The 53,514-nt window shown below is 60.7% G+C and carries 63 protein-coding genes and 1 tRNA gene (1 of these 64 only partly in view); 33 read left to right on the top strand and 31 right to left on the bottom strand.

What is annotated here, in order from left to right; genetic code table 11:
• The 3 genes in view from MTX36_RS23635 to MTX36_RS23625 are tightly spaced (each overlapping or abutting the next) and all read left to right on the top strand, a layout consistent with a single transcriptional unit that may run on beyond the window.
• Positions 1-25: the end of a GntR family transcriptional regulator gene (locus MTX36_RS23635; RefSeq protein ID WP_243622077.1), read on the top strand. The gene continues 407 nt to the left of window position 1, outside the view; only the last 25 of its 432 coding nucleotides appear in the window; the start codon falls outside the window, past its left edge; it ends in the stop codon at positions 23-25.
• Entirely contained in the window at positions 22-891 is an 870-nt protein-coding gene (locus tag MTX36_RS23630; protein WP_243622076.1) for an ABC transporter ATP-binding protein, read from the top strand. Before MTX36_RS23635 ends, MTX36_RS23630 begins: the two co-directional genes overlap by 4 nt.
• The gene (locus tag MTX36_RS23625) at positions 888-1,877 is read left to right on the top strand and encodes an ABC transporter permease (protein ID WP_243622075.1); all 990 of its coding nucleotides are present in this window, start codon (positions 888-890) and stop codon (positions 1,875-1,877) included. The genes MTX36_RS23630 and MTX36_RS23625 overlap by 4 nt, the downstream gene beginning before the upstream one ends.
• A gap of 3 nt (positions 1,878-1,880) precedes the next feature.
• On the opposite strand, the gene MTX36_RS23620 is transcribed toward MTX36_RS23625, so the two are convergent.
• Positions 1,881-2,525, bottom strand: coding sequence for a DUF4232 domain-containing protein (locus tag MTX36_RS23620; RefSeq protein WP_243622074.1), 645 nt, complete (start codon positions 2,523-2,525; stop codon positions 1,881-1,883).
• 136 nt (positions 2,526-2,661) lie between these two features.
• On the opposite strand from MTX36_RS23620, the gene MTX36_RS23615 reads away from it, so the two are divergent.
• A complete protein-coding gene (locus MTX36_RS23615; protein WP_243622073.1) occupies positions 2,662-3,735 on the top strand; it encodes a VIT1/CCC1 transporter family protein in 1,074 nt (357 codons plus the stop codon).
• Here MTX36_RS23615 and MTX36_RS23610 read toward each other — a convergent pair whose 3' ends face one another.
• From MTX36_RS23610 to MTX36_RS23600, 3 genes are all read right to left on the bottom strand, one after another.
• Entirely contained in the window at positions 3,736-5,463 is a 1,728-nt protein-coding gene (locus tag MTX36_RS23610; RefSeq protein WP_243622102.1) for an APC family permease, read from the bottom strand.
• A 246-nt stretch (positions 5,464-5,709) separates the two neighbouring features.
• The gene (locus tag MTX36_RS23605) at positions 5,710-7,365 is read right to left on the bottom strand and encodes an FAD-binding dehydrogenase (RefSeq protein WP_243622072.1); all 1,656 of its coding nucleotides are present in this window, start codon (positions 7,363-7,365) and stop codon (positions 5,710-5,712) included.
• Positions 7,362-8,021 (bottom strand): TetR/AcrR family transcriptional regulator, encoded by a 660-nt coding sequence (locus tag MTX36_RS23600; protein WP_243622071.1) that lies wholly within the window; start codon positions 8,019-8,021, stop codon positions 7,362-7,364. Before MTX36_RS23600 ends, MTX36_RS23605 begins: the two co-directional genes overlap by 4 nt.
• Before the next feature lie 244 nt (positions 8,022-8,265).
• Here MTX36_RS23600 and MTX36_RS23595 point away from each other — a divergent pair, with 244 nt between their 5' ends.
• The 3 genes from MTX36_RS23595 to MTX36_RS23585 all read left to right on the top strand — a co-directional run bounded on the left by MTX36_RS23595 (position 8,266) and on the right by MTX36_RS23585 (position 10,945).
• Positions 8,266-9,369 carry an LLM class flavin-dependent oxidoreductase gene (locus MTX36_RS23595; protein WP_243622070.1) on the top strand — a complete coding sequence of 368 codons (1,104 nt, stop codon included), beginning with the start codon at positions 8,266-8,268 and terminating at the stop codon, positions 9,367-9,369.
• 187 nt (positions 9,370-9,556) lie between these two features.
• Complete coding sequence (locus MTX36_RS23590) at positions 9,557-10,075, top strand: hypothetical protein (protein ID WP_243622069.1); 519 nt, start codon at positions 9,557-9,559, stop codon at positions 10,073-10,075.
• 153 nt (positions 10,076-10,228) lie between these two features.
• Entirely contained in the window at positions 10,229-10,945 is a 717-nt protein-coding gene (locus tag MTX36_RS23585; RefSeq protein ID WP_243622068.1) for a hypothetical protein, read from the top strand.
• 38 nt (positions 10,946-10,983) lie between these two features.
• Here the strand turns inward: MTX36_RS23585 and MTX36_RS23580 are convergent, their stop codons facing one another.
• Positions 10,984-11,628: a hypothetical protein gene (locus MTX36_RS23580; RefSeq protein ID WP_243622067.1), complete on the bottom strand. Its 645-nt coding sequence runs from the start codon at positions 11,626-11,628 to the stop codon at positions 10,984-10,986.
• Between MTX36_RS23580 and MTX36_RS23575 the strand changes: the two genes are divergently transcribed.
• The 3 genes from MTX36_RS23575 (at position 11,609) to MTX36_RS23565 (ending at position 13,842) form a co-directional block, all read left to right on the top strand.
• Positions 11,609-11,806 (top strand): hypothetical protein, encoded by a 198-nt coding sequence (locus MTX36_RS23575; protein WP_243622066.1) that lies wholly within the window; start codon positions 11,609-11,611, stop codon positions 11,804-11,806. The two genes, MTX36_RS23580 and MTX36_RS23575, sit on opposite strands and share 20 nt — an antisense overlap.
• 138 nt (positions 11,807-11,944) lie before the next feature.
• Positions 11,945-13,132 (top strand): ATP-binding protein, encoded by a 1,188-nt coding sequence (locus MTX36_RS23570; protein WP_243622065.1) that lies wholly within the window; start codon positions 11,945-11,947, stop codon positions 13,130-13,132.
• A complete protein-coding gene (locus MTX36_RS23565) occupies positions 13,129-13,842 on the top strand; it encodes a M50 family metallopeptidase (protein WP_243622064.1) in 714 nt (237 codons plus the stop codon). The genes MTX36_RS23570 and MTX36_RS23565 overlap by 4 nt, the downstream gene beginning before the upstream one ends.
• Here the strand turns inward: MTX36_RS23565 and MTX36_RS23560 are convergent.
• Complete coding sequence (locus MTX36_RS23560) at positions 13,790-14,215, bottom strand: hypothetical protein (RefSeq protein ID WP_243622063.1); 426 nt, start codon at positions 14,213-14,215, stop codon at positions 13,790-13,792. The two genes, MTX36_RS23565 and MTX36_RS23560, sit on opposite strands and share 53 nt — an antisense overlap.
• Before the next feature lie 164 nt (positions 14,216-14,379).
• On the opposite strand from MTX36_RS23560, the gene MTX36_RS23555 reads away from it, so the two are divergent.
• The 4 genes from MTX36_RS23555 (at position 14,380) to MTX36_RS23540 (ending at position 17,889) form a co-directional block, all read left to right on the top strand.
• The gene (locus MTX36_RS23555) at positions 14,380-14,670 is read left to right on the top strand and encodes a hypothetical protein (protein ID WP_243622062.1); all 291 of its coding nucleotides are present in this window, start codon (positions 14,380-14,382) and stop codon (positions 14,668-14,670) included.
• Positions 14,667-16,034, top strand: a complete 1,368-nt coding sequence (locus MTX36_RS23550; protein WP_243622061.1) for a hypothetical protein — start codon at positions 14,667-14,669, stop codon at positions 16,032-16,034. Before MTX36_RS23555 ends, MTX36_RS23550 begins: the two co-directional genes overlap by 4 nt.
• Positions 16,035-16,156: 122 nt before the next feature.
• Positions 16,157-17,113: a hypothetical protein gene (locus MTX36_RS23545; protein ID WP_243622060.1), complete on the top strand. Its 957-nt coding sequence runs from the start codon at positions 16,157-16,159 to the stop codon at positions 17,111-17,113.
• A gap of 23 nt (positions 17,114-17,136) precedes the next feature.
• Complete coding sequence (locus tag MTX36_RS23540) at positions 17,137-17,889, top strand: hypothetical protein (protein WP_243622059.1); 753 nt, start codon at positions 17,137-17,139, stop codon at positions 17,887-17,889.
• Positions 17,890-18,057: 168 nt separating this feature from the next.
• Here the strand turns inward: MTX36_RS23540 and MTX36_RS23535 are convergent, their stop codons facing one another.
• Together MTX36_RS23535 and MTX36_RS23530 are read right to left on the bottom strand one after the other, a co-directional pair.
• Positions 18,058-19,065: an NAD(P)H-dependent glycerol-3-phosphate dehydrogenase gene (locus MTX36_RS23535; protein WP_169635706.1), complete on the bottom strand. Its 1,008-nt coding sequence runs from the start codon at positions 19,063-19,065 to the stop codon at positions 18,058-18,060.
• Between the two features lie 97 nt (positions 19,066-19,162).
• Positions 19,163-19,891 carry a FadR/GntR family transcriptional regulator gene (locus MTX36_RS23530; RefSeq protein ID WP_243622058.1) on the bottom strand — a complete coding sequence of 243 codons (729 nt, stop codon included), beginning with the start codon at positions 19,889-19,891 and terminating at the stop codon, positions 19,163-19,165.
• 131 nt (positions 19,892-20,022) lie between these two features.
• Here MTX36_RS23530 and MTX36_RS23525 point away from each other — a divergent pair, with 131 nt between their 5' ends.
• From MTX36_RS23525 to MTX36_RS23515, 3 genes are all read left to right on the top strand, one after another.
• A complete protein-coding gene (locus MTX36_RS23525; protein WP_243622057.1) occupies positions 20,023-21,411 on the top strand; it encodes a GntP family permease in 1,389 nt (462 codons plus the stop codon).
• Between the two features lie 9 nt (positions 21,412-21,420).
• A complete protein-coding gene (locus tag MTX36_RS23520) occupies positions 21,421-21,945 on the top strand; it encodes a gluconokinase (RefSeq protein ID WP_243622056.1) in 525 nt (174 codons plus the stop codon).
• A 103-nt stretch (positions 21,946-22,048) separates the two neighbouring features.
• Positions 22,049-23,020, top strand: a complete 972-nt coding sequence (locus MTX36_RS23515) for an alpha/beta hydrolase (RefSeq protein ID WP_243622055.1) — start codon at positions 22,049-22,051, stop codon at positions 23,018-23,020.
• Between the two features lies 1 nt (position 23,021).
• Here the strand turns inward: MTX36_RS23515 and MTX36_RS23510 are convergent, their stop codons facing one another.
• From MTX36_RS23510 to MTX36_RS23500, 3 genes are read right to left on the bottom strand one after another with little or no spacing between them, the layout of a single operon-like run.
• Positions 23,022-23,588: an NTP transferase domain-containing protein gene (locus tag MTX36_RS23510; protein ID WP_243622054.1), complete on the bottom strand. Its 567-nt coding sequence runs from the start codon at positions 23,586-23,588 to the stop codon at positions 23,022-23,024.
• 4 nt (positions 23,589-23,592) lie between these two features.
• Positions 23,593-24,435 (bottom strand): alpha/beta hydrolase, encoded by an 843-nt coding sequence (locus tag MTX36_RS23505; RefSeq protein WP_243622053.1) that lies wholly within the window; start codon positions 24,433-24,435, stop codon positions 23,593-23,595.
• 49 nt (positions 24,436-24,484) lie between these two features.
• Positions 24,485-25,141 (bottom strand): SUMF1/EgtB/PvdO family nonheme iron enzyme, encoded by a 657-nt coding sequence (locus MTX36_RS23500; protein WP_243622052.1) that lies wholly within the window; start codon positions 25,139-25,141, stop codon positions 24,485-24,487.
• A gap of 95 nt (positions 25,142-25,236) precedes the next feature.
• On the opposite strand from MTX36_RS23500, the gene MTX36_RS23495 reads away from it, so the two are divergent.
• On the top strand, positions 25,237-25,875 hold the full coding sequence (locus MTX36_RS23495; RefSeq protein ID WP_243622051.1) for a DUF2461 domain-containing protein: 639 nt from the start codon (positions 25,237-25,239) through the stop codon (positions 25,873-25,875).
• A 55-nt stretch (positions 25,876-25,930) separates the two neighbouring features.
• Positions 25,931-26,677, top strand: a complete 747-nt coding sequence (locus tag MTX36_RS23490) for a Clp protease N-terminal domain-containing protein (protein WP_243622050.1) — start codon at positions 25,931-25,933, stop codon at positions 26,675-26,677.
• 84 nt (positions 26,678-26,761) lie between these two features.
• Here MTX36_RS23490 and MTX36_RS23485 read toward each other — a convergent pair whose 3' ends face one another.
• Positions 26,762-26,965 (bottom strand): cold-shock protein, encoded by a 204-nt coding sequence (locus MTX36_RS23485; protein ID WP_003939930.1) that lies wholly within the window; start codon positions 26,963-26,965, stop codon positions 26,762-26,764.
• A gap of 229 nt (positions 26,966-27,194) precedes the next feature.
• Here MTX36_RS23485 and MTX36_RS23480 point away from each other — a divergent pair, with 229 nt between their 5' ends.
• Positions 27,195-27,914, top strand: coding sequence for a dienelactone hydrolase family protein (locus MTX36_RS23480; protein WP_243622049.1), 720 nt, complete (start codon positions 27,195-27,197; stop codon positions 27,912-27,914).
• Here the strand turns inward: MTX36_RS23480 and MTX36_RS23475 are convergent, their stop codons facing one another.
• Complete coding sequence (locus MTX36_RS23475; protein ID WP_243622048.1) at positions 27,915-28,640, bottom strand: SDR family NAD(P)-dependent oxidoreductase; 726 nt, start codon at positions 28,638-28,640, stop codon at positions 27,915-27,917. It abuts the gene before it with no gap.
• Between the two features lie 69 nt (positions 28,641-28,709).
• Here MTX36_RS23475 and MTX36_RS23470 point away from each other — a divergent pair, with 69 nt between their 5' ends.
• From MTX36_RS23470 to MTX36_RS23455, 4 genes are all read left to right on the top strand, one after another.
• Positions 28,710-29,252, top strand: a complete 543-nt coding sequence (locus tag MTX36_RS23470) for a MarR family winged helix-turn-helix transcriptional regulator (protein ID WP_243622047.1) — start codon at positions 28,710-28,712, stop codon at positions 29,250-29,252.
• A gap of 77 nt (positions 29,253-29,329) precedes the next feature.
• Positions 29,330-29,902: a peroxidase-related enzyme gene (locus MTX36_RS23465; protein ID WP_243622046.1), complete on the top strand. Its 573-nt coding sequence runs from the start codon at positions 29,330-29,332 to the stop codon at positions 29,900-29,902.
• 132 nt (positions 29,903-30,034) lie between these two features.
• A complete protein-coding gene (locus tag MTX36_RS23460; RefSeq protein ID WP_243622045.1) occupies positions 30,035-31,690 on the top strand; it encodes a hypothetical protein in 1,656 nt (551 codons plus the stop codon).
• A 13-nt stretch (positions 31,691-31,703) separates the two neighbouring features.
• On the top strand, positions 31,704-32,282 hold the full coding sequence (locus MTX36_RS23455; RefSeq protein ID WP_243622044.1) for a sortase domain-bontaining protein: 579 nt from the start codon (positions 31,704-31,706) through the stop codon (positions 32,280-32,282).
• Positions 32,283-32,358: 76 nt separating this feature from the next.
• Here the strand turns inward: MTX36_RS23455 and MTX36_RS23450 are convergent.
• The 3 genes from MTX36_RS23450 to MTX36_RS23440 form a co-directional block, all read right to left on the bottom strand.
• Positions 32,359-32,432 (bottom strand) — tRNA-Met (locus MTX36_RS23450).
• 54 nt (positions 32,433-32,486) lie between these two features.
• Positions 32,487-33,197, bottom strand: a complete 711-nt coding sequence (locus MTX36_RS23445; protein ID WP_243622043.1) for a FadR/GntR family transcriptional regulator — start codon at positions 33,195-33,197, stop codon at positions 32,487-32,489.
• 22 nt (positions 33,198-33,219) lie between these two features.
• Positions 33,220-34,887 (bottom strand): L-lactate permease, encoded by a 1,668-nt coding sequence (locus MTX36_RS23440; protein WP_243622042.1) that lies wholly within the window; start codon positions 34,885-34,887, stop codon positions 33,220-33,222.
• Positions 34,888-35,088: 201 nt separating this feature from the next.
• Between MTX36_RS23440 and MTX36_RS23435 the strand changes: the two genes are divergently transcribed.
• Genes MTX36_RS23435 through MTX36_RS23425 form a run of 3 tightly spaced genes read left to right on the top strand, consistent with a single transcriptional unit; the run spans position 35,089 to position 38,017 of the window.
• Complete coding sequence (locus MTX36_RS23435) at positions 35,089-35,838, top strand: (Fe-S)-binding protein (RefSeq protein WP_169635700.1); 750 nt, start codon at positions 35,089-35,091, stop codon at positions 35,836-35,838.
• Entirely contained in the window at positions 35,835-37,373 is a 1,539-nt protein-coding gene (locus MTX36_RS23430; protein WP_243622041.1) for a LutB/LldF family L-lactate oxidation iron-sulfur protein, read from the top strand. Before MTX36_RS23435 ends, MTX36_RS23430 begins: the two co-directional genes overlap by 4 nt.
• Complete coding sequence (locus MTX36_RS23425) at positions 37,370-38,017, top strand: LUD domain-containing protein (RefSeq protein ID WP_243622040.1); 648 nt, start codon at positions 37,370-37,372, stop codon at positions 38,015-38,017. The genes MTX36_RS23430 and MTX36_RS23425 overlap by 4 nt, the downstream gene beginning before the upstream one ends.
• Position 38,018: 1 nt before the next feature.
• Here MTX36_RS23425 and MTX36_RS23420 read toward each other — a convergent pair whose 3' ends face one another.
• From MTX36_RS23420 to MTX36_RS23410, 3 genes are all read right to left on the bottom strand, one after another.
• Positions 38,019-38,252, bottom strand: a complete 234-nt coding sequence (locus tag MTX36_RS23420; protein ID WP_243622039.1) for a hypothetical protein — start codon at positions 38,250-38,252, stop codon at positions 38,019-38,021.
• Positions 38,249-39,391: a Rieske 2Fe-2S domain-containing protein gene (locus MTX36_RS23415; protein ID WP_243622038.1), complete on the bottom strand. Its 1,143-nt coding sequence runs from the start codon at positions 39,389-39,391 to the stop codon at positions 38,249-38,251. The genes MTX36_RS23420 and MTX36_RS23415 overlap by 4 nt, the downstream gene beginning before the upstream one ends.
• Positions 39,392-39,477: 86 nt before the next feature.
• Positions 39,478-40,257, bottom strand: a complete 780-nt coding sequence (locus MTX36_RS23410) for an IclR family transcriptional regulator (protein WP_243622037.1) — start codon at positions 40,255-40,257, stop codon at positions 39,478-39,480.
• Between the two features lie 400 nt (positions 40,258-40,657).
• Here MTX36_RS23410 and MTX36_RS23405 point away from each other — a divergent pair, with 400 nt between their 5' ends.
• Complete coding sequence (locus MTX36_RS23405) at positions 40,658-42,181, top strand: FAD-binding protein (protein WP_243622036.1); 1,524 nt, start codon at positions 40,658-40,660, stop codon at positions 42,179-42,181.
• Between the two features lie 59 nt (positions 42,182-42,240).
• Complete coding sequence (locus MTX36_RS23400) at positions 42,241-43,056, top strand: mycofactocin-coupled SDR family oxidoreductase (protein WP_243622035.1); 816 nt, start codon at positions 42,241-42,243, stop codon at positions 43,054-43,056.
• Between the two features lie 3 nt (positions 43,057-43,059).
• Here the strand turns inward: MTX36_RS23400 and MTX36_RS23395 are convergent, their stop codons facing one another.
• Positions 43,060-43,698, bottom strand: coding sequence for an LON peptidase substrate-binding domain-containing protein (locus MTX36_RS23395; RefSeq protein WP_243622034.1), 639 nt, complete (start codon positions 43,696-43,698; stop codon positions 43,060-43,062).
• Positions 43,698-44,174: a DUF309 domain-containing protein gene (locus MTX36_RS23390; RefSeq protein ID WP_243622033.1), complete on the bottom strand. Its 477-nt coding sequence runs from the start codon at positions 44,172-44,174 to the stop codon at positions 43,698-43,700. The genes MTX36_RS23395 and MTX36_RS23390 overlap by 1 nt, the downstream gene beginning before the upstream one ends.
• A 126-nt stretch (positions 44,175-44,300) precedes the next feature.
• Between MTX36_RS23390 and MTX36_RS23385 the strand changes: the two genes are divergently transcribed.
• The 3 genes from MTX36_RS23385 (at position 44,301) to MTX36_RS23375 (ending at position 46,619) form a co-directional block, all read left to right on the top strand.
• Positions 44,301-44,645: a YciI family protein gene (locus MTX36_RS23385; protein ID WP_094270263.1), complete on the top strand. Its 345-nt coding sequence runs from the start codon at positions 44,301-44,303 to the stop codon at positions 44,643-44,645.
• A 6-nt stretch (positions 44,646-44,651) separates the two neighbouring features.
• Complete coding sequence (locus MTX36_RS23380) at positions 44,652-45,896, top strand: RNA polymerase sigma factor (RefSeq protein ID WP_243622032.1); 1,245 nt, start codon at positions 44,652-44,654, stop codon at positions 45,894-45,896.
• A 249-nt stretch (positions 45,897-46,145) separates the two neighbouring features.
• Positions 46,146-46,619: a hypothetical protein gene (locus tag MTX36_RS23375; RefSeq protein ID WP_243622031.1), complete on the top strand. Its 474-nt coding sequence runs from the start codon at positions 46,146-46,148 to the stop codon at positions 46,617-46,619.
• A gap of 223 nt (positions 46,620-46,842) precedes the next feature.
• Here the strand turns inward: MTX36_RS23375 and MTX36_RS23370 are convergent, their stop codons facing one another.
• The 8 genes from MTX36_RS23370 to MTX36_RS23335 form a co-directional block, all read right to left on the bottom strand.
• A complete protein-coding gene (locus MTX36_RS23370) occupies positions 46,843-47,274 on the bottom strand; it encodes a hypothetical protein (protein WP_243622030.1) in 432 nt (143 codons plus the stop codon).
• A gap of 161 nt (positions 47,275-47,435) precedes the next feature.
• Entirely contained in the window at positions 47,436-48,440 is a 1,005-nt protein-coding gene (locus tag MTX36_RS23365) for a beta-propeller fold lactonase family protein (protein WP_243622029.1), read from the bottom strand.
• A 137-nt stretch (positions 48,441-48,577) separates the two neighbouring features.
• Positions 48,578-49,576 carry a DoxX family protein gene (locus tag MTX36_RS23360; protein ID WP_243622028.1) on the bottom strand — a complete coding sequence of 333 codons (999 nt, stop codon included), beginning with the start codon at positions 49,574-49,576 and terminating at the stop codon, positions 48,578-48,580.
• Positions 49,577-49,825: 249 nt separating this feature from the next.
• On the bottom strand, positions 49,826-49,981 hold the full coding sequence (locus tag MTX36_RS23355; protein WP_243622027.1) for a DUF6131 family protein: 156 nt from the start codon (positions 49,979-49,981) through the stop codon (positions 49,826-49,828).
• A 174-nt stretch (positions 49,982-50,155) separates the two neighbouring features.
• Entirely contained in the window at positions 50,156-50,353 is a 198-nt protein-coding gene (locus MTX36_RS23350; protein ID WP_243622026.1) for a CsbD family protein, read from the bottom strand.
• A 119-nt stretch (positions 50,354-50,472) separates the two neighbouring features.
• Positions 50,473-50,736, bottom strand: coding sequence for a GlsB/YeaQ/YmgE family stress response membrane protein (locus tag MTX36_RS23345; protein WP_243622025.1), 264 nt, complete (start codon positions 50,734-50,736; stop codon positions 50,473-50,475).
• A 389-nt stretch (positions 50,737-51,125) separates the two neighbouring features.
• Positions 51,126-51,671: a Dps family protein gene (locus tag MTX36_RS23340; RefSeq protein ID WP_243622024.1), complete on the bottom strand. Its 546-nt coding sequence runs from the start codon at positions 51,669-51,671 to the stop codon at positions 51,126-51,128.
• Between the two features lie 88 nt (positions 51,672-51,759).
• Positions 51,760-51,906 (bottom strand): hypothetical protein, encoded by a 147-nt coding sequence (locus MTX36_RS23335; RefSeq protein WP_243622023.1) that lies wholly within the window; start codon positions 51,904-51,906, stop codon positions 51,760-51,762.
• Between the two features lie 292 nt (positions 51,907-52,198).
• Between MTX36_RS23335 and MTX36_RS23330 the strand changes: the two genes are divergently transcribed.
• Complete coding sequence (locus MTX36_RS23330) at positions 52,199-52,507, top strand: MerR family transcriptional regulator (RefSeq protein ID WP_243622022.1); 309 nt, start codon at positions 52,199-52,201, stop codon at positions 52,505-52,507.
• On the opposite strand, the gene MTX36_RS23325 is transcribed toward MTX36_RS23330, so the two are convergent.
• Positions 52,498-52,908 (bottom strand): hypothetical protein, encoded by a 411-nt coding sequence (locus MTX36_RS23325; protein ID WP_243622021.1) that lies wholly within the window; start codon positions 52,906-52,908, stop codon positions 52,498-52,500. The genes MTX36_RS23330 and MTX36_RS23325 overlap by 10 nt on opposite strands.
• Before the next feature lie 319 nt (positions 52,909-53,227).
• Positions 53,228-53,431, bottom strand: a complete 204-nt coding sequence (locus MTX36_RS23320) for a cold-shock protein (protein ID WP_243621409.1) — start codon at positions 53,429-53,431, stop codon at positions 53,228-53,230.
• Positions 53,432-53,514 lie beyond the last annotated feature (83 nt).

Raw genomic sequence — 53,514 nt, 5'->3', positions numbered from 1 at the left:
CGGAGAAGAGGGGGAGGCACCATGACCGAGCAAGAATCTGCGCTCACCATGGCAGACGTGGACAAGCGCTTCGGGCGCGAGAAGGTTCTCGACGCCTGCACCTTCGAGGTGGCGACGGGAAGTATCACGGCACTGGTGGGAGTGAACGGCGCCGGCAAGTCAACCCTGATGAATGTGGCAGTGGGTTTGATGGCGCCGGATCACGGCTCGATTTCCGTGCTCGGCGCGGAACCGAGTCGCGGCGGCATCAGTCCGGGCTTGGCGTATCTGGCGCAGCACAAGCCGCTGTACCCCAAATTCACTGTCGCTGAGCTGCTTCGGTTCGGTGCACACACCAATGATCATTGGGACGCGAAGTATGCGCTCGGTTTGGTAGAGCGGGCCGACGTTCCTCTCGACGCGAAGGCCAAGAATCTCTCTCCCGGCCAACGGACAAGAGTGGCATTGGCTTTAGCGCTCGGACGCCGGCCGAAACTGCTGCTCCTCGACGAGCCGTTGGCAGATCTGGACCCTGTCGCGAGGCGGTCGGTCGCGTCCTCGTTGCTTGAGGACGTCGCGGAATTCGGTACCACCGTATTGCTGTCCTCTCACATCATTTCCGAGCTGGCCGACGTCTCGGATCGACTCCTTCTCCTCGGCGACGGAAATGCTCGACTCTCCGGTCCGTTGGATGAATTGGTTTCTGCCCATTACGTATTGGTGGGTGACGGGGATCCGTCGGATGTGGTGGGCGCCGGCACAGTGGTGCATACCGACAAGGGGCTCCGACGAAATGCGCACCTCGTCGAGGGTCGTAGGCCGAGTGGATCTGCTGGCTGGACAATCGACGACGCAACTCTGGACGACCTAGTGCTCGGGCATCTGAGCGCAGAAGCGAAGGTGTCAGCATGATCTGGGTAACCTGGCGTCACCATCGGACATCGCTCACGATATCGTTGGGAATCATTGCCGCGCTGGCCGTTACGGCATTGATCGGCGGCGTCGTCAGCGAGATTATGACCACCGTGATTGCAACGCTGCTTCCCGTGCTCCTGGGAGCGCTGGTTGGTGTAACGGTCTTCTCCCGGGACATTGAACAGGGCACTCATGTTCTGGGATTGACGCAGTCTGTCAGTCGCGCACGCTGGTTCTGGATGCGAGTGCTCGTCGTCTTCGTTCCGCTGTCCGTTGCCGCAGCACTACTCGGTTTTGTTCTCGAGTGGACCCGAGCCGCGGACGGTGGTGGTAGCTATGTATTTGTATCCGGTAGTGGTCAGTTGCCCGACATCTCGAACTTGACGTATCCGTTCTTTCAATCCAGTGGATTAGCATTGGGTGCTTACACATTCATGGCTCTCGTGCTCGGAGCAGCCCTTGCCTTGATGGTGCGCAGTTCGATCGGCGCAATGGCACTGACCATGGTCGGTGTAGTTGTCGTTCTGGCGGTGTTTCAGTTTGTCGCCAGGCCGCACTACGCACCGCTGAGTATCGAGGCTTCACCGCTGGACAGATCCAGTTCCTATGCTTTGTACACGAGTGATGACGTTGTCCCCGGTATCGATTGGGAGATCGAGAGTGGAAACGCCGACATCCGTGGCAACTTCGTGGACGTTCGCTATGACGAATGCTCCTGGACGAATCTCGGTTCCGATGCCTACGAATGGAAACCTGACGAGACAGACGCCCAGTACGACGAGCGGATCGAGGTGCTGCAGGAGCAAGAGGGCCGAGACATGGAGGTCTGCCTGCGTGAGCAGGGCGTCGACCACTTCGAGACTCGCTACCATTCAGCCGATCAGTTCCATCGATTCCAGCTGATGGAAGCTGCTCTGGTACTGGTTCTTTCAGGTCTTATCCTACTCCGCGCGCTCTCAGCGCTACGACGCGTCAAGCCGTAACTCTCAGCTGGTGACCGGTGCGACGCTCAGTTGATTGATGTTTGCGCTGGTCATCGAGCAGGCTTTGGTGGGGTAGGGGACAAAGACGGAATCGTAGCTGTTGGGCGGGTAGACCTGCAGCCCCGCAACTTCGGTGACACCGCACTGATCTGCCGGGTAGTTCTCGACGTTGGTGGCACGAACCATCGCGGTGCCGGCAGATCCGGGGGCAAGTGAAACAACGGAACCGGAGCCGGATCGGGTCGCGGGCGCGCCCACCGGATTCCCGGAGGCGACCGTGACATATGAGACGCCGGGGAAACCGTCGAGGTTGCAGGTTCGTGAGCTTGTATTGGTGAAGACCAAGGGGAGTTCGGTGGAGCCTGCCGCGCCGCCCGCTTGTCCGAGTGTCACGGTCAGTTCTCCGACGGTGCAGTTCTGTGGATTCGGGACCATCGTTGTGGTGGCCTGCGAGTGCTGGGCATGAGTGGTCGGTGCGGGTGCGGGTGCGGGTGCCGGCGCCGCGGAGGTAGGCAGCGCCGCGGTGGTGGTGGGAACGGAGGAGCTTGCCGCGGTATCAGAACTGTCGGATCCGCAACCACTGACGAGGGCCAGTGCGGCCAGAGGTGCCGCGAACAGGACGATCCGACGTGTTTGTGTTGGACTCATAGTGTTCGCTCCTCCAGACATCCGATACGTGTGTCCGGTATATCCGAATTAGGTCTGGGATGTGCGGGAATGCGGTAACTATGCCCGCACAGGAACCCCACACAAGAACCACGCCGCCGAGTACGAAGGAGATTCGATGTCGCCGATTCCGGATGCACGGCCCGATCCCCAGCCTCGTGACATCAAGCGGTGGCGCCGGTATCTAGCGGATGAGCAGGCTGAGGCAGCTGTCTACCGAGACCTTGCCGGACGACGGACCGGTGAGGAGCGCGAGATCCTTCTTGCCTTGGCCGAAGCGGAAGGCCGGCATGAGGCCCATTGGCGAGCCCTCCTCGGCGATCACGTGGGCAAGCCGATGCGAGGTGATATCCGTACGCGCATACTCGGCTTCCTGGCAAGGCGATTCGGCTCGGTTTTTGTTCTGGCCCTTGCCCAACGCGCCGAGACCCGGTCGCCCTACCCACATGATGCCGACGCCACCGCGTCGATGGGCGCCGACGAAAAAATCCACGAAGAAGTAGTGCGGGCCCTGGCCACCCGTGGCCGCAACAGACTCTCGGGAACGTTCCGAGCCGCGGTCTTCGGGGCAAACGACGGATTGGTCAGCAACTTGGCTTTGGTCCTCGGTATCAGTGGCAGCGGTGTCTCCAACCAGATCGTGCTACTCACCGGCATGGCCGGACTCCTGGCCGGTGCTCTGTCGATGGGAGCGGGCGAGTACGTTTCGGTGCGCTCCCAACGTGAATTACTCGAGGCCTCCACGCCGGGAGCGGCAGCAAGAGACGCCGTCGGACTCCTCGATGTCGACGCCAACGAGTTGGCGCTGGTGTATCGGGCTCGCGGTATGACGGAAGAGGAAGCTGAAGTTCGCGCCGCAGAGGCGTTGAAGTACAACAACTTCGGATCCATGGATGTCGAGGACACCCACGAGGCGGTCGGTACCGGCATCGGTGCTGCGTTAGCCAGTTTCTGCTTCTTCGCTTCCGGCGCAATCATTCCGGTGCTGCCGTACCTGTTCGGTTTGGAAGGCCTGACCGCACTCATTGTGGCCTCCGTTCTGGTCGGCATTGCCCTGCTAGGCACCGGTGTGGTGGTCGGATTGCTTTCCGGTGGTCCGCCTTTCAAGCGTGCGCTTCGGCAACTTGCCATCGGTTTCGGCGCGGCCGGCGCAACGTATCTGCTGGGCATGCTCTTCGGGACGTCTCTGTAGCTAGGCGCGCAATGCAGGATCTCGGAACGCCGGATCGATCCGAACCGGCACTTGGCAGACCACGGCATCGGTGTGCTTGCGCAATGCGTCGGCAACCTCGTCGGTGCGTTGGCGCGGAAGGAATCGGTGCCACGGCGTAGCGGGGTCGAGAGTGGCGATCACGGCAAACGTCTCCCGATGGGGGAAATGCGCCCGAATGTACCGGGACAGTGAGAGTCCCACCGAGTTCTCGGTGTCCTCGATGATGATCAGCCGCGAATTCGGGTACTTCGCATTCCATCTCCGAGCGAACTCGGCCGTCGACTCGTGCTCCATACAGACTCGGATGGCGATCGGTTGTGACGACATGGCGTACGCAGCGTCCATGGCGCGGGACGAGAGCGTCGTCAATCCGGATACCGGAACCAGCACGGCCGGCTTGTATCCGATTGTCGGAGAGGCGCTCTTGTCGGCGCTGACGGTCAGACGTTCCCCGATGTGCTGGTACGCGCCGCGTATACGTTCCATGCCCAGCACGAGTACTGGTAGCGCGAGCGCGATCAGCCAGGCGCCTTCGGTGAACTTCATTGCGGTGGTTACCACCGCTGCGATCGCGGTCAACGCAGCGCCGAAACCGTTGAGGGCCAAGCGCCATCTCCAGCCGCGGGTCCGCAGGGTCAGCCAGTGCTTCACCATGCCGAACTGGGCGAGCGTGAAACCAATGAACACACCGATCGCAAACAGGGGGACAAGCGTATTCATCTGGCCGGCGGATCCGATCAGAAGCAGTGCAGCGGCAACGCCCAGGGCCAAAACTCCGTACGTGAAGACGTCCCGAGACGACTTTCGGCTCAAGCGATGCGGAAGAACATTGTCGTCGGCGAGAATTCGCATCAGGTTGGGTAGTCCGCCGTAGGACGTGTTCGCAGCGAGGGCCAACAGCACTACGGTCGAGAACTGGACGACGTAGTATCCGACGCCATTTCCGAGAGCAGCGGATGTGAGCTGGGACAGGACTGTTGTTCCGGGCACCGGAGCCAAGGCGAACTTTTCGATCAGCACCGCGAGTCCGATCAGCATGGTGCCCAACAGGACTCCCAATGCGACCTCGGCGCGCTGGGCAGTGCGCACCCGCGGCTTCTTGAAGCTCGGTACGGCATTGGCAATGGCCTCGACGCCGGTCAACGCGGCGCAACCACTCGAAAACGCTTTGAGGAGTAGAAGAACCCCGATCGTGTGCGCATTGTCGACGAGGAACGGCGCAGACACAGTGACTGCCGGTTTATCTCGAAACAGTCCCGCGATGATCACGGTGAAGATGCTGACCAGAAAGATGGCGGTGGGCAGCATGAATGCTCGCGCCGACTCGGCGATACCGCGCAAATTCAGCGCCGTGATGCCGCCGAGAATTACCAGTGCGATCCACACCGTGTACGGCAACAGAGCCGGGAAGGCCGACGTCAGTGCCGCCACTCCGGCAGCGATCGACACCGCGACATTGAGTGTGTAATCGATGATCAACGACGCGGCAGCAGTCAGGCTGGCCCGCTTGCTCAGGTGTTTCCGGGCGACGGCGTAGGCGCCGCCGCCTTCCGGAAAGGCAGCAATAACCTGGCGGTACGACGCCACCAAGATCGCGAGCAGTATCGCGATGGCAATAGTTACCGGAAGAGTGAACCCGAGTCCGGCCCCGCCGGCTAGCGCCAGCACCAACACAATGGCCTCGGGACCGTACGAAACCGAAGCCATCGCGTCGAGCGAAAGCCCTGCCAAACCTGTGGCCACCGAGAGCTTTTGACGCTCGCGGAGACTTTGCTTCGCTGCGCGCGGGGCCCGTTGGCGAAGAGCTGGTGGGCGAAAGGAAAAGGCGTGACCGATCATCACTGCATGTCTCACCGAACAAGTATCCGGACCGATCGGGAGCACTGAGTACCTTGTTGACGAGATTTTGACGGCGCCAACCCTAAAGTTGACGCCGTCGGTGCACCTCGCTCGTTACAGGTCTCGCGCCAACGCTCGGCCCGCTGCTCGGCCGGAGAAGATGCAGCCACCGAGGAACGTTCCTTCCAAGGCGCTGTATCCGTGCACTCCGCCGCCGCCGAATCCGGCGACCTCACCGGCCGCATACAGTCCGTCGAATGCGCTGCCGTCAGCCTTGATGACCTGTGAGTCGAGATTGGTCTCCAGGCCGCCGAGGGTCTTGCGCGTGAGTAGATGTAGGCGGACTGCGATCAGTGGACCGTTTTTGGCGTCGAGGATCTTGTGCGGTGCGACGACGCGCACGATCTTGTCGGCCAGCAGGTTGCGGGCACCATGGATGGCGGTGATCTGGAAATCTTTGCTGTACTTGTTGTCGACCTCACGATCACGGGCGATCATTTCCCGTTCGATGTCCTCGAAGTCGAGGAGTGGCTCGTCGGTGAGCGCGTTCATGCCGTCGACCAGATCGCGAAGGTTGTTGCGCACCACGAAGTCTGCGCCCTTCTGCTTGAATGCTTCGACCGGGCCGGGTGCGCCCTTCTTGATGCGTTCGAGCAGGAGTTTGAAATCGCGATTGGTGAAGTCGGGGTTCTGTTCCGAACCGGACAGCGCAAATTCCTTCTCGATGATCTTCTGATCGAGGATGAACCACGTGTACTCGTAGCCGGTATCGAGGATGTACTTGAAGGTTCCCATCGTGTCGAAACCGGGGAAGTTGGGTACCGGCAAGCGTTTTCCGGTGGCGTCGAACCACATTGACGACGGGCCGGGGATGATCCGGATGCCGTGATTGGGCCAGATGGGATTCCAGTTCTGGATTCCTTCTGTGTAGTGCCACATGCGGTCGCGGTTGACGATGTTGCCGCCGGCGGATTCGGTGATCTCGAGCATGCGGCCGTCGACGTGTGCCGGCACGCCGGTCAGCATGTGCTCCGGCGCCTTACCCAGTCGCTCAGGCCAATTCTTCTTCACCAGTTCGTAGTTGCCGCCGATGCCACCGGAGGTGACCACAACGGCCTGCGCGGAGAACTCGAATTCCCCGATTGGTGTACGGGAGCTTTCGACTCCCCGAATGGCGTTGGACGGCTCGAGAACGGTGCCGCGAACGCCGGTGACTGCACCGTCGGTGAGTACGAGTTGATCGACCTGGTGGCGGTGCTTGAACGTGACCAGTCCGCGTTTCTGCGCCGCGATCACCTTGTCGAGAAATACGTCGACGACACCGGGGCCGGTTCCCCAGGTGAGGTGGAATCGGGGAACGGAGTTACCGTGACCGAGAGCCATGCCGCGGCCGCGTTCAGCCCAGCCGACGTTCGGCATCAAGCGAAGTCCCAAGTCGTGCAGGTACTCTCGCTTTTCGCCCGCCGCGAACTCGACGTACGCCTTGGCCCATTGCCGGGGCCAGTGGTCTTCGCGGTCGCGGTCGAAGGCGGCCGTGCCCATCCAGTCCTGCATGGCCAGATCCAGAGAATCCTTGATGCCGAGTCGGCGTTGTTCGGGGCTGTCGACGAGGAAAAGCCCGCCCAATGACCAGAATGCCTGAGCGCCGAGGTTGGCCGCGTTTTCTTGTTCTACGACAAGCACTTTGCGTCCCGCGCGAGTCAGTTCGTAGGTGGCGACCAGGCCCGCAAGCCCGGCCCCGACAACGATGACGTCAGCATGTTCGCTCACAGCAACTCCTCTTCTGACTGGTTGGATTCCATTGATGCGCTGTAGGACAGCAGGATTCGAGTGAAAATATCGCGGCGCAGCGCAAATGCGGCACCGGTGTCCGTGTCTACGAGGCACTGCACGCTGGTGCCGTCGTGGATTGCTACCAGGGCCCGTCCGAGTGCCGTGGGATCACCGACTACTTTTCGTCCGATATCGCGGAGTGCAGATTCGACGATTGGTAGCAAGGTTTGCAGGATCGCGTCTTCGCGGTCGGCCAACGCGGTTCGGAGGGCGTCGTTGCGAAGTGCGTGAGCCGTGAATTCTGCGTTGATCCGGTACCACTGTGGGTCGACGGGGACTACCGCGACGATCCGCGCGACGGCGGAAGTTATGTCGAGTGGGCCGGCAGTGATTGCCGCGCTCGCCTTTTTCAGATCTGCCAGCATTGCGGCGGATCGTTGCTCCCACATGGCAAAGAACAGTTCGTCCAGGGAACCGAAGTTGGAGTAGAAGGCCCCTCGGGAGTACCCACCCCGCTCGCAGATTTGCTCGACCGTCGCGCGTCCGAACCCTTCGTCGGCAAAGACCTCCGCCGCTGCGTCGAGGAGTCGCTGGCGCGTCTGACCTCTACGTTTGGTGACGCGTTTGGGCGGTAAGGCAGCCACATCGCTCATCGGTACCTCCGGTTCGGTGGATTTCACAAACGATACACAGATGTATCCGATGCAGCGACGTATTCGAAAATATTCTCTTGACAGGGATTTCTAACAATTTCTAGTGAATAGACAAGATTCATGAATATTTACCGGTTCACGGATGCGTGATCTAAGAATCTCCGTGATTTCAACCCTGACCGGAGGTGTGTCCGGGCACTGTAATGGAAACCTCTGCTTGCTGGCGTCGACAAAAGGAACTGCCGTGTCTCTGCGTTTCCACTGGTATCTGCCCACCTACGGCGATTCCCGCAACCTGATGGCAGGCGGGCATGGGAGTTCGATGTCCGGGGACCGTCCGGCGACGCTGAAGTACCTGAACCAGATCGGAACTGCAGCAGAAGCCAACGGATTCGAAGCCGTCCTCACTCCGGCCGGAGCGTGGTGCGAGGACGCCTGGTTGACGACGGCGATGATGGTGGACACCACCGAAACCCTCAAGTTCCTCGTTGCGCTCCGGCCAGGTTTGTTGAGTCCGACGTTGGCGGCTCAAATGGCGGCGACGTTCCAGTGGCAATCCGGCGGCCGACTACTCCTGAACGTGGTGACCGGCGGCGAAGACTACGAGCAGCGAACGTTCGGAGACTTTCTGGACAAGAACCAGCGATACGCGCGCTGCGGCGAATTTCTCGACGTGATTCGGCAGTTGTGGGCCGGGAACGGTCCCGTGGATTTCTCCGGCAAGTACATCAGTGTGGAAAACGCTGCCTTGCATCGGATTCCGGATCCCGTTCCGCCGATCTTTTTCGGGGGTTCGTCACCGGCAGCGGGCACCGTCGCGTCGCGTTTTGCCGATACGTATCTAACCTGGGGTGAAACCCCGTCCGCAGTTGCCTCCAAGATCGCGTGGATCAAGGATCTGGCTGAGATTCAGGGCCGAAGCCTCGACTACGGAATTCGTCTGCACATCATCAGTCGTGACACAGCCGAAGAGGCGTGGGCGGAGGCCGATCGTCTGCTGAGTGCCTTGGATCCGGCGACCGTCGAACTGGCGCAAGCGAATCTCGCTCGATCAAGTTCGGAAGGGCAGCGTCGGATGCTCGAGTTGCACGGTGGTGGAAGTGCGTACAAGACGGGCATCGGTGCGCGCTCGTTGGAGATCTCGCCGAACCTGTGGACCGGTGTCGGGTTGGTGCGCGGAGGCGCCGGAACTGCGCTGGTCGGTTCGCATGAGGAGGTTGCCGACCGGATCGCCGAATACGCGGCAATCGGCTTGGATCACTTTATTCTGTCGGGTTATCCGCATCTCGAGGAGACATACCAGTTCGGTGAAGGTGTCCGGCCGATCCTGGCGAGGCGCGGTCTCTAGGGAGATCCGCAGCGGGACGATCGTCCCGAGTTCACGAGCCTTGGTCCCATTTGTACGAGTTGCCCGAATTGGACGTTCGTCTGATTTTACACTTCGAAGGTTATTGCGGCCGAGTGCCGCAGAACCAACGAGAGGGTCGTCAATGCAGGTAGAGGGCAAGTTTACAATTCGTCGCGTAGTAGGCGCTGTGGCTGTCGCTGCCGCAACTGTAGGTGGCGCAGCACTGATCAGCCCGGCGATCGCGTCGGCCGCTGTTACGGCGCCCGAAGTGACCTACACGCTCGTCGACAACGATCTGTCGTTGACGGTTGTCAACAACAACAGCACCGAAAATGGGGCTTTGGCACCGCGGTGCCAGGCGCTTGTCGTCAACGCGCTCGAAGCGGCGAACATTGCCGATGATCCGACGAAGTTGCTCGACCCGACTGTTGTTGTCTACCCCCAGGTTACAGATCTCGAGTCTCTGTTCGGTGTTGTCGCGGGCGAGACCAAGACGGCGGCTGTGGCCGATATTCCTGACGGAATGTACGCCGTGATCGGTGCATGCGTCGACCCGACGGTCACCCCCATCAAGCCTGCCTTCGGTGCGCCCAAGATGATCACGATCGGTAACCCCCTCGGTGGCATCGATCTGGGAAGCCTCAGTGGCGGTAGCCTCGAGGGCTTCGACATCATGGGACTGCTGTCGGGCATCCTCGGCAAGTGAAAGTAAGCGCACAGTAATTTTCTTCAGCTGCGCCGGACTCGGGTGACAATTCCCCCGAGTCCGGCGCAGTTGGCTTTTCCACCACGCATTTCCCGACTGAGCGGTCTATTGTTCTGGAAGTTCTAGTTGACCGAGTTGTCCGGAGGTACGGAAATGCGTAGTCGTGGATTCAAGCGTGTGCTCGGAGGAGTTGCTGTCAGCTCGGCAGCAGCTATCGGATTGACCTTCGCCGGAACTACATCGGCCGTGGCAGCGCCACTCGCGCCGCCGTTGGAGGTGAGTGTGGATGGCGCCGACATTACCTTCACGATTTCGAATCCGAATCGACCTCTCAGCTTCGTCAATTGCACGCCGGCAGTTGTCGATCTCCAGAAGTTGCCGGGAATCATCAACGACCCCGCATCGATCCTGACACCAGGCGTTCTTGAATACCCACTGGTCGAAAGCCCCTTGAGTCTGTTCGGCGTTCTTCCGCAGCGAAGCCTGACCGAGACCGTGACTGTGTCGCCGGGCATCTACGGCGTGGTTGGCGCTTGCGTGTCGATCCCCGAACTTACTGCTGGTCTCATCAGTGGAAACATTCCGATTCCGACGATCAGCTTGCCGGAGGTCGTCTTCGTGGGAAGTCCACTGGGCAGTCTGGGTAGTAGCGGAAGTGTGGGCAGCAGTGACGGTGGCGCTGGAAGCGTCTCCGGATCACTCGAGGACCTGGGATTCGAAACCCTCAACGACGTGATCGCAGAAGTGCTCCGGATCCAGGCAGGAATCCAGGCCGGAAGCAGTGAGCTCGGCAGCAGCAACGGCGGCAGTCTCACAGGCAGCGACTTCGAGACCGGTTCGGGTAGTAACGTTTTCAGCCTCGGGTCCTAGCGCAAATCGAGGCAACACCCCGTTCGGCATCGGCAATGTCATAGGTTGAACGAGATCGTGGTCTCGTCGGTTGTGGTGGCTACAGTTCCGAACCAGCCCTTGCCTGAGAAGTTGAGTACTTCACCCAAATCGTCAACGATCAGGTAGCCCGCGCCTGGCAGGCTGGTTCGGAAGTAGTCGAGAAGCGCAGCGGGGGCGGGTGCGCTCAGCGTGACGTATCCGTCCGACGATGCCTTGATTTTGGTGTTCTCCGGGAAGCTGATACCTGGGGGCAGGACGATCGATCGCCCGTCTACATCGATGAGTTCTGGATCGGCCGCGATATCTGAGCCCGTAGCTGGCGCCGCACTAGTGGAAGAACTCGACTGCTTGTATGAGATGTAAGTGTCCGTTCCCGTCGAGGAAACGGTTCCAGTCCAGCCCTTGCCGGAGAAGCTGAGTATCTCCCCCAAATCGTCGACGATCAGGTAGCCCGCGGCTGGCAGGCTGGTGCGAAAGAACTCGAGAAGCTCCGAGGGGAGAGGCGCCTTCAGTACGAGCTGGTTCATCGAAGACATCTCGATTTTGGTGTTCTCCGGGAAACTGATGCCCGGCGGTACGGCTATCGTCCGCCCGTCCACCACGATGAGTTGGGGGTCCGCCGCCGTAGCCGATCCTGTTGCTGTGGATGGGGCTGTTGTCATTGATGGTGCCGCTGCGCTGGGCGAAGATGCCAAAGTTGATGATGCGCCGCCGCTCGACGAAGTTGTGGCATCTGAGCAGGCTACGAGCAATGTCGATGCGGATGCTGCCGCCGCAAAGATGGCGAGCCTTCGACGAAGCGAAATTGGTTGTGACATTGTTTTCCCCCTGATTGGCTGAGCCGGGGGCAGCTCGAAACCAGCCCCCCTGGTTGCCGCAGGCTAACACCGACCTTGGGTTATTGCGCTTCGTAGTTCTCTCTAGGACACGCGCTAGAGAGCGACATATTCGGCTAGTCGGCTTGTACCGTCGGTGGGCATGGACCCAGTACGCAATCCATATGCCCCCGGTGCCGGTCAACGGCCGCCGGAGTTGGCAGGCCGCGACAAGCAGATCGATGCCTTCGACGTCGTCCTCGAGCGAATTGCTCGAGGACGACCCGAGCGCAGTGTTGTCTTGACCGGGCTCCGTGGTGTCGGAAAGACTGTGCTGCTCAACCAGTTACGGTCGGCCGCCATCTCGAAGAGCTGGGGGACCGGCAAAATTGAGGCGCGCCCCGATCAAGATTTACGACGCCCCCTCTCGTCCGCTCTACACATGGCAGTGCGGGAAATTGCGGTGTCACATCGTGATCCGGAGCGAGTAGAACAGTTTCTGGGTGTCCTCAAATCCTTTGCGCTACGCGCGACGGCGGACAAAGGAATGCGCGAGCGTTGGCAGCCCGGCATCGATGCTCCGGCGATCAAGGGCCGAGCGGACAGCGGTGACATCGAGATCGACTTGGTGGAACTGCTGATGGAAGCGTCGTCGCTGGCGCGAGATGTCGGCGTCGGGATCGCGATCTTCATCGACGAGATGCAGGACCTCAGTGCCGCGGACGTATCGGCGATCTGCGGCGCGTGCCATGAGCTCAGCCAAGACGGCGCGCCGCTCATCGTTGTGGGAGCTGGACTTCCGCATCTGCCGGCAGTGTTGTCGGCGTCGAAAAGCTACTCGGAGCGGCTGTTCAGCTATCACCGGATCGATCGACTCGAACGGGAAGCTGCAGACCAGGCATTGATTGCGCCCGCCGAGCGTGAGGACGTCAAGTTCACGAACGAAGCGCTCGACGCGCTGTACGACGCGGCAGACGGCTATCCGTATTTTGTTCAGGCCTACGGAAAAGCGACGTGGGATGTGGCCGCGTCGAGTCCGATCACCAAAGACGATGTGCGGGTGGGCGCTCCGACGGCTGAGGAAGAGCTGGCCGTCGGATTCTTCGGATCACGGTACGAGAGAGCAACTCCTGCGGAACGTGAATATATGCGCGCGATGGCTGATCTTTCCGGTGACGACGGTCCGGTCGCGACGTCGGCGATTGCCGTCGAACTCGGCCGTAAACCGGCGTCGCTCTCGCCGGCGCGTGACGGTTTGATCAAGAAGGGTCTGATCTACTCGGCTGAGCGGGGTTCCATCGGATTCACGGTTCCGCATTTCGGCCGCTACCTGCGTGGGCAGGCGGAATGAACGCGCTGCAGACGGCTTGGGATCGGGTTGCGGCGATCAGTCCCGCGCCACAGGCATGGGTCGTTCCACTGATGGCGCTGTTGGCTGTCGTGATCGTCCTCGAACCGCATCTATGGCGGGTTGCGCGCAATGTCGTGACCATTGCACATGAGGGCGCCCATCTCATCGTTGCGGTCTTGGTTGGGCGCAGGCTGAAAGGTCTTCGGCTGCACTCGGATACGTCGGGAGTTGCGATTTCGTCGGGAAAGCCGACGGGTTTCGGTGTCATCCTCATGACGTTCGCCGGGTACGTGGGGCCGTCGATTCTGGGCCTTGGCGCCGCCGCCCTGTTGGGTGCGCAGCGCGCTGTGTCGGTGCTGTGGATCGGGCTGTTCGTGATCGCGGTGATGATGGTGCTGATCCGCAATCTGTACGGGGTGTTCTCACTGGCGGTGGTCGGCGCGGTGCTGTTTGCTTTGGTGTGGTGGGGGACTCCGGAACAGCAGGTGGCTGCCGCGTACTTCCTGACGCTCTTCCTGCTTTTCGCTGGGCCGCGGCCGGTGGTGGAACTTCAGCGTCAGCGCATGCAGCGTGGTGGTGCACCGGATTCCGACGCCGATCAACTGGCGAGGCTTTCGCCGATACCCGCGATTGTGTGGGTGGCGCTGTTCTTACTGGTCAATGTCGGCGTTCTGGTGGTGGGCGGCTGGTGGATCCTGCGTCCGGTTTAGATTCAACGGGAGAGAAGAGGATTGGAGGAAGTTGGCCATGATCGTCGTATCCGGACCGTCCATGTCGGGGTGCTGCGTGAGTAGCCTCGGTGCCGTTCTGTAACTCTTTCAGGGCCAGCAGCGCGGCTGAGCGTACTTGTTGGTGAGCGTGAGCGGTCAACCGCGAAATGATGCCGGCCAGTTGGTGCCCACCCATCGACATTGCATTTTCAGGAATCTTCAGTTCGGTGAGTTCGCCATTGGCTGCGACGGAGACCTGAACGCCATGTTCGGAGGCGTGCCCGCGCGCGTGGGTGAGTGCCTCGGTCAGCTTCTCGCGGCGTACCCATTTTCTGTCGGCCGTGTCGCTATTTTCCGAATTGTGAATATGCATTGCTTCCCCCCGCGGAAGTGTCGCTGATTGGTGCCTATTTACCAGTGCTGCAACAGTATTCACGACCGATCCGATTTGCGTCAGAAGGTCAGTGTTAGGGTGCGCTGTGAACTGGCGCTCGACTGTAACACGGGGTGGGGAAACGAATGTCGGACAAATTATGGATGGATACTGGGGAAGCGCGGCGTTTCATCTCGGACGCCGAAGGGGTGGGCGGTGAGATAGCAGACGTCGATGTCGAGGCGGCCGCAGATCAGGTGCGATCCGGTTTGACGGACTCGATGGTGGCTCCGGCGTGCAGCGATATCGCTCGATTGCTCAATGAATCTGTCGAGGCATTGGCAGCGAGTGTAGGGGCAGTCGCGGTGAGTTCCAGCAGTGCCGTGGACAGCTACGAGAAGACGGATTCTGCGGTTGGTGCGGGAGTTCGCGGCGCTGGGGACGGAAGCATATGACCATCACGGTGTCGACGGCGCGGGCGTGGGATACGTCAGCCTTGGATGTTCAATCCGAGTTGTGGTCACGTGCGTCAGAGACGCTCGACGACAAGCGGAGCAGATTTACAAACCGGGTGCTGGATTCACCAGAATTCTGGCGCGGTATCGGTGGCGACGCAATGCGACGCACTGGCGACGGAATTGGATCGAGTGCAGGGCGGTTGGTGTCGTCGTTGGCGGACGTGTCGAATGCGACCCGGGCAGGTTCGGTGAATATCGCTGCGGCACGTCAGTACGTTCTCGATTGTGTGAGCGATGCCCAGCGCGCGCAGTTCGTGATAGCTGATGACGGTTCGGTGACGGTGCCACCTGATTTGTACCTGTGGATTGCAGCCGAGGCAGGCCCGGAGGGGGCTGCGGTAGCAAAGCGAGTGCTGGAAGAGAATGCCCGCGAGCACGAGCGGCGGATCAAAGAGGCCCTGCAAAACCTGGATCAGGTAGATCGTGATGCAGCCTCCGCGCTTGATGCTGCGGTTGGAGGTTTGCGGGCCAATCCGATTTTGGCGTCGGGTGGCGGCGATTTGTCGGGTGCGCAAGGTGGTGTCGATGGCGCGTTGATCAGTTCGGGAGAGGCTACCGCTGCGGATCGGGCGCGCATCAGTGACGCACTGGTGCAAGCGCAGTTGACGCCGGAGCAACTCGACGCGATCGCGCAAGGTGAAGCTATTGCCGATATGCCGCAGAAGACATTCGACTATTTGAGTGGTTTCTACGACGCTGTGGGTAAAGACGATTTGCTCGCGTTGGCGGATCAGTTCCGTGAGCAAGAACAGGCTGGTGATCCGAAAGCGGGCGGGAGACTTGATGCTCTGGCAAACGGGTTGTTGACGCTCTCCGACGAAAAAGTGGGAACTGGAACCGAGACCGGCGGGTACGGGCAGGTCCCGCCGTCGGTGCGGGAGTTGGTCTACCACGGATATGAACCGGATCCGAATGTCGAACGAAGCGCACGGGATCTTGCAGACATCGGTCGGCTAGGTGACCTGTTGGGCGAAGCGACGCCGGGGCATCAGCCGGGCGCGGAGTTGGGTGTGGAGTTCGATCGAGTTGCGGCGCACATGGCCGATGTATCAAATAAATCTGGCGGTTCATCTTTCCCCTGCCAGATGGCATGGACTACGAGCGCACCATGGAGCAGTTCTTGGATATCGGTGTGCGGAACCCTGATTCGTCGTGGCAAGTGCTCACCGGGCTCAATCCGGACGGCAGTCCGATGGATTTCAATCGGGACGGTGTGCTGCTGCCGCTATCGACACACGATTGGCCCGATGATGGTGCCAGCGTTGGCGGGTTGGGGAGTTGGATCAATGCCGATGCGGTAGTGGAGAATCCGAACGATCCGGTAGACGTGGACCGTGCGACGCGGGCCGGTGAAGCGGCTTTCGGTATGACGCAGTTTCTTTCGACTACGGACTCGGGAATCGGTGGCAACAATTTTGCTTCGTTGATCAACATTGCCGATCCGAAAAATCCGCCGGGTGATTTGTCGATTGGGCAGTTGAATCCGATCTTCACCCAGCAGGTCGCGGGCGCTCTGGCCCCGTACGTGGGCGACATGGTGGGAGTCGATGAGAAGTACACGGGTACCGGGGGTTTCGGCGATCTTGGTCCGGTGGAGGCGACGAGGGTGTTTGCGTTGCTTGATGGTGATCCGAAGGCGGGTGGGATTATCAATGGTGCGGCATTGGCGCAGGCCTCGGCGCTGGATAAGGCTTTTGCCGTTGGAGCTGTGAACGGTGAGGATTCTTGGTTACTGGGTTACAGTTCCGGAAATCTGCATGCCCTGGTCGAGGCGGGGCTAGGGGCCGAGGTAGTTGATCGTAATCTCGACAGTGAAGCAGCAGACGCTGCGCTGCGACAACAACGTTCGGAAGCGTACGGGGTGAGTCAGTGGTTAGCGGCGGGTGTAGTGAGCTTCATTCCTGGTGGGGCGGTGATCAATCCGCTCGCCAATTCTGTGGCGCTGATGTTGCAGGACGACTACGTCAATGGTGCAGGAGCGGCAGTGAGTGCTACTCCAAGCTACTCCGGTGAATCGTTCACGACCGGACTCGGCATCGACAATATTCGGATGCATTCGATGCTCAGCGCGCTGGTCGAAGACGGTCGCGTGGACGTCAATGATCTGAACCAGGGGTTAGTTCGGGATGGGCGGCTTATGACCCTGGACGAGATGGATCGCGCTGTCGGACTAGACAGAACGGTGGGGATGATTCCGAATGCGCTGGAAACGGCCGGAGTATCGGGTATTGACCGATTGGACTATCTCCGAGTCGCAGATAGTGCTGGTGTTGCAGTCGGCGGCATCATCTTTCCCGACCACTTAGGCGCGGGTGAATCGTTCAATACGATGCTGGTCAATGGTGTGGGTAATCAGCGGGCGAATGGGTGGCCGAGGTGAAATGTAGTCGACTGGGTGCTGTCATGGCGGTCGGAACCTTGGTGGCCGCCGTATTGATGGGGTGTTCTGGGGAAGCTGATTCGCGGAGTCGCTCGGCGTCGTCTTCTGTTGTAGTTGAACCTGATTCGGGCCCGGTAGGGGTTCGGGATGCCACGGTGGTGTGGTCCTCTGGGGTTGGGGTGGATCTGTTCGATGGGCGTGGACGGATGGTGCGGGCGGCGAAGGAATCGGATCGGATCGGATTCATGGTTGGGTTGTCGGCGACGTATCCGGGCTTTGCGGATGCGGTTGAGAAAGAACGTGCGCGTTACTACGCTAACCCGAACCTCAGTCATAGACCGTTGGTGGGAACTCACTTTTGGCATATTCTCGAGATCGTTGATACAGCAGCAGGATTCAGTGCGACGGTATGCGCTCAGGACTCCCGGTCTGCGGTTCTGAAGGATGATGGTCGGTATGTCGGTGATAGTGGGCCGGCATCGAGCTATCAGGTGACCTTCGAGAGGGCACCGGTTCCACCGAGGATCGGGAATGTGTTATTCGAGCCGAGAACGCAAGACCCCGGTGTTGCGGATCCCGGTGATCAGCCGCAGTGGCAGTACTTGACGGAGGACGTGTTTGCGGGTTGGTCGGTAACGCTGGGGGGGAATCAGTCGTCCAAATGGCCGTGTATGGATTGGGGTTTCACGGTTGTGCCGGACACTCCGAAGGACGGTACGGAGACAGTGTTCAGTGATATTCGCCCGCTGACATTGCCGGCGTATCCGGGGTGGTGACCGAGATGAAACGTCGGAAGCCGACCAGTGCATCTGCGGGCTGATGGCGGCGCCGGCGGAAGTGCGAAATATTTGCTGACTGCGCTGGGGCGGTAGGAATTTCGGGTGCAGTTCAATTGACATATCTACAGGTATCTAGCTGATTAGCTAGATACCTGTAGATCTTGATCACGCTATGTCTTCCTCACCACCGGCCGCCACCTTCTGCAGGCCGCGGTAGGCGTCGTTCGCGCTCTGCCGGCCGGCGATGACAGCTTCGACCTCAGCCGCGATGGGCATGTCCACGCCGAATTCCCGAGCCAGGGCCATAACTGTCGGCGCAGTCTTGACGCCCTCGGCAACCTGACCGAGTTTGGCGACTGCTTCCTCGACGGTCAGCCCCTGCGCGAGTGCTTCGCCGACACGACGGTTACGTGACGTCGGGGCCATGCATGTGGCAATCAGATCGCCGACGCCGGTCAATCCGGCAAAGGTTCGCGGATTGGCGCCCATTGCTTCACCCATTCGGGTCATCTCCGCGAGTCCACGGGCAAGGACCATGGCGCGCGTGTTGTCACCGACGCCCAGTCCGTCGGCCATGCCGGACGCGATCGCGACGATGTTCTTGAGAACGCCGCCAAGCTCGCACCCGAGAACGTCGGTGTTCCGGTAGACGCGGAACACTGCGGACGCGAACAGTGGTTGAAGGGCAGCGGCGACGCGATCGTCCTGCGTCGCGACGACAGATGCGGCGGCCATGCCGTCGGCAATTTCCTTGGCGATGTTCGGACCGGCCAGAAGGCCGACCGGGTGGCCGGGCAGGCATTCGGCGATTACCTCGGTCGGACGCAAACGAGTCCCGGGTTCGAGGCCCTTGGACAGCGACAGGATCGGCACCCACGCGCGCACCTCCTCAGAGATCTCGGCGAGTGTGGAGCGCACGGCATGCGAAGGCACCCCACACACCAGGACGTCGGCTTCGCGGGCTGCCTCGACCAGATCGGACGTTGCTCTCAGTCCCTTGGCGAGTCTTCGGTCGCCGAGATATTTGGAATTGGTTCGATTGGTGTTGATCTCGTCGGCAGCGTCTTCGTTTCGCGCCCACAGCAACGTGGGCGTGTTGCGGGCAGCAAGGCCGGCGACGGTGGTTCCCCAGGATCCGGCGCCGAGAACGACGACGCGTACCGCGCGGGCCATCAGAGTGCGCTGTTCGAGGTAGCGAGTGATGTCATGAGGCCAAGCGTTCCACTTGCGGAGCGGTTGCGGGGCAAATCCGCAGAGTCTGTGTCTGGACTTACTGGTGAGCCGGCGGCGGTGCGCTGGTGCGCATGGTTTCGACGGCACCCGCGGATTCCGCGACGATCGAGCGCATCGCAGATTCGGCTGCGTCAGCGTCGCCTGATTGGATGGCCGACGCCACCACTCCGTGCAGGTGAATCGCTTCGGCATCGGCTTCGTGGGGCATCAGGGCATGCCGAGTTCGACCTTCGAGAATTTCGACGACGATCTGCGACATTGCGCGCAACATCGGGTTTCCCGACGCTGCGAGCAGGGTGCGGTGGAAGTCGGCATCGTGACCCAGGTACGCGTCCGTGTCGGCGGCGCGGGAGGTAGCTGACATGCCGATGACAGCCGCGGTGAGCGCACCACATTGCTCGGGGGTGGCCCTTGCCGCTGCCAAGCGGGCAGCCAGCGGTTCGATTCCGGAGCGCAGCTCGCTGAGGATCGACAGCTGTTCGAATCGGTCGGGTCCGGCCAATTGCCAGCGGATCACAGTGGGATCGAGTGCATTCCAATGCTCCGATCCGAGGATGGTGATCCCGACGCGTCGACGCACCGCGGCCAGACCGAGTGATTCGAGAACCCGCACGACTTCGCGGATGACGGTGCGGGACACGTCGTAGCGGGTCGCGACCTCGTCAGCGGAGATGGTGGTGCCCGGTTTCAGGACGCCGCCCACGATGTCCTGACCCAGTTGTTCCAGCATCGAGTCGTGCAGTTGCTGAAACGGGACGGCTGTCATGGATAGATGGTCCCACGCGTATGGATAAGCCCGCTGCAAGGTCGATAAATACTACAAATTAGTGTCTGGTCTTGAAATTGTAGGTTAATTAAGGAACAGTGACCTCAATCACTCACCGGACTGGAGTCCCTATGAACACCACAGCACTGCTGGCGGCGGAGATCGTCCCCGCTGGTAGCGATGCTCGATTGATCATCGCCGCGGTCGTTGGCGTCGCCGTGATCATCGCGCTCATCACCTGGCTGGATCTGCATCCCTTCCTGGCCCTGTCGATCGGAGCCGTCGGCGTCGGACTGGCTGCTGGTCTCGGGTCCGCTGAATCTGTCGCCGCATTCGCCACCGGATTCGGCTCGACGATGGGTGGCGTCGGCATCCTGATCGGCTTCGGGGCGATGTTCGGCAAATTGCTGGCCGACTCGGGCGGTGCCGATCGAGTTGTCGACACCTTGGTCAGTCGGTCCAGTGCCGCGGCGCTGCCGTGGACGATGGCGTTGGTCGGTGCCGTCATCGGCCTGCCGATGTTCTTCGAAATCGGACTTGTGCTCCTGATGCCGGTCATCATCCTGGTGGCTCGGCGCTCCGGCCAGTCGTTGATCCGAATCGCAATCCCCACGCTCGCCGGACTCTCTGCAATGCACGGATTGGTCCCACCGCATCCGGGCCCGCTCGTTGCGGTCTCCGCATTGGACGCGAACCTCGGGCTCACTCTGGCGCTCGGTGTGCTGGTTGCCATCCCCACCGTTGTTCTCGCCGGTCCGGTATTCAGCAAGATCGCCGCACGGTGGGTTGATGTCAAAGTTCCGGATCTCTTTGTCACCGGCGAAGATTTAGGCGAAGAAGAGAAGAAACAGAGGCCGTCTTTCGCAGCCACTCTCTCCGCAATCCTGCTTCCCGTGGTGCTCATGCTCGGCAAAGCGTTTGCCGACGTCATCGCTCCTGATTCAGATGCGCTCCCCAAATCGGTGCTCGACTTCCTCGGAACACCCGTTGTCGCTTTGGGTCTCGCAGTTCTGGCTGGCATGGTGCTCCTCGGCCGCGGCGGTGGAATGGACCGCAAGGCCATCTCCAAATCTCTCGAAAGTTCGCTTCCGCCGATCGCCGGCATTCTCTTGATCGTCGGCGCCGGCGGCGGCTTCAAGCAGGTACTCATCGACACGGGCATTGCCGACGTGATTGCCGACGCCATCAAGGGCAGCAGCCTGCCGGTACTCTTCCTCGCTTGGTTGGTCGCCGTATTGATCCGCGTTGCAACAGGTTCGGCAACAGTTGCCACCGTAACCGCGTCGGGCATTCTTGCTCCGGTAGCCGCAGATCTGTCGTCCACTCATGTCTCGCTGATGGTGCTGGCGATCGGAGCGGGCTCCCTGTTCCTCTCCCACGTCAACGATGCCGGGTTCTGGTTGGTCAAGGAATACCTCGGCGTCAGCGTCGTGCAGAACCTCAAGACGTGGACCGTGATGGAATGCATCATCTCGGTGTCCGGTTTGGCCGGCGTTCTTGTACTGAGCGCAATCATCTAGGGCTGGAACATGACTACTGAAATAGCGCAGAAGAATCCGGTACTCGTCGTAATGGGTGTCTCGGGGTCGGGTAAATCAACCGTCGGCGGAATGATTGCCGGTGCCATGGGGTGGGACCTTCAAGAGGGCGACGATCTGCACCCGCAAGCCAACATCGAGAAGATGGCTGCCGGACATCCCCTCGACGACGACGACCGTTGGCCGTGGCTGGACAAGATCGCTCGGTGGATCACCGAACACACCGATGCGGGGGAGCCTGGCATCGTGACCTGCTCGGCGCTCAAGCGAAGCTATCGGGACGTCCTGCGAGGCGAAAATGTGGTGTTCGTGCATCTCGCAGGCTCGCGTGATCAGATCGGCCAGCGGTTGACGGCGCGTCTCGACCACTACATGCCGCCGTCGCTTCTGGACTCGCAGATATCTACTCTCGAACCGATCGACCCGGACGAACAGGCAATCGTCGTGGACGTGGGCGGCAGTCCTGCCGTGATCGTGGAAGAGATCCTGCGGAGACTGGAGACGCTCGGATACTGAGACTTTTGGAGCGCACCTGTCCTCGTGGATGCTCGTCGGTTATCGTTCTCTGAAAAGTATGTGTAACTCAAATACACAAAACGCTTTGACCTGGGAGGACGCTATGCGGACGCGAGATTCGACGGTTTGGCACTGGGACGTGAGCCCGCGAGCACGGTTCATCTTCGCGGTGACCAGGACGTTCGTGAAGCCGATGTTCACGCTCTGGCCGACCAGTGACCGCGGAATCCGGCAGCTGGAACGCCTCGACGCGCTGGCCGACCGCCTGCCGAAGCCCAAGAACCTCGACATCGAACCGTTGCGGCTCGGTGGGGTTTCCAGTGAGAAGGTGACACATCCCCGCCGGGCAACAGGTGAGCTAGCCGGTGCCACAATCCTGTACTTCCACGGCGGCGGATTCATCTTCTGCGGCCTTGCCACACACCGAGCTCTGTGTGGATTGCTGTCCGCGAAGGCGGGTGTCCCGGTGATCTCCGTCCGCTACCGCCAGCTACCCGAAGGCTCGATCGGGACGTCGGTGGTGGATGCGATGGCGGCCTACACAGCTCTCCTCGAGACTGCCGAAGACCCGAACAAGATTGTGGTTGCGGGTGATTCGGCCGGTGGATACCTGGCCATGAAGGTTGCCGAAATCGCCGCACTGCGTGGAATCATCCGGCCGGCCGCGGTTATCGGATACTCGCCGCTACTTAACGTCGACCTCGAAGAGCATGACCCCGACTTCATGAAACGGGATGCGTACCTGCCGATGTCGCAGGTCGAGAAACTCAAGGATCGGTGGCTGGACGGACCGGACGAGATTGTCGGTGCACAGTCCCCGATCAATGCCGACCCGAGCCTGATCCCGCCGACATTCCTGGTCGCTGCAGAGTACGAACTGATGCGTCCCGATGTGGAAATCATGACCGAAAACCTCATCAAGGTAGGCCAATCCGTCGAGACTCACATCTGGAGCGGGCAGATCCATGCCTTCCCGGTGATCGGTAAATCCCTGCGCGAGGGTCGCACGATCGTCGATCTTTCCATCGCATTCCTGGAGCGGACCTTGGCGTCGAAGCAGCAGTTGAGCGCCTGATTTACGCCGGCGGATAGTCGACGTCCTGGCCCGTACTCAGATCGGAACATTCCACGAGTTCTGCTCGGTGCTCGCGCAGATACGCGCCGGCGCCGGCGTCACCGGTCAAGGAGTTGATCAGGGCGTCCCAATGGTCCCGCCCGATGACGACGGGATGTCCGGGACTGCCGTGAAATACCGCGCGCCGGAGGGTGTTCGGTTGAACGGGCGTCGGGCCGACCATGCGAGCTACGGTCCCGGCGTTGAGATCCGGCAGATCAACGAGGGTGACGACGGCGGCATCGACAGTCAGCTTGTGTGCGGCGTCGAGGCCGGCGTGCAGTGACGCGCTCATTCCCTTCTGCCAGTCCGATTCCACCACAAGAATATTCGTGGAATCGGAGGGCAAGAGTGCTGTGGCGTCCGAGGCTTGGGCTCCGAGTACAACGATCACCGGAGTGCAGCCGACGCCGAGCAGCACCGAGACTCCATGGCATAGCCATGATCCGTCGGCGTCGACCATCAGAGCTTTGGGTGTACCCATGCGGGATCCTGCGCCGGCGGCAAGCAGGATCCCGCATGTTGTCATCGAACTATGCGCCGGTGACGCGGGGGCGTAGCCACTCGACAAGATCGTCCAGAACTTCTTTCTGCTCAGGCTCGTTGTAGATCTCGTGGTACAGGCCGTCGTACACCTTCAATGTGACGTCCGTGGATCCGGCCAGGTCGGCAACCAGCTTGCTGCCGGCCGGATCTGTGAGGCGGTCGGCGGATCCGTGTTGCAGCAGAACCGGAATGGTCAGTGAAGGCAGGCGGGACGGGAATCCTTCTGCCGCCGTGATCATTCCGCGCGCAATTCCGGCCGGAACCTTCCCATGATGGATCAGCGGATCAGCGTTGTACTCGTCGACAACATTCTGATCGCGTGACACCGCAGCTGCTTCCAGGCTCTCGACCGGAACATCCGGGAGATACTTGCCGAGGAACTTACCCAACTGCATGACGATCTTGGGTGTACCGGTCGCGATGATCACGGCCGGCCCGGACAGTGCCAGCGCTTTCAGGTCGCTCTGGTGATCGAGTGCGTAACTCAGCGCGATAGCGCCGCCCATACTGTGGCCGAGCAGGAACTTGTCCTTGCCTGGATGTGCTGCCGTCGCGATTCCGAACAGAGTGTGGACGTCGTCGGTGAAATCGGAAAATTCCTTCAAATGGACGCGCTTTCCGCCGGACCGTCCATGTCCGCGGTGGTCCGGGGCGTACACGATCAGGCCGAGTTCGCCCAGTCGGGCAGCCACATGGTCGTAGCGGCGAGCATGTTCGCCGAGACCATGGCACAGGACGAGGACGCCGGTGGGCTCACGATCCGGAGTCCATACGTCGTAGACGATCTTGGTGCCGGATACGCCGGTGAACGACGACTCTTCACGCTGCATGGTTGCGCCCTCTCTCCCGACCGGTTCCGGTACGCGGATTCTTCCTATGCTATTCGCCAGGACCTGCAGATTGGGCGATACGGAAGCCCAAGTCGTCGATCGAGAAAGTCGGGTGGCTACGACGACGGACGCTTGCCCCACAACCACGTGCTTCTTCGGCCCAACTGCCTCCTCGGAAGATGCGGTAGGTGCCGTAGACCTCGGGATCGTAGAGATCCCAGCACCATTCCCAGACGTTGCCGATCATGTCGTACAAGCCCCAAGCATTGGGTTCCTTCAGGCCGACCGGGTGGACATGGCCATCGGAGTTGTCGCTGTACCAAGCGATATCGGCGACCTCGCCGTAGCGATATCCCGTGGTGCCGGCTTTGCACGCATACTGCCATTCCGCTTCTGTGGCGAGACGGTACCCGTTGGCCTGCCGATCCCACTGCGGTGAGTCGCTGTCGATGTCGAGGTAAGCGGGAGTGAGGCCGTCGTCCGCTGAGAGTTTGTTGCAGGCTGCCACCGCGTCGATCCACGACACATTGACTGCCGGAGTGTTGGCGGCCGATGATGAATCACCTTGTAGCACTTCGGTAGTCATCGGATAGCGTGCCAAGCGAAACGGTTGGACGGCAGCAGTCCACATGGTGCCCTTGCGGTCGTCGCGCAGATCGACCGTGCCGCCGGGAATATCGATCATCAACTCGGAGGCTCGGCTCATGGCGCACCGTTCCGGTATTCGTTGTTGACGGACATGCGTTCATTGCATCCAATTCCCGTTGCGTCGTCAACGGTTTCGATCAGTAGGCTTGCCTCATGGTCGCATTCACCGGGATACCCGTTGCCGCACTCGACTTCTACGAGGATCTCGAGGCTGACAACAGCAAGGCCTGGTGGGCCGCGCACAAAGATACGTACGACGAGATGGTTCGTCGTCCCATGACAGCGCTCGTCGCGGAACTCGAAGACGAGTTCGGAACGGCCAAGCTCTTCCGTCCGTATCGCGACGTGCGATTCTCGAAGGACAAGATTCCGTACAAGACGCACCAGGGTGCCTTTGTAAGTCTCGCCCAGAGTTGCGGTTACTACGTGCAGATCGACCCCGCGGGATTGATGGTGGCCGGCGGGTTCTACGGCAGTACGTCGGAAACGATTGCGCGTTATCGCGCCGCCGTCGACGACGACGTTCGTGGCCCGGAACTCGAGAAGATTCTCGCGGACGTGCAGAAGGCCGGCTTCACTGTCGGCGGCGACACCCTCAAGACTGCGCCACGTGGTTACACCGTCGACCACCCGAGGATTGAACTGCTGCGGCACAAGTCCTTGACTGCGAGCCGTAGTTTTCCCAGTCCGTCGTGGTTGGACAGCCCGCGGACGCTCAAAGAGGTTCAGAAGTCCTGGCGCGCGCTGACCCCATTGGTCGAGTGGTCCGGGCAGGTGCTCGGGGCCAATTGAAAGTGGCGTCAACCCGGGGTTGACGATGCCAGGATCGTCAACCTATGGTTGACGCATGGACAAGCCGGTAGAAATGACAAACAAGGTCCGACTCGATGACCTCATCGACGCAATCAAGAAGGTCCACACCAATGCGTTAGACCAATTGTCCGACGCGGTGGTTGCAGCAGATCATCTCGGTGAAGTCGCCGATCACCTCATCGGGCACTTCGTGGACCAAGCACGCCGATCGGGAGCGTCGTGGACCGACATCGGGCGGAGCATGGGCGTCTCCAAGCAAGCAGCGCAGAAGCGCTTTGTGCCGAAAGCGCCGGGCGAAGGCAAGTTGATGGACCCCAACGACGGATTCAGTCGATTTACGGTTCGCGCCAAGAACGTAGTGATGGCTGCGCAGAATGAAGCTCGGGCAACCGGTAGCGCGGAGATTTATCCGGCGCATTTGATTCTCGGGCTTCTGACGGATCCCGAGGCGTTGGCGGCTCAGGCGATTGTTGCGCAGGGGATAGGCCTCGAGGCGGTGCGCGACGCCGTCACCAGCGGATTGGCAGCAGGGGGAGCGGATGAGCTACCTCAGCTCATTCCCTTTGACGCTCAATCCAAGAAAGCTCTCGAACTGACCTTCCGCGAGGCCCTCAGGTTGGGGCACAACTACATCGGCACCGAACATATCCTGCTCGCATTGCTCGAACTGGAAGACGGTTCCGGTGTTCTCACCGACCTTGGCGTCGACAAGGCTGCAGCTGAATCGAATATCGAAGCCACGGTGTCAGCGGTGATCAAAGCTCGATCCGAAGATCAGTAGCCGTCAGGCCGGAGGATGCAAAGAGGGCCAGATACAAAAGAGGGCCGCACCCTTGCGGATGCGACCCTCTTTCTGTGTCACTGACTAGACAGCGCGCACATTGGTAGCCTGGGGGCCCTTCTGGCCCTGGCCAACCTCGAACTCCACACGCTGGTTCTCGTCGAGCGACTTGTAGCCGTTGCCCGAGATCTCAGAGTAGTGAACGAACACGTCCGGTGTTCCGTCGTCGGGAGCGATGAAACCAAAGCCCTTTTCGCCGTTGAACCACTTCACGATGCCCTGTGCCATACAAATACTCCCTACAAAACGATCCGGGTTTCACATCGAAGTCCCGATCTCGATACCTCCATCTTTGCATGCCGCGCAAGTTTGCGCACCGTGGCGTGCAAAAAAGGCACTTCAGAAGGCATAAATTGATCATTTTCGGGACGTTCGGTTGGGCAATTGGTGTCATTTCGGGTCCGGTAATCGTCGTCGGTTCGGGTAGTGAATCGCCTGTTCGGCCTACTATCTGCTGATGGTGGACATCGATCTGACCGGGCGCTCCGCAGTAGTTGGCGGTTCGCAGCCGCTACGCGGAATTCTGGAGGCACCTTCGGGCCCCGGTCCGTGGCCGGGAGTGGTCATGATCCATGAGGCCTTCGGGCTCGACGACGTGATGCAGCGGCAGGCCAAGCGGTTGGCTGCTGCCGGATTCCTGACCTTGGCCGTCGATCTGTACAGCGCGGGCGGCGCGAAGCGGTGTCTTGTGCCGACCATGACGTCGATGCTGCGTGGACAGGGTCGAGCTTTTGTCGACATCGAAGTGGCACGAAACTGGTTGATGGAGTCATCCGGTTGCACCGGCAAGATCGGTATCATCGGGTTCTGCATGGGTGGCGGGTTTGCGATGGTCAGCGCGGGTGATTTCGATGCGGCATCCGTGAACTACGGTCAACTTCCGCGCAAACTCGATGCGGCAGTAGCAGATTCATGTCCTGTGGTCGGCAGTTTCGGCAGGCGCGATCCGTCCTTGCGGGGAGCCGCGCTGAAACTGGAAACGGCGCTGAACAAAGCCGGCGTCGAGAACGACATCAAGGAATATCCCACTGCTGGACACGCGTTTCTCAACGATGCGGAGGCCGGCCCCAAGGTGTTGCGTCCGTTGGAGCGGATCCTCGGCGTCGGACCCGACCCTGTTGCGGCTGAAGATGCCTGGAAACGCATCGACTCGTTCTTCGGGCGACATCTCGGCTAGTCAGCGACTCGTGCGTTCACCGCCGTTCACTGCCAGTACCTGGCCCGTGATCTGCCGGGCACCTGATGACGCAAGGAAAAAGACTGCGGCCGCGATATCTTCCGGTGTTCCCGCACGCTTGGTGCTTGTGGATTCGATCAACGCATCACGCCGCTCGTCAGTGAGGATATCGCGAAAAAACTCGGTGTTCGCGATGTATCCGGGCGACACGATGTTGGCTGTGATTCCTTCGGGGCCGAGTTCGGCAGCCAGATCGATATTCCATGTTGCAACAGCGGCTTTGGCGGCTCCGTACGCGCCCGCACCCTTGTCTGCAGCTATCGAACCGATAGTGATTACGCTGCCGCCGTCGGCGAGGGCGCCGCGAAACGCGGCTGTGGTCAGGACCGCCGAGAGCAGGTTGGAGTCGAGGTTTGCGCGCCACGATGCCGCCAGCGTCTCGAGGTCGGTGGGGGAAGGGCGATCGAAATCGGTGTTTCCGCCGGCGCAGTGGACAAGGACGTCCACTGATGTCGATAGCGACTGCTGCAACCGTTGTAGGTCTTTCGGGTCGGAGTTGTCGCACACAATCGCCTGAACATTCGGACCCAGTTGATCAGCTGCGTGTTCGAGGATTTTGCTACGTCGACCGGTTATGACGACTGCGTCACCATTGTCGGCGAATGCTGCTGCGACGGCCCGCCCTATTCCTGTGCCGCCACCTGTGATGAGAACTGTGCGTGTCATGTCTGCCTCCGATGAGTTACGTTTAGGTCTATATGAAAACCTATCATTTAGATCTAAACGAGGTGTCGCATGGTTAGTGAATACGATCCGAATGATGAGGTCGATGCGATTGCGTTGGCTTGGTCCAGAGAGCGGCCCGGAACTCCTGTCGACGGGATCGGCATCGTCACCAGGCTGTGGATGTGCGCAAAATTGTTGGGGGAGGATCGTCGGCGTGTGCTTTCCGCTGTAGGCGCGGACACGGCGACTCTCGACCTGCTGAGCGTTCTGCGCAGATCCGGCGAGCCATATCAACTGACTACCCGTCAGATCGCCGAGCGGACCGGCGTGACAGCCGGCGCAATTTCACAAAGGCTTGCCCGTGCTGAAGCGTCGGGCCTGGTGGAGCGATCGCCCGCATCGGAGGGGTCGAGAGTTGTTCTCGTGACCCTGACGGGCGCCGGTCATGAACTGGTCGAGCAGTTGGTCGACCAGGTTCTCGGACGCGAGGAACGGTTGGTGTCAGTGCTGTCGGAGTCGCAGCAAGGGCAACTTACCGAGTTGTTGCGACTGTTTCTCGAAGGTCTGCGCGGCGAACTGGGTGATCCCGGTGCCGCGCATGTCGGGGCATAGTTCGTCGGAAAGCTCTGGACAACTCAGTTAATCGTCATTATCTTAATTTGATTATTGGCTGACGCTCTGGAGGCACTGTGACCGACCGTTTTCCGCAAGTCGAACTGACGGATCTTCCCGAGGATATCTCGACGAAAATTCTTGAAATCCAAGAAAAGTCAGGTTTTGTTCCCAATGTCTTCCTGATGTTCGCGCGTCGTCCGGCGGAGTTCCGGGCGTTCTTCGCCTATCACGACGCGATTATGCTCAAGGACGACTCAGCGCTCACCAAGGGTGACCGCGAGATGATCGTCACTGCGATCTCTGCGGCTAACAAATGTACGTACTGCGTTGTGGCGCATGGTGCGATCCTGCGGATCTACGAGAAGAAGCCGCTTGTCGCCGATCAAGTTGCAGTCAATTATCGAACTGCCGACATTTCGGACCGTCAACGTGCGATGCTCGACTTCGCTACCAAGGTCAACGCCGCTTCGCATGAGATCGCCGACTCTGATTTTGATGCACTGCGTGAGCACGGCTTCAGTGACGAGGATGCCTGGGACATCGCCGCTGTCACTGCGTTCTTCGGTCTTAGTAACAGGATGGCCAGCTTCTCCGGAATGCTGCCGAATCCGGAGTTTTACCTGATGGGACGCATTCCCCGATCCTGATGTGGCAGCGGTCGTGCCCTCCCTCAAAGTTATCGGACCAACCGGTCGTAACGCTTTTGTATTTCCTGGCGAAGTAAAGGTTGTCCATGCCGGAAATGCCGTCTTCGTAAAGAGGACTGAAAGGTTGTGCGAATGTCGGAGAAATCCGTTGCCAATTCTCGGAGGGTCCGCGCTGCGGCCGTCGGAGCTGTTCTCGCGCTCGGAGTGGCGGTAGGTGGTTCGGGCATAGCGTTGGCGGAGCCTGATGCCACCTGCACACCGAGTGCGGAGACACCCTGCGACAGTGAACCGACGCCCGGCGCCGATGCGGGAACCGGAACGACACCGGTAGATACCGAGACTGCGACACCCAAGGCTGCCGACGGTGCACCGGTCGCAGAAGCCGGCGACAAGGACGCCGCAGCTATCGCGGAGGCGGAAGCCAAGGCCAAAGCCGCCGCCGATGCAGCCAAGACGGCTGCCGACGAGGCAGCAAAGGCAGGGGAGGGCTCGACTGCCGCGACTGACACGTCAGCGAAGGCGACTGACGCGATGACACAGGCAAGCGTCGAGGCAACCAAAGCCGCCGTGGAGTCGACTCAGGCCAAGGAGCAGGCCGTGACGGCCGAGCAGGCTGCCAAGGTAGCGGAAGACGCCGCCAAGACGGCGGCTAGTTCTGCTGTGGAGGCCAAGCAAGCTGCGGAGGCGGCGCAGGCGAAGGCTGATGAGGCTGCAGCCAACGCAGCGAAACTCGAAGAGGCTGCGAAGGCCGGCGATGGAACCAAGATCGCGGAAGCCGAGAAGGCCCGGGCAGAGGCAATCGCACTGCAGGGTAAGGCTGACGAGGCGAAGGCTGCGGTGGATGCCAACACGAAGCTGGTCGAGGACAAAAACAAGGAAGCTGAAGAGGCCGCCAAGAAGTGGGATTTCGCGAAGGCAGCTGCAGCCAAGGCTGAAGCTCTGAAGGCGGCCTGGAATTCCAAGAAGCTCGCCGTCGCAGCTAAGGAAACGCAGAAGGCTGCTGCCGACGCCGAAGCCGCGGCTAAAACCGCTGAGTCGGACGCGGCGGACGAAGTAAAGGTCGCTGCGGATGCACGGAAGGCGGCGGACGACGCAGAAGCAGCTTCCGTCGCAGCCAAGCAGGCAGCTGAGGACGCCAAGGCTGCCGCAGAAAAGGCGCAAGCTGACGCCGACGCAGCCGGGGAGTCTGCGATAGATAAGCGAGCCGACGCCGATGCCAAGGCCAAGGTGGCAGCGGAGAAGGCAGCAGCTGCCGCGGCCGCGAGCCAAAAGGCGCAGGATCTCTACATCGAGGCAGACAAAGCCAAAGCCGCTGCCGATGCGGCAGCCGCTGCAGCCAAGGCGGCTCAGGCCGCGGCAACTGCGGCGCAGGGCGAGTCGGACGCTGCGAAGAAGGCCCTCGACGATCTGAAAGCGAAGGCCGACAAGGATATCGAGAACGGAACCGGTATCGGTAACGACGTCGTTATCGGCGACAAGACGACCGATGGTTCGGGTGTCACGAAGGTCGACGACACGACAGCGGTAGTCGACAAGACGGGGGTAAAGCTGGTCGGTTACTACAACAACAAGGGCGCATTCGACGTCGTCGATTACTACGTCACCGATGCTGAGGGAGACCAGGCACTCGCGGGTGGACTGCCGCCGGTTGACCTTGCGCTCGGTGATTCCTCGAGTAGCGGTGGCGTGAGCGTTCCGCTGGTTCTGGCCGGCGTCGGAGTTGTGGGCGTGGCTGCAGCAGCCGGAACAGTGGTCATTCGTCGTAAGCGCGGCGGCACTGCTTCCTAAATGCCGCCACCTGATGGCGGTGGCGGCGCTGGCAATCCTGGTGCCAGGCTGCTCGGGCGTCGGGGCAGGGTTGCTGCCGGATCGTTCGCCGGTGGAGTCGCACATTGCGGCTCCACCGGCGTCTACGACTGTCGAACCGGCGGAACCTGACCACATCGAGCTGCGATCACCCGACGGAGTGACCTATCTGAGCAGTCCACTGCACCCCGAGAAATTGATGCGGGGAGGGGAGAGTGGGCAGCAATTGAACCCGGTGGACGAGCTTCCGGTGTGGTGGGGCGAAAGCGGAATGCCGGGCACCTCGGCTACACAAACCGTCGTGGTGGTCGGACACAACTACTCCACGAGAGTTGCCCCGTTCCGGGCTTTGGGCGTGGTTGAACCCGGTGACCGCGTTGTGTTGAGTACGTCGGCCGGTGTGCTGGAGTACTCCGTCGAGACGGCTGGTCCACTGCACAAGGGGACTCTGCTGGGGGTGCATGAGTTGCGCGACTCGGTTGCCGGGCGCTTGATCCTCGCCAATTGCGATGTCCGTGATGGGGAGCCGACTGACGACAACTACATAGTGGTCGCTCAGTTGGTGGGGTCCTGACCTGGACATAGAACACCGAGACATAAAACTATGGCCCGTAAGTTGCGAGTGAATCGCAACTTACGGGCCATCTTTGTAGCGGGGACAGGATTTGAACCTGCGACCTCTGGGTTATGAGCCCAGCGAGCTACCGAGCTGCTCCACCCCGCGTCGGTGTAAAACCAACAGTACACGACTTCGGGAGGTGCAATTACCACTCCCGGTTCAGCTCCCCGAGTGAGCGCTTTCGGCGTAGTACCCGCGGATGTGGCTGGTGATCCGCTCACGGGCGAGGTGCGGGTCTCGGGCCTGGATTGCTTCCACCAGTCCACGGTGCTCGTGCCGCAGGCGTGAGCAGGTAGTCGGCCAGGAATCGAGTTGCACTCCGGCGAGCACGTAGGCCTCGATGGACTCGCGCAGGCCGGCCATCATCGCAGCGACAACCTGGTTGCCCGCGGCATCTGCCATTGCGACGTGAAACTGGGCGTCGAGAATGAGGAACTCGTCTGCGGTGAGGTCGAGGTTCTCCATGGAGTCGAGCAGTTCGACGGCACTACCGAGGTCCGGTGTGGGCTGCAAGCGGGCAAGTGTCGCCATGACCTCGGCTTCGAGAACCAAACGCGTCTTTACGACGTCGGAAACCGGAAAGCCTTGTGCTGCAACCTGCATGCGCATCAGCATGGTCATGCCGCCGGTGGGTCGGGCGACGATCATGGCACCCGACGTCGGGCCGGATCCCGTCTGCGCCTTGAGAAGTCCGAGTGCTTCCATGACGCGCAACGCCTCCCGCACGGAGGAGCGGCCGACACCGAGTTCTGCTGCAAGGATGCGTTCACCGGGAAGACGCTGACCCGGGCGGACCTCACCCGACGTCAGCCTCTTCTCCAGGTGGCTCAGAACTTGTTCCCACGCGCGTGGACTCGAATCGGAGGGCATGAGCCAAGAGCCTAGGTGGCGCCTACGGGAGCATCCACGACAGGACAGGTGTGGACTGCAGATACACCAGCGTGCACAGGATGAGCAGCATGGCGAGGCTGTATCCGATGACCTTGCGCAGCAGGATGGGTTCGCTGCCGATCTGGCCGACTGCCGTGGCGGCGATCGTGAGGTTCTGAGGGCTCACGAGTTTGCCGACGACGCCGCCGGAGGTATTGGCAGCCACCAACAGGGTCGGGTCGATACCTGCCGTTTGGCCGGCGACCTGCTGCAGTTTGGCGAACAGTGCATTCGCGGACGTGTCCGAGCCAGTCACGGCGGTGCCCAGCCAACCCAGAATCGGGGAGAAGAACGCGAAGGCCGCACCGGTGCCGGCCAGCCAGGTGCCGATCGACACTGTCTGTCCTGATTGGTTCATGACGTAACTCAGGCCGAGCACCGTGGCGACGGTAGCAATGGCAAGGCGCATCTTGACGACGGTGGCTCCGAAGGTCGCCACCGACCGTCTCGGAGTCAGCGGGAACCGGCCGTCGTGTGTCCAGAATCCGTACACAGCCGTGACGATGACACCGCAGATCAACAGCAGTGTGCCGGGATTCGAGAGCCAGGAGAACGTGTAGATCGCGCTCGACGAGGGATCGCCGGTGCCCGTCAGCAAGTTTCCGTACAGTCCCGGCCATTCGATCCTGCGGTCGGTCCTGCTCAACCAGCCGGCGAGGTCGAACCCTGCAGTCCACAGCTTGGCGACGCCGAATACCACGACAACCAGGAGGTACGGGAACAGTGCCATGAAGGTTCGCGGTGCGCCGAGGTGCTCGGGTTCGACCTTGGATCGCTGATCGTCAGGCGTCTTGGGGTGCCAGAAACGAAGCATGACGACGGCCGCTGCGAGTCCGGCAAGTGAAGCGACCACGTCGGTGAGTTCGTACGAGAAATGGCTGGAGCACCAGAACTGGGCGAAGGCGAATACCGCGCCGGTGACCAGAGCGATGGGCCAGACCTGCTTCAGGCCGCGTTTGCCGTCGACCAGGAACAGGAGCAAGAGGGGGACGAACAGCGCGAGAATGGGGGTTTGCCGTCCGACAACAGCGGCGATCTCGGTGGCCGGAATGCCGGTCAGGTTTCCGGCAGTGGTGATCGGAATTGCCATGGCGCCGAAGGCAACCGGTGCAGTGTTGGCAACCAGGACGGTCACAGCGGCACGAATCGGCGGCATGCCGAGAGCAATGAGCATTGCGCCGGTAATAGCTACCGGTGCGCCGAAACCGGCCAGGGCTTCGAGCATTCCGCCGAAACAGAACGCGATAAGCATGGCTTGCACTCGCATGTCGCCGCGTCCGACGGTATTGAATACGCGTCGTAGATCCTCGAAACGTCCACTGGCTACGGTTAATTCGTAGAACCAGATTGCGGTAACGACGATCCACATCACCGGGAAAAGTCCGAAGGTGATTCCTTGGAGCGCAGACAGTGCAGTCAGTGACGTGGGCATGTCGAAACCGACGACAGCGACGACTGCTGCGACGGCCAATGCGCCGAGTCCGGAGTACCACGCCTTGAGTTTGAAGCCGGCGAGCAGGACGAAGAACGTCGCCAAGGGTAGAAGCCCGACGAGCGCAGACGCGGTCAACGACCCGCCGATCGCGGTGGTGGACGGCGTGAAACTCACCGCGAGTAATTCGGTAGCCACAAGTATCTCCTGACGACGGCACCGCCGAGGTCAGCGGTTGCAATGACGGTCTGTGTGGTCGGACCACAGGAACGTACACCATGACCCGGCTCACAATCGAGTGTTGTGCGAATTTTTCTATTTTTCGGGGTATTCCGGTTACCTAGGCCCCTGACCGTGCTTTACTGTGGTCTGACCACATCGACAGATTGCGGAGATCACATGCGCGTCGCACTGTTCGCCACCTGTATCGGGGACACGATGTTCCCCGACGCGGCCAAGGCCACGGCCCTCCTGCTCACCAGGCTCGGGCACGACGTCGTGTTTCCGTCCGGGCAGACATGCTGCGGGCAGATGCACGTCAACACCGGCTATCAGCCGGAAGCGTTGCCGTTGGTTGCGAACTACGCCGACACATTCGGCGACATCTCGATCGATGCCGTCGTCGCTCCGTCCGGATCGTGTGTGGGCTCGGTTCGTCATCAGCACGAGATCGTTGCCGAGCGATACGGAACTGCATCTCTGTGCGGGCAAGTGAAGACGGTGAAAGCGAAGACGTACGAGCTCTCCGAGTTTCTGGTGGATGTCCTCGGCGTCACCGATGTCGGTGCGTACTTCCCCCATCGCGTCACCTATCACCCGACCTGTCACTCGCTACGCATGTTGAGAGTGGGAGACAAGCCGTTGCAGTTGCTGCGTAACGTGCGTGACATCGATCTGGTGGAACTCCCCGAAGCGGATTCCTGCTGCGGATTCGGCGGCACCTTCGCGATCAAGAATGCCGAAACCTCGACGGCCATGTTGGCCGACAAGATTCGCCATGTTGCCGATACCGGAGCAGAGTTTTGCAGCGCGGGAGACTCGTCGTGTCTCATGCACATCGGCGGTGGTCTGTCGCGGTTGCAGATGGGTACCAAGACCATTCACCTCGCGGAAATCCTGGCATCGGTGGAAAGTCGGGTGCACGCATGAGTACCGTGACGTTGGGATTGCCCAGCTTCCCGCCGCGTTCGCCCGAAGGGGCAGGATTCCTCCGCGGCACCGAAAAATTTCCCGCCGCTGCGCATCACGAGTTGGCGAATGCTCAATTGCGACGCAACATCGGCAAAGCCACACACACCATCCGGGCCAAGCGGATTCACGTGACCGGCGAGCTACCCGACTGGGAAGAGTTGCGCGACGCGGGGTCTGCGATCAAGACCGATGTCATGGCGAGGTTGCCGGAACTGCTCGAACAATTCGAAGCTGCAGTTATCGCACGCGGCGGCATGGTTCACTGGGCAGCAGATGCCAACGAGGCCAATGCAATTGTGACCGAACTGGTCAAGGCGACCGGCTCCGATGAAGTCATCAAGGTCAAATCGATGGCAACGCAGGAAATTGGACTCAACGAGCACCTCGAGACGCAGGGCATCACGGCCTACGAAACAGACCTCGCCGAACTGATCGTCCAACTCGGCCACGACAAACCGTCGCACATCCTCGTGCCGGCGATCCACCGCAATCGCTCGGAGATCCGGGAAATCTTCCTCCGCGAAATGCCCGACGTGGATCCGGAACTCGGCGACAACCCGGCGGAACTTGCTGCCGCTGCCCGAAAGTTCTTGCGCCACAAATTCATGACTACACCGGTCGCGATTTCGGGTGCCAACTTCGGGATCGCCGACACCGGAACACTCACAGTCGTCGAATCCGAGGGCAACGGTCGAATGTGCCTCACACTGCCGAAGACCCTGATCACGGTGATGGGGATCGAGAAGATCCTGCCGACGTATCAGGATCTCGAAGTCTTTCTTCAACTGCTGCCGCGATCCTCGACGGGTGAGCGAATGAATCCGTACACCTCGCTGTGGACCGGCGTCACGCCCGGCGACGGGCCTCAGGAGTTCCACCTTGTGCTCCTCGACAACGGGCGCACCGCAGCACTGGCCGACAAGATCGGCCGCGAAGCACTCAACTGCATCCGCTGCTCGGCATGCCTGAACGTGTGCCCGGTCTATGAGCGCACGGGCGGCCACGCGTACGGATCGACCTATCCGGGGCCGATCGGTGCTGTGCTGACACCACAATTGGCGGGCATGCACGGCAAGGACGACCCGAACTCGACGCTTCCGTTCGCGTCGACGCTGTGCGGGGCCTGCTTCGACGCGTGCCCTGTCAAGATCGACATCCCGTCGCTGCTGGTGGAACTGCGTCATCAGAAGGTTGAGCAATCCGGTCTTACCGCAGAGGCTTTGGCGATGAAGGCCGCGTCGTACGCGATGTCGTCGTCGACGCGGTGGACGGCCGCGCAGAAGGCTGCGGGGCTGGGCCGCATCGTGGCCGGTAAGAAGGGAAAGATCTCGACGCTCCCGCCGCCATTGAACGGTTGGACCGCAGCTCGGGACATTCCGGCACCGCCCAAACAAACATTTCGGTCCTGGTGGGACTCCGACGAAGGCCGCGCGGCACTGGATCAGGCGCGCCGCGGAGCGCATCCAGACAGCGAGGGGAAGGCAGAGAAGTGAATTCACGTGATCTGGTGCTCGGACGCATTCGGGATGCGATTGTCTTGGCTCCACCGACAGCCGGAATCCCGGGAGCGACAGTCGAGATGGAAATCCCGCGAAACTACCGCACCGGCAGAACGCTTCCCGATATCGAACGTATCGAACTTTTTGTCGATCGGTTGGTGGATTACAAGGCGTCCGTCCACCTGTGCGCCGCAACAGCTATCGCGGAAACGATTGCTGACATTCTTGCTGCCAACTCATTGAAGGTCGTCGGAATCCCGGCCGGCCTGGACCGGTCGTGGGTAGCAGATTTCTACGACGAGCTGGTCGTAGACAGTTCGGACGTGCCCGCTCCCGAACTCGAGAAGTTGGATGCGGTGATTACCGGATCGGCGGTGTCCTGCGCCGAGACCGGCACCATCTTTCTTGATGCCGGCCCGGATCAGGGACGTCGTGCGTTGACGCTCGTGCCGGACACACACATCTGCGTGGTCTTTCGCGAGAGCGTGGAAGTCGGTGTGCCGGAAGCGATGGCAATGCTGACACCGGAGCGGCCCACCACCATGATCAGCGGGCCGTCGGCCACCTCCGACATCGAATTGGAGCGAGTCGAAGGTGTCCACGGCCCGCGCAATCTGCACGTCGTGATCGTCAGCTAGCTCAGTCCAAGTCGCCGAATTCTCCGCCGACTACCGCACGTTTGATGGCTTCGCGGAGTCGAGGGCAGTCCCGCATCCCGGCGATATTGTGGACGGCGGTGTCGGGACCGCTCAATTCGGTGCAGCGGGCGAGAGTATCCGCATCCCACTGCACCGTCGTGTGGTGCCAACTGTTCTTCTCGACAGTGACGCTGCCGGAGCAAGTCCCGCACGTGATCTGCGCGGCGCTGCTCACACTCGTGCCGCCATGTTATCGGCAACCTCTTGGCGCCAAGCCTCGACCGGGCGGGTGGTGTCGAGTTCGAATTCGAAGCGGTCCACCATGTCCGGGGTGATGTCGGCGACGTCGACGTAGAACTGCTCGTACCACCGACGCAATTGGTACACCGGTCCGTCTTCGTCGCACAGAAGCGGATTGTCGATGCGGGCCTTGTTCTTCCAGATTTCGACGTCCTGCTCGAAACCGGTGCTGATGAACCCGCTCATGCTCTCAGCCATATTGGTCGCCGCGGCGCCGTCGAGATGCTCGGAGTTCTTGACGATGACTCCGTATGTCAACACAAACGAGTTCGCGTCGATCGGGTAATGGCAGTTGAGCAGAACCGATTCGATATCGAAGTTCTCGTAGTGGTACGTCAACTCGTCGATCATGAACGACGGGCCGTAATACGCTGCCGACGAACTGTTTCCGGACAGCTTCGGTTCACCGGCCGCGGCGGGCCGACGGAAATCGTCGCGGCCAACTCCGTTCATGTACTGAGCGGCCACATGGCCTTCGAAAACATTCTTGAAGAACGTGGGAAATGACTTGTGGATGTAGAAAAAGTGGGCCATGTCGACGTTGTTGTCGATGAGTTCACGGCAGTTGGTGTTGACGACGATCTGCTTGAAGCCCTTCCAGTCCGTCCAACCGTCGGACAATGCGCCGAGAATGCGAGGAGGCGCAACCTCGGGCGGCGGCGGGTTGCCCTCCGGATCGTTGTAGACGAACAACATTCCATCTTGATCGAGCGTCGGCCAGGCGCGGGTTTTCGCTAGTGGAGGTACGCGGCGGGCGTAGGGGATGCCCGTACATTTGCCATTGCCGCCCCAGCGCCAGTCGTGGAACGGACATGCAACCGAATCACCTTTGATTTCACCCTGGGACAAGTCGCCACCCATGTGACGGCAGTACGCGTCCAGGATCTTCAGCTCACCGCTTTCTCCGGCGAAAACGACGAGCTTGGTGCCGAAAGCGTTGATCGAGTGAGGTTTTCCGTCCTTGAACTCACGAGAAAGCCCCAAGCAGTGCCATCCTCGGGCGAATCGAGTGGGCGAGTCCTCGGCAACGATCTCTCGGATCGAATCGTCGGAAACGGGTACTGACGTCGTCATAGGGAGGTTCCTTTTCGTCTAGTTGTTTTCGATTGAATGTGTGAGCGAGTGAGTGATTTGAATGGATCGCAATGAGGGGAGAACGGTCAGATCGCGGCAGCGAGGTCGTCGGCTGCCTTCCTGACCAGCGGTGCGACGCGGTCGAGATGAACCTTCCCGGCCTCACCTGCGACGCACAGTGATACCACTGCGCCGTCGTGAGTCCGTATCGCACAACCTAAACTGGTACCTCTTCCGGAACCGAACCCGGGGATCTTGTGGTTCGCTTGATATGCGATGCCGTGCGATGTGCGGATGCGCGCAAGTTCGGCATGTAAGGCCTGCAATTTCTTGGGGCCGTCGAAATCTGTAGAGGCAAGATTCTTCTCGATCATCGGATCGACTTCTTCCGGCGCGAGCATGGCAAGCATGGAGCGTCCACCGACTCCTCGGTGCGCGGGAAATTTTGTACCGACGCGTGAGCGAAATACACGGGCGAGGGGGCCGCCCATCTTGTCCAGGAAGTACTCGTGTCCGCCGTGTAGAACTCCGAGATGTATCACCGTGTCAGTTCGAAGATAAAGTTCGTGAATGATGTCGTTGGCCGCGATCCGCACATGTGCTTGCGCCACTTCCGGTCCGACGGTGCCCAGTGCCCGAGGGCCGAGACGGTAGTCGCCGTCGTGTTTCATGAGCCAATCGCGTTCCACCATCTCTACAAGAATCCGGTGAGTAGTAGAGCGCGGCAACCCGGTTCGAGATGCCAGTTTTTCGAGATTGAGTCGCTCGTTCGGTGAGGTGTATGCGTCGACGATCGAGGTCACTCGACCAAGCATGGATTCTCGAGTCGGTCGCTTGACCTCGGCAGATGTGACGGTTGCATTCACGGCTGATTGTCCTCACCTGCGTCGGAGACAGGAGTTACCTGCCGCTGTCTGACCACAGTGGCAGTGACGTGGGACACGTTCAATTTTCAGTCCCGGTGGGCGGACGCTATTGCTGGTTCCATGCCGCAGTGTGCTCCACCGGATGCTCAGTTCTCCGGGACAGTGCGTCCGGGATCGACCATGAGGTGGCCGCTGAAGTTGTCGGCCAAGTCCAGCAGTGAGTAATCGCGGAAGGCCGAATGCGCCGGAAGTGGAGCCAGTAGTCCATAGGGTCTGGATCGAGAGACGGTTCATCTCGACTCATCTCGACTATCGGGAAAACATGTTGGATTGGGCAGTGCTGCGGTGACCATGAGTGGTGAACGAGACCAACTCGGGTGGAGAAGGATGTGGACAGTCGATGCAGAACGAGCAATATGACGTCGTGGTTGTCGGTTCGGGCGGCGGCGGATTGTGTGCCGCGTACACCGCTGCCCGAGAAGGTCTGCGTACCATACTGATCGAGGCGTCGGACGTATTCGGTGGAACGACCGCCTACTCGGGCGGCGGCATGTGGTTCCCCTGCAACGCAGTATTGCGACGGTCCGGTGACGACGACACCCTCGACGACGCACGAACCTATTTCCAGGCCGTAGTCGGTGACCGAACTCCGAAAGACCTGCAGGAAAGCTACCTTCGGACCGGTTCGGTCTTGGTCGACTACCTCGAACTCGACGACGCCTTAGCCTTCGAAGTGCTCCCGTGGCCCGACTATTTCGGCAATGCGCCGAAAGCGCGTGCGGGTGGGCGCCACATCATTCCGGCCCCACTCGACGCCGAGGTATTGGGTGATCTGCGGCAGAGTCTGCGACCACCTCTGGGCGCCGATCGGTTGGGCCTTCCACTTCCAACCGCGATAACCGGCGGCCAAGCACTGATCGGCCGGTTCCTGCTGGCTGCGCAGGCTGTTGGTGCCGAGTTGCGCGCCAATGCCGAGTTTCAGGACTATCTCGTCGAAGACGGCGCGGTGGTGGGCGTCGTGGTGTCGGTGGAGGGGGAGCGGCGAACTATTCGCGCCGAGCGCGGAGTGATTATCGCTGCCGGTGGTTTTGAGCAGAGCGCCGAGATGCGCACTCGATTCGGTGTTCCCGGAGCCGTCGAAGGCTCGATGGGCGCTCCTGCCAACACCGGAATACCGATCCGTGCGGGCATCGACATCGGTGCCGACGTCGATCTGATGGGCGAGGCCTGGTGGTCACCGGGACTGACGCATCCTGACGGTAGATCGGCATTCTCACTGTGTTTCACCGGCGGTATTTTCGTCGATGCGAACGGACACCGATTCGTCAACGAGTCGGCGCCCTACGACAGACTCGGCCGCGAAGTCATTGCGGCAATGGGCCACGGGACAGTGGATCTGCCGTTCTGGATGATCTACGACGATCGTGAGGGACTGGTTCCTCCGGTGAAGGCATCCACTCAGCCAATGGTCGATTCTGCTGCCTACGTTGACGCTGGGTTATGGCAAACCGCAGACACGTTGGAGGAACTTGCGCAGAAGATCGGCGTCGACGAGAAGGTACTCCCGGGGACCATCGCACGTTTCAACATGTTTGCGGAGTCCGGAAACGATGAAGATTTCGATCGTGGAAACGAACCTTACGATCGTGCATTCACCGGAGGTAAGTCGCCGATGGCTTCGATCACCAAAGGCCCGTTCCATGCTGCGGCATTCGGCTTGTCCGACCTCGGGACCAAAGGTGGGCTTCGAACGGACTCGAATGCCCGTGTCCTCGACTCCGATTCTCGGGTGATTCCCGGACTGTATGCCGCCGGCAATTCGATGGCAGCGGTCAGTGGCACCGTCTATCCCGGTGGCGGAAATCCGATCGGGGCCAGCATGGTCTTCGGATTTCTTGCGGCCAAGGACGCGGCTTCGCGCTGACCTTCCGTTGGGCGGGAACAGATCACCGGCGTTCACGACGCGCCGCTAGCGTGCTGGTCATGACACAACTTTTGGCAGGCAAGGTCGTTTTCATCACCGGTGCGGCGCGGGGTCAGGGCCGCCACCACGCAGTGCGGGTGGCACGTGAGGGCGCGAACGTCATCGCCGTCGACGTGTGCGCACCTGTGTCCGCGGACGTTGGATACGCGGCGTCGACGGAAGCGGATCTCGAAGAAACCGCCCGACTCGTACGAGCAGAAGGACGCGAGATCTTCACCGCCGTTGCGGATGTGCGTGACCTCGAGGCGCTGCGCGTCGCCGTGGCAGCCGGCGTCGAAAAGTTCGGTCGCCTCGACGTCGTGATCGCGAATGCGGGTATCGCGACGTGGGGCCGCTTCTGGGAGATGCCGGAAGAGCAGTGGTCGACGCTGGTCGATATCAACCTCAATGGCGTCTGGCGCACCATGACGGCCGCGGTTCCCGCAATGATCGAGGCCGGGAACGGCGGGTCCATCGTGATCGTCAGCAGCGCTGCGGGCGTCGCGGCAGCACCGGGTTGCGCGCATTACTCCGCTGCCAAGCACGGTCTGGTCGGACTGGCACGTACTGCAGCAACCGAGTTGGGCGCCTACGACATTCGTGTCAACAGCATCCACCCCGGAGCTGTGGAAACCGAGATGGGTAACGACCCCAACGTCGGAAAAATTCTCACCGAGCACCCCGAGTACATGAGCACCTACTCCTGGCCGCTCACCTCCGTGAGGCGCACCAACGTCGAAGACATCTCGAACGCCGTGATGTACCTCGCGACGGATCTCTCGCGCGCCGTCACCGGAACGAAGATCGTCATCGATATGGGCCAGACGATGGCTTGAGATTTAGAGCAAGTTGAACTGCGCCACCTCGATGGCGTTTTCCACTGCTTCGGACAATGCGCGGATGCGTTCGTCGGCGCCTGGCGAGGTCAACATCGCCAGGCGATCGGCGTCGCCCATCGGGAGGCTGCGAGCCAGGGCGTAGAGCCGAGATCCCAGTGGATCCAAAGGTGAAGGTGGGACAGGCATTCGGGGAGATGGTTCTCCGGCCCGCAATGCGACCTTGCCCAGCATCCCGTACATGAAGTCGATACGCTCGAGTAGAGAGTCGTATTCGTAGGCGGTAACCGGGGTTCCGTTGTTCTCGTCCGGCCACAGCTCTATCTCGGCCAGCGGATACGGATCGTCCGGCAGCCAGCGATTGACCCGAATGCGGTCCTCGGTGCGGCAGAACAACTGGTACCGTCCCGCGCCCATCGCGACGTGGGATTCGATACGCGCGAGAGTGCCGACGTCGTGGCGTGATTCGCCGCCGCCCACCTCGTGCCCGCGGGCGATGAGCACAACTCCGAACAATGGGCCGTCGGCAGCCTCGAGTACGTTTTCTACCAGCGCTCGGTAGCGCGGTTCGAAGATGTTGAGGGGCAACACCTCTCCCGGCAGCATTGCGGTTCCGAGCGGAAACATGGGGAATATGGGCATCAGGGGATTCTCAACCTCGGGATCGGAGGGGCGGGAAAATCGCCGGGGCGATCGATTTCTGCGAGCAAATGCTCGGACCAGACCAAGAGGCCGGGGATGTCCAGACCGTGTGGGCTTTCTACCTCGTAGAGCCTGATGCGATTGTGTCCTTGGGCTAAGAGGGAAGCCGCGCCTTTGGAGTTCCCGCGCAGCAGGTGTGTCAGGCCGACGGCCAATTGGGCCAATCCCTGCCACAGGTTGCGCTCCTCGTCGGGTGCGTTCTTCCACGCGCCTTCGAGGATCTCATGTGCGTGAAACGGCATACCGTGGTCGAGGAGTCGCTGTGCTTCGGTGATCGCCTCGTCGGGTGGCAACCTCAGGTCGTCGGGAATCCGCGGAACACCATCCGCCGAGTCGCGCGGCAATGGGCGGCCCAGACCGTCGCGCGGCCGCGCGTTGAGAGGTTTTCCGGTGTCGTCCCGGTCCCGTTCGGACATAAACTTCACCCTAGCGTTAGCAGACGTACAGACGCCCCAAAAGTTTTCGGGTCGGCTGTCGATTCGGGGCACATCCGTTCGTCGTCATGTTGTAAGCAAGAAAACCAACAGACCAAGGAGCCAGCCATGAAGTACATGTTGTTGATCTACACCGCGCCCGGTGGCGACACCGAACCACAGTGCACGTTCGAGGACTGGCAGCTCTACGACAAGGAGATGAAGGACGCCGGCGTGTGGGTGTCCGGTGACGCCCTTGCTGATCTGAGCACCACGACGACGGTTCGGGTCTCGCAGTCCGGGGAAAAGACCGTCACCGACGGGCCATTTGCCGAAACCCGCGAAATCCTCGGTGGCTACGACGTCATCGATGTACCTGATCTGGACGCGGCGCTGGCCTGGGCTGCGCGTTGCCCCGGGGCCCGCGACGGCGGAAGCGTCGAAGTTCGTCCGTTGGCCGGATTTGGGGACTGATTCGACGTGGACGAGCAGGCCGGGACCTCGGTCGAGTCCGTGTTCCGGGAGGAACGCGGACGGCTGCTGGCCTCGCTCGTCCGCCGTTTCGGTGATCTTGATCTGGCCGAGGAAGTCACCTCGGACGCTATCGAAGCTGCCCTGGTTCACTGGCCGGTGGACGGAGTGCCCGCCAAACCGGGTGCGTGGCTGTTGACGACGGCGCGTCGCAAGGCTGTTGATCGACTTCGGCGTGACCAGGCGTATGCGGCACGTTTGGCGGTATTGCAGCTGGATGCTGATCGAGCCGATCCAGCACCACCTCATACCGACGGTGAGCTGCCGGACGAACGATTGCAACTGTTCTTCACCTGCTCGCACCCGGCTCTCGCCGAAGATGACCGGATCGCACTCACCTTGCGCTGCCTCGGCGGGTTGACGACGCCCGAAGTGGCCCGGGCGTTTCTGGTGCCGTCGGCGACGATGGCGCAGCGGATTGTTCGAGCGAAGAAGAAGATCCGCGAGGCCAGGATTCCGTTCCGAACTCCAAGCGTCGACGAACTGCCCGAGCGTCTGCCGGGTGTTCTTCAGGTGATTTATTCGGTGTTCACCGAGGGCTACGCCGCCAGTTCCGGTCCGGACTTGCAGCGCGTCGACTTGGCCGTGGAGGCCATCCGGTTGGCGCGAATCTTGCGCGGGTTGCTTCCCGACCAGCGCGAGATTGCCGGGCTACTTGCGCTGATGCTTTTGGTACACGCGAGACGGGATACGCGAACGGATTCGAGTGGCGGCATCGTGTTGCTCGAAGATCAGGACCGTGAGTGTTGGGATCGGTCGATGATCGAAGAAGGCAGCGATCTGGTTGTTGTTGCACTGACGGGGGGAGCGCCGGGGCCGTACGGCGTGCAAGCCGCGATCGCAGCACTGCACGATGAGGCAGCGGACGTGGACAGCACGGATTGGCCTCAGATCTGTGCGTTGTACGGAGTGCTTCTGACACTGACACCCTCGCCGGTGGTGGCGGTGAATCACGCTGTCGCAGTGGCGATGCGCGATGGTGCGGCAGTGGGTCTGGCAGCTTTGGACGAGTTGTCCGAGGAGCCGAAACTTGCCGACTATCACCCCTATCATCTCGCGCGCGGCGAACTGTTGGCCCGGTTGGGTCGAACTGACGCAGCAGTATCGGCCTATCAGCGGGCGCTGAATGTGGTTGGCAGTGAACCGGAACGGGCGTTCTTGGAGCGACGACTCGCCGAGACAGTAGCGGACTGATGGACTGGTCAAAAGCTTGAAGCGTCGCGGGTACGGCGAAGCACTCGACGGGATTCCACGACATGACTGATACCCGCGTCTACCTTCCCGACGGGATCGACCTGGTGCAGTGCAGTCCGTCGTCAATCGGATGGCTGACGACACCCCGATTGTTACACCATCGACCGCCACGCATCCGAGTGCGACGGATATTCCGTCGCCATTGACCTCTACTGGAAGGACTGCCCGACGGAAGGCGTTGAGCTGCTCATGGCTAGTGCGACGATCTTGCGCGACCTGCTGACGTCGGAGCTGGGCATCGAGGCCCGGACCGAACATGAAGTGATCGGACGCCAGGGCGTAGAGCGTTCAGCCAGAGCTGCGGCCGCGCCCGAAACCTCGGCGAAGCGGCGGCCGGGGAGCAACAAGTTCTTGACCGACTACCCCCTGAAGGATGTGACAGTCGGCCGGCGTTTCGGTGGCAGACCTGAAGGCTCCGGTCGTTGGCAGCGCATCCCGAATTTGGGTGTCCTATGGACCGACGACAAAGAGTCCCTGCAACTCGGCTGGCTCGACGACTCAGACCACCCCGCAGCAAATGCTCTGGCATGGCGACTCATACACATGGCCCTCGACGACATGACCGCGACCGATGCCTTCGACCTCGCTGTTCGCGAGAACCCCCAATATCCGATCGTGCATGGTGATCTCGCGGGCCGCGGCGAAGACAACTTCTGGAACTGACCGAATTCCCTGACGGTTGAAGGGCAGACGCATCAGCTGTACCTGGGAAATTCACTCGTCTCTCGCGAATCCAACCGATACCGTTCGTCGGATGGCTGACACCGCAGTGTGTTTGGCGCGATGCCACAGACGCAGCGGATGTGACGAAGCCCCCAACCAGCCAGGTTGAGGGTTTCGATTGACTATTCGGATCGTCGCTGATCGAGCGGCGTGCTTTCGTCGTTCAGGGTCGGCCGTTGTTCCAAGCCACCGCGAACTCGTCGTTCGCGCTCGGCGGCAGCTTTCCGCTCACCCGCATCAGCGAGGCTTCGCTGACGTGATTCCACTCACTGCCCAATATTGGCGATGCAGTCAGGATCGACAGAATGTAGTCGGACCGTTTCTGCGCCGCTTCCGGCGTCGCGAAGACCTCAATGACCACACCAGAGTCGTTACTCAGGTCGGTTGACTGCGCCCGGGCATCTTGCAGTAGCGCCGCGCTCGTGTACCCGTTGGGTCGGCCGATCAGATTGTCAGGGTCGTTCGACTCGGTGCAGGTAATGACAGTTACGACTTCAGGAACTTTGGCCTTGATCGCGTTTGCCAAATCTGTCGCGTTTACCGTGACAGGCTGAGCTGGTTCCGCGTCGATTCTCGACAGCAACGCTCTCGTCACATGCCCGGTGAACCATCCACGAATTTACTAGCTGGGTCCGGGATTCGGCCGATCTGGTAGTGCCGGCCGGGCCGTATTGATTCTGGTTTCGTGTGCGCAGGTTCGGTGTTCGATTCCCCGATTGCGCTGTCGGCCATGGTGTTCGCGTTGACGGGCGAGCATCACGGCGCAGCTGTTGTGCTCCCGTGTCCGGTGAGAGTGGCGCTCTGGTCGATCGCGATCACCGACACCGAATTACTTCCCCAGTTGGCGACGTAGGCGCGGGTGCCGTCCGGGGTGATTGCCACCCCGACCGGAAAACTTCCGCCGGCGATGGGTGTGGTGGAGACGGTGCCAGTGGCGGTGTCGATCACCGTCACCGAGTTGCCGTAGTAGTTGGTGACGTAGGCGCGGGTGCCGTCGGGGGTGATCGCTACCCCGACCGGAGATGCGCCTACTCCGAGGGGCGTGGTGGTGAGGGTGATAGTGGCGGTGTCGATCACCGAGATGCCGCCCTTGTTGGTGATGTAGGCGTGGGTGCCGTCGGGGGTGATCGCCACACCCCATGGTTGCGCTCCGACCACAATGGCGGTGACGTCATGGGTGGTCGTGTCGATCGCCGACACCGAATTGCTGCCCTTGTTGGTGATGTAGGCGTGGGTGCCGTCGGGGGTGATCGCCACCCCCCACGGTTGCGCTCCGACCGCGATGGTGGTGGTGACGGTGCCCGTGGCGGTCTCGATCACCGACACCGAATTGCTGAACTCGTTGGTGACGTAGGCGTGGGTGCCGTCGGGGGTGATCGCCACCCCCCACGGTTGCGCTCCGACCGCGATGGTGGTGGTGACGGTGCCCGTGGCGGTCTCGATCACCGACACCGAGTTTCCGTACTGGTTGGTGACGTAGGCGCGGGTGCCGTCGGGGGCGATGGCAGCCCCGACAGGATTCGCGCCGACTCCGATGGTGGTGGTGACGGTGCCCGTTGGGGTCTCGATCACCGACACCGAATTGCCGTAGTAGTTGGTGACGTAGACACCGGTGCCGTCGGGGGTGATCGCCACCCCGTATGGAGACGCGCCGACTACGATCGTGTTGATGATCGTGTCGGCGGCGGCCCGGGAGCGTTGCGTGCGCGGGTTAGGTCGTTCGACGGCGCTGATGGTGCTCCCTTCGGAGGTGCAGTCCACACCCCAGGCAGGTGCGCTTGGCCACAAAAAGTAGCCGACACAAGGAACGGACGAGCAACCGGGTAATGCCGAGAGCTACGGGCTGATCAACCATCAAGCCCATACCATCTGCTGCAGTGGCCTAGCCTTTCGACTAATCAGCGCGTCAAGTCGTCCCTCTTGTCGCCAGCATCTTCAAGGGCTGCTTCGGCGCGCTGACGAGCCCGCTTTCTCAGCACCTCGGCCTGCTCGGATGCGGTCTCGGCCCACTCGTTCTTCTTCTCTAGCGCTAGTTCGGCGAATTCAGTGCCGCGCTTACTCGCCAGTTCGGCGAATTCAGTGCCGCGCTTACTTGCCAGTTCGGCGAATTCAGTGCCGCGCTTACTCGCCAGCTGGGCCAGTTCGGCGCTCCGCTCACGTGCAGTCTCGGCCAGTTCGGAACCACGCTTCTGCGCGACCTCGAGGATGTCCGGGCCACGCTCTTTGACAACGTCGCCGAGTTCGGCAGCACGTGTGCTCGCGATCTCCGCGAACCCGGAACCACGTTCTTTGGCTAGTTCCAGCAAATCCGTGCCGTGTGCTTTCGCTGTTTCGGCGAGGTCGGACCCCCGCCCCGACACCACCGCTAAGGCATGTTCGACGCGATCGCCCGTGTGATCGGTATGCGCGGCGACCAACGGAAGTGCGGCCGAGATCGAAGCTTGCGCCTTCTTGGCAGCGCGACGCCCACGCCAGCCGAGCGACGGTTTTCCCTCCGTGTCGACGGAAGCGATCATCAATCCGCCCAGCAAGCTGACATTCTTGATGAAGTTGCTGCGCTGCGTCGCACGCAACGAAAGATCCGTCTCGTTCCAGAAGTCATGGTTGGCGAGCGTGGTCGGCACCAGGCTGCCGGCGAGTACCAACGAGGCGAGTCGCGGCGCCTTACCGCTGGCCAGCAGCGCGCCGCCACCTATCTGGACGACCGCGTTGATCTTGACGAGAGTTTCCGGATCCGCAGGCACCTTCTGTGTGACTGCTCCGGGCAGCATGTCGACGGATTTGTCGATGAGTGGCGCTGCATTGGCTGCTCGCTGAGCAGGATTGCGCAGGGCATCGATTCCCCCGGCGATGAAGATCGTGGAGAGCAAAGGACGAGCAATTCGACGTACCAGCATATTTTCAATCCTTCCGATGTTGATCTGTCATTCGTCGGTAGCCGACCGATCCCGCAAAACGGTGTGCTCAGCATTGATGGGTCTTCTCGGGTGTGCCGAGTTCCTGTCGAACTTCTTTTCGTACAGGGTTCACCGGAGTTTTCCAGATGTGCCGAAAATCTGCGTCGATGACCGAAACAGAGCGGCGGGAGCTATTGCATGTGCATTGCCCATGAAAAATATGTGGCGATGCAGGGTCTATACGGTGGATCAATACCAGACTTTGCGGCCACCCACTGCGCGACCGGTAGTACCGAGAAGCGTCAAGACTGCACCTGCAACAACCAAGATGATTCCGATCGTCGTCAGAATGCTGATCGAAGTGAAGTAGCCGACCAACGCCAATATGATGCCCAGAACGATCACGGTGAACCCTTTTCTCTCATACGGTTTCCCGATGTACATACCGGTGACTACCGATACGAAATTTTCACGTCGCAGAACACGATACGAGTATGCGGCGCAGGCACCTGTCCCCGTAATTCTCTTGACTACGGGGACAGGTGGGTACTGCTGCTCGTTCTCGTCGCAGAACGCTACCTAGTTGGTGAACTTGTCCTTGATATCGCTTGCGGCGTCGGAGATATCGTCGCCGACCTGCTTGGTCTTACCCGAGACCTGATCCTTGGCGCCTTCGGCGGCGAGGTCGTCGTTGTCGGTCTTGTGGCCGATCTTCTCTTTTGCTTCGCCGAGAAGTTCTTCGCCCTTGTGCTTTGCCTTGTCGATGAAATCGGCCATGGTGATCGTGATCCTTTCGGGAGGGTGTCGATCTATTTTGTTCGTGGATCGGTTGGTGATCGATCCACCGCTCACTCCGCTATCGATGCGCCGTGGGCGCTCTTCTCCAGCGGTACGTGTCAGCGTCGGCCGGTGGCGGCTTTGACGAGGAAGAGCAAGATCACCGCACCGAGTATGCAGGTGAGGAAACTGAAGATCAGGCCGCCGCCGTTGACGTCGACACCGAACAGTTTGAGCAGGAATCCGCCGATCAGGCCGCCGATAATGCCGACGACGATGTTCAGCACGATGCCCATGGAGGCATCGGTTTTCATGATCTTGCTGCCGATCCAGCCGGCGAGTCCGCCGATGATGATCCATCCGATGATGCCTAGTCCGAGCACGAGTGTGTCTCCTTAGATGTAAATAGTGCATGAGCCCGAACCCCTTGGGCGCGAGTCATTCTGGGATGCAAGTCGAGTCGATCGTCGACTTCGTCAGGTTGCGGATCGCTATCGATAGCAGCACCTCGGAGGATCTCGGAGGCGTGTTGCGATACAGGAAACTGTGCCCGTCGAGTCACTGCTGCGCTAAACGGTTGCACATCGACTATTAGATGGACGCGAGAGTCGCGGCGCCGAGCAATGTTCCCATGATGATCGAACCAGCCAGCAACCCTTGCTGCAGTTGGAAGATTCGATATTCGCGGCGCGTCATGATTCCTGAAGTTTCCTCACATATCGACGATGGGGTGTGGGCGGCGGTATCCGGCCGCACCGGCACAACGACGGAGTCAGTTTTGGCGGGCTTTGTCGGCTGCGCCGAGTTCCGTCGAACTGCCTTCGTGCACAAGGCTTCCAACGGAATTCTCCAGATGGGCTCGGATGAACCACTGAAACTTTTCCAGTTGAGCGCTTTGGCTGATCAGCATGTCTTCGGTGATCGGATCGATTTTCCCGACGGAATCTATCGCTGCACGGGTATCGGTGATGAGACCGGTGTAGACGAGATCCAATGCGGCCAGATGCGCCCGTGCGTCATCGCGGCCGACGGAATAATCGTCCCAGGTGCGGTCGGATTCGATGGCGCCGACGGTGCCCTTCGGGGAGTTGCCCAGTGCTGCAATCCTTTCGGCGACGTCGTCGGCGTATCCGCGGACCACATCAACGTGAGGATCGATCATCTCGTGTACGCCGATGAAGTTCGGGCCCACGACATTCCAGTGAATGTGCTTGAGAGTCAGGTGAAGATCGTTGTACGCGCTCAGACGTTCCTGCAGAACTGCGGCAACGTTCGCGCCGTCGTCAGTCTTCAGTCCAGGTACCGTGAATTCGGACATATGTCTTCCTCTCGTCGGGATGGCGAACCGTTCGCGCGGGTGGGCGCGGATAGTTGCGGCATCGTCACCAAAGATCGTTTCCGTCGATTCAGCCGATGCTTGCGGCCAACTCGTCCGTTACCGGGTCCCCGAACATCAAGGCGATTCTCAGCTTGAGTTCAGCAGTGTTCAAGGTGGAACTGGCGGAGGTGATCTCGCCGCTCTGAGCGGGCGGGATGTCGATCGTCGTCATCATGCTCCCGAGTTCAAAAGGGTGTAGTGGCTTACGTATGTGCATTTTCAAGCGCCTTAAATCTATATCAGACGATGCAGATAATTGGCAACACCGGACGAGTGAAAACTGGTGCGAAAACTTGGATTACACGGCGCATTTCGGGCTTTGACCAGCATAAATGCTGAGCTTTATTCGAATTTGGAGGAAGATTTTCCCGCTCGATCGAAAAAAATCTATGTCGCAGGTAATAGATTTAGTGCAGATGGGTGCTAAGGTTGCGTGGTCGCCGATTACGACTGGGAGGTTCACTGCAATGTTGGAACCTCAACCGCGCTCACTGCGCGGTGTGTACGGGATTTCGGTGATGTCGGAACTCTCGGGAGTCGGGCCGCAGACGTTGAGGCTTTACGAGCGACGAGGACTGTTGACGCCGAGGCGCACCGATGGTGGAACGCGCCGCTACAGCGAAGCGGATCTGGTTACGCTGGGGCGTATTACCGAATTGATCGACGACGGGGTCAACTTGGTGGGGGTCAAGTTGATTCTCTCGCTCGAGGCCGAAAACGGAGCCTTGGCCGCGCGGATTGCTCAGTTGAGCGAATCGGTCGACGTTCAGCCCTGATTGCCTAGGCCGCTGACATCAGCTGGGGGTGACGTGTCCGAGCGGCTGATATCGCCGAAGTCAGCGTCGGCGACAATCGTGTTGCCTTTGGCTTCGAGGCGCTCGAGAGCGCAATCGAAAGCATCGATGAGCCATTGATGTGTGGCCTCGGCCAGGAGTTGATCCTGTTCGACATCGGTACTGGATTGAAAGAAGCGAACCAACCACGTGCCGTTGGCATCGGGGTCGTCGGACAAGCCTCGAAGCGTGTTGGTCGCGATAGCGTAGCGGTTGTATTCGAGGTCGACACGGATGGCGTAGTCGTCGGCGATGTTGACGATATTGGCCGGGCGGTGGGTCACCGTTGCCAGCGCGATCAGCGCGTCGTTGTATTTTTCGGAGTACTTCACTGTCAGGGGCATGGCCGACCTATCTGTTCGACGTGGCCGATGCAGCATCGCATGGCTGGGGTGTAGGTGGTCCGTCGCTGCTGCTCGACGGAGAACGGAAATTGATTTTATCCCAGGGGATTTTTCCTCTCGGCTTGGATACCTTCTGGACATGGATCAGCCACGGCTTTACCGGCTGCTGTTATGAGGGCATATTCGCCGGAATAATGCGATAACAGCAACTGTCGGCTCACACAGACGGTCGGTCAACCCGATAACATCGAAGGGGCAGCCTTTGAGATAGAAAAGGGCCGCACCCTTGCGGGGGCGACCCTCTTCTTATGGTCTGTGACTAGACAGTGCGCACATCGGTGGCCTGAGGACCCTTCTGGCCCTGACCAACCTCGAACTCCACCCGCTGGTTCTCCTCCAACGACTTGTAGCCGCTGCCCGAGATCTCAGAGAAGTGAACGAACAGATCCGGTGTTCCGTCGTCCGGAGCGATGAAACCAAAGCCCTTTTCGCCGTTGAACCACTTCACGATGCCCTGCGCCATACAAACTCCCAACAAAATCGATCCGGGTTTCACATCGAAGTCCCGATCTCGATGGCTCTATCCTCCCACGCGGTACAAGCCGG

This window comes from Rhodococcus sp. ARC_M6 (assembly GCF_022810305.1).
In the GTDB taxonomy this organism is placed as follows: domain Bacteria; phylum Actinomycetota; class Actinomycetes; order Mycobacteriales; family Mycobacteriaceae; genus Rhodococcus_F.
This window is presented reverse-complemented; position numbering and strand designations above follow the sequence as displayed.

What these genes read in the sequence shown, in the direction of transcription:
- MTX36_RS23385 (WP_094270263.1), top strand. Translation starts at nt 44,301, where the DNA reads ATGAAGTACATGTTGTTGATCTACACCGCGCCCGGTGGCGACACCGAA.
- MTX36_RS23525 (WP_243622057.1), top strand. Translation starts at nt 20,023, where the DNA reads ATGAACACCACAGCACTGCTGGCGGCGGAGATCGTCCCCGCTGGTAGC.
- MTX36_RS23600 (WP_243622071.1), bottom strand. Translation starts at nt 8,021, where the DNA reads ATGAGCGATGTGGCTGCCTTACCGCCCAAACGCGTCACCAAACGTAGA.
- MTX36_RS23620 (WP_243622074.1), bottom strand. Translation starts at nt 2,525, where the DNA reads ATGAGTCCAACACAAACACGTCGGATCGTCCTGTTCGCGGCACCTCTG.
- MTX36_RS23585 (WP_243622068.1), top strand. Translation starts at nt 10,229, where the DNA reads ATGCGTAGTCGTGGATTCAAGCGTGTGCTCGGAGGAGTTGCTGTCAGC.
- MTX36_RS23540 (WP_243622059.1), top strand. Translation starts at nt 17,137, where the DNA reads ATGGCGGTCGGAACCTTGGTGGCCGCCGTATTGATGGGGTGTTCTGGG.
- MTX36_RS23495 (WP_243622051.1), top strand. Translation starts at nt 25,237, where the DNA reads ATGGTCGCATTCACCGGGATACCCGTTGCCGCACTCGACTTCTACGAG.
- MTX36_RS23510 (WP_243622054.1), bottom strand. Translation starts at nt 23,588, where the DNA reads ATGACAACATGCGGGATCCTGCTTGCCGCCGGCGCAGGATCCCGCATG.
- MTX36_RS23520 (WP_243622056.1), top strand. Translation starts at nt 21,421, where the DNA reads ATGACTACTGAAATAGCGCAGAAGAATCCGGTACTCGTCGTAATGGGT.
- MTX36_RS23320 (WP_243621409.1), bottom strand. Translation starts at nt 53,431, where the DNA reads ATGGCGCAGGGCATCGTGAAGTGGTTCAACGGCGAAAAGGGCTTTGGT.
- MTX36_RS23475 (WP_243622048.1), bottom strand. Translation starts at nt 28,640, where the DNA reads ATGACACGCACAGTTCTCATCACAGGTGGCGGCACAGGAATAGGGCGG.
- MTX36_RS23535 (WP_169635706.1), bottom strand. Translation starts at nt 19,065, where the DNA reads ATGGCCCGCGCGGTACGCGTCGTCGTTCTCGGCGCCGGATCCTGGGGA.
- MTX36_RS23630 (WP_243622076.1), top strand. Translation starts at nt 22, where the DNA reads ATGACCGAGCAAGAATCTGCGCTCACCATGGCAGACGTGGACAAGCGC.
- MTX36_RS23625 (WP_243622075.1), top strand. Translation starts at nt 888, where the DNA reads ATGATCTGGGTAACCTGGCGTCACCATCGGACATCGCTCACGATATCG.
- MTX36_RS23350 (WP_243622026.1), bottom strand. Translation starts at nt 50,353, where the DNA reads ATGGCCGATTTCATCGACAAGGCAAAGCACAAGGGCGAAGAACTTCTC.
- MTX36_RS23610 (WP_243622102.1), bottom strand. Translation starts at nt 5,463, where the DNA reads ATGGCTTCGGTTTCGTACGGTCCCGAGGCCATTGTGTTGGTGCTGGCG.
- MTX36_RS23445 (WP_243622043.1), bottom strand. Translation starts at nt 33,197, where the DNA reads ATGCCCTCCGATTCGAGTCCACGCGCGTGGGAACAAGTTCTGAGCCAC.
- MTX36_RS23580 (WP_243622067.1), bottom strand. Translation starts at nt 11,628, where the DNA reads ATGACAACAGCCCCATCCACAGCAACAGGATCGGCTACGGCGGCGGAC.
- MTX36_RS23570 (WP_243622065.1), top strand. Translation starts at nt 11,945, where the DNA reads ATGGACCCAGTACGCAATCCATATGCCCCCGGTGCCGGTCAACGGCCG.
- MTX36_RS23560 (WP_243622063.1), bottom strand. Translation starts at nt 14,215, where the DNA reads ATGCATATTCACAATTCGGAAAATAGCGACACGGCCGACAGAAAATGG.
- MTX36_RS23615 (WP_243622073.1), top strand. Translation starts at nt 2,662, where the DNA reads ATGTCGCCGATTCCGGATGCACGGCCCGATCCCCAGCCTCGTGACATC.
- MTX36_RS23400 (WP_243622035.1), top strand. Translation starts at nt 42,241, where the DNA reads ATGACACAACTTTTGGCAGGCAAGGTCGTTTTCATCACCGGTGCGGCG.
- MTX36_RS23405 (WP_243622036.1), top strand. Translation starts at nt 40,658, where the DNA reads ATGCAGAACGAGCAATATGACGTCGTGGTTGTCGGTTCGGGCGGCGGC.
- MTX36_RS23430 (WP_243622041.1), top strand. Translation starts at nt 35,835, where the DNA reads ATGAGTACCGTGACGTTGGGATTGCCCAGCTTCCCGCCGCGTTCGCCC.
- MTX36_RS23460 (WP_243622045.1), top strand. Translation starts at nt 30,035, where the DNA reads ATGTCGGAGAAATCCGTTGCCAATTCTCGGAGGGTCCGCGCTGCGGCC.
- MTX36_RS23515 (WP_243622055.1), top strand. Translation starts at nt 22,049, where the DNA reads ATGCGGACGCGAGATTCGACGGTTTGGCACTGGGACGTGAGCCCGCGA.
- MTX36_RS23480 (WP_243622049.1), top strand. Translation starts at nt 27,195, where the DNA reads ATGGTGGACATCGATCTGACCGGGCGCTCCGCAGTAGTTGGCGGTTCG.
- MTX36_RS23395 (WP_243622034.1), bottom strand. Translation starts at nt 43,698, where the DNA reads ATGCCCATATTCCCCATGTTTCCGCTCGGAACCGCAATGCTGCCGGGA.
- MTX36_RS23415 (WP_243622038.1), bottom strand. Translation starts at nt 39,391, where the DNA reads ATGACGACGTCAGTACCCGTTTCCGACGATTCGATCCGAGAGATCGTT.
- MTX36_RS23375 (WP_243622031.1), top strand. Translation starts at nt 46,146, where the DNA reads ATGGCTAGTGCGACGATCTTGCGCGACCTGCTGACGTCGGAGCTGGGC.
- MTX36_RS23360 (WP_243622028.1), bottom strand. Translation starts at nt 49,576, where the DNA reads ATGCTGGTACGTCGAATTGCTCGTCCTTTGCTCTCCACGATCTTCATC.
- MTX36_RS23335 (WP_243622023.1), bottom strand. Translation starts at nt 51,906, where the DNA reads ATGATGACGACGATCGACATCCCGCCCGCTCAGAGCGGCGAGATCACC.
- MTX36_RS23330 (WP_243622022.1), top strand. Translation starts at nt 52,199, where the DNA reads ATGTTGGAACCTCAACCGCGCTCACTGCGCGGTGTGTACGGGATTTCG.
- MTX36_RS23325 (WP_243622021.1), bottom strand. Translation starts at nt 52,908, where the DNA reads ATGCCCCTGACAGTGAAGTACTCCGAAAAATACAACGACGCGCTGATC.
- MTX36_RS23470 (WP_243622047.1), top strand. Translation starts at nt 28,710, where the DNA reads ATGGTTAGTGAATACGATCCGAATGATGAGGTCGATGCGATTGCGTTG.
- MTX36_RS23490 (WP_243622050.1), top strand. Translation starts at nt 25,931, where the DNA reads ATGGACAAGCCGGTAGAAATGACAAACAAGGTCCGACTCGATGACCTC.
- MTX36_RS23455 (WP_243622044.1), top strand. Translation starts at nt 31,704, where the DNA reads ATGGCGGTGGCGGCGCTGGCAATCCTGGTGCCAGGCTGCTCGGGCGTC.
- MTX36_RS23340 (WP_243622024.1), bottom strand. Translation starts at nt 51,671, where the DNA reads ATGTCCGAATTCACGGTACCTGGACTGAAGACTGACGACGGCGCGAAC.
- MTX36_RS23500 (WP_243622052.1), bottom strand. Translation starts at nt 25,141, where the DNA reads ATGAGCCGAGCCTCCGAGTTGATGATCGATATTCCCGGCGGCACGGTC.
- MTX36_RS23555 (WP_243622062.1), top strand. Translation starts at nt 14,380, where the DNA reads ATGGATACTGGGGAAGCGCGGCGTTTCATCTCGGACGCCGAAGGGGTG.
- MTX36_RS23390 (WP_243622033.1), bottom strand. Translation starts at nt 44,174, where the DNA reads ATGTCCGAACGGGACCGGGACGACACCGGAAAACCTCTCAACGCGCGG.
- MTX36_RS23505 (WP_243622053.1), bottom strand. Translation starts at nt 24,435, where the DNA reads ATGCAGCGTGAAGAGTCGTCGTTCACCGGCGTATCCGGCACCAAGATC.
- MTX36_RS23530 (WP_243622058.1), bottom strand. Translation starts at nt 19,891, where the DNA reads ATGACAGCCGTCCCGTTTCAGCAACTGCACGACTCGATGCTGGAACAA.
- MTX36_RS23485 (WP_003939930.1), bottom strand. Translation starts at nt 26,965, where the DNA reads ATGGCACAGGGCATCGTGAAGTGGTTCAACGGCGAAAAGGGCTTTGGT.
- MTX36_RS23435 (WP_169635700.1), top strand. Translation starts at nt 35,089, where the DNA reads ATGCGCGTCGCACTGTTCGCCACCTGTATCGGGGACACGATGTTCCCC.
- MTX36_RS23565 (WP_243622064.1), top strand. Translation starts at nt 13,129, where the DNA reads ATGAACGCGCTGCAGACGGCTTGGGATCGGGTTGCGGCGATCAGTCCC.
- MTX36_RS23550 (WP_243622061.1), top strand. Translation starts at nt 14,667, where the DNA reads ATGACCATCACGGTGTCGACGGCGCGGGCGTGGGATACGTCAGCCTTG.